The sequence below is a fragment of the Murinocardiopsis flavida genome (assembly GCF_003014485.1).
Lineage (GTDB): Bacteria > Actinomycetota > Actinomycetes > Streptosporangiales > Streptosporangiaceae > Murinocardiopsis > Murinocardiopsis flavida.
In genome coordinates, this window is record NZ_PYGA01000020.1 from 57,148 (window position 1) to 114,497 (window position 57,350).

General features: G+C 72.2%; 50 protein-coding genes and 1 tRNA gene (1 of these 51 running past the window's edge). 31 read left to right on the plus strand and 20 right to left on the minus strand.

The window, feature by feature from the left end:
• The 7 genes from CLV63_RS24635 to uraD all read right to left on the minus strand — a co-directional run.
• Positions 1–451, minus strand: the 5' portion of a protein-coding gene (locus CLV63_RS24635; RefSeq protein ID WP_146165654.1) for a hypothetical protein. Its footprint begins 1,145 nt before the window's first position; 451 of the gene's 1,596 nt are visible here — the first part of the coding sequence; its start codon is at positions 449–451; its stop codon lies off the left edge, out of view.
• Between the two features lie 55 nt (positions 452–506).
• Positions 507–1,112 carry a hypothetical protein gene (locus tag CLV63_RS24640; RefSeq protein ID WP_106585585.1) on the minus strand — a complete coding sequence of 202 codons (606 nt, stop codon included), beginning with the start codon at positions 1,110–1,112 and terminating at the stop codon, positions 507–509.
• 222 nt (positions 1,113–1,334) lie between these two features.
• Positions 1,335–1,940 carry a hypothetical protein gene (locus tag CLV63_RS24645; protein WP_106585586.1) on the minus strand — a complete coding sequence of 202 codons (606 nt, stop codon included), beginning with the start codon at positions 1,938–1,940 and terminating at the stop codon, positions 1,335–1,337.
• A 166-nt stretch (positions 1,941–2,106) separates the two neighbouring features.
• A complete protein-coding gene (locus CLV63_RS24650; RefSeq protein WP_106585587.1) occupies positions 2,107–3,600 on the minus strand; it encodes a nucleobase:cation symporter-2 family protein in 1,494 nt (497 codons plus the stop codon).
• 165 nt (positions 3,601–3,765) lie between these two features.
• Positions 3,766–4,659 carry a factor-independent urate hydroxylase gene (pucL, locus tag CLV63_RS24655; protein WP_106585588.1) on the minus strand — a complete coding sequence of 298 codons (894 nt, stop codon included), beginning with the start codon at positions 4,657–4,659 and terminating at the stop codon, positions 3,766–3,768.
• A 159-nt stretch (positions 4,660–4,818) separates the two neighbouring features.
• Positions 4,819–5,148, minus strand: a complete 330-nt coding sequence (gene uraH, locus CLV63_RS24660; protein WP_106585589.1) for a hydroxyisourate hydrolase — start codon at positions 5,146–5,148, stop codon at positions 4,819–4,821.
• Positions 5,149–5,173: 25 nt separating this feature from the next.
• Positions 5,174–5,704 (minus strand): 2-oxo-4-hydroxy-4-carboxy-5-ureidoimidazoline decarboxylase, encoded by a 531-nt coding sequence (gene uraD, locus CLV63_RS24665; RefSeq protein ID WP_106585590.1) that lies wholly within the window; start codon positions 5,702–5,704, stop codon positions 5,174–5,176.
• Between the two features lie 463 nt (positions 5,705–6,167).
• Here uraD and CLV63_RS24670 point away from each other — a divergent pair, with 463 nt between their 5' ends.
• From CLV63_RS24670 to leuA, 4 genes are all read left to right on the plus strand, one after another.
• On the plus strand, positions 6,168–6,968 hold the full coding sequence (locus CLV63_RS24670) for a hydroxypyruvate isomerase family protein (protein ID WP_106585653.1): 801 nt from the start codon (positions 6,168–6,170) through the stop codon (positions 6,966–6,968).
• Positions 6,969–6,997: 29 nt separating this feature from the next.
• The gene (locus CLV63_RS24675; protein WP_106585591.1) at positions 6,998–7,891 is read left to right on the plus strand and encodes a 2-hydroxy-3-oxopropionate reductase; all 894 of its coding nucleotides are present in this window, start codon (positions 6,998–7,000) and stop codon (positions 7,889–7,891) included.
• A 140-nt stretch (positions 7,892–8,031) separates the two neighbouring features.
• Positions 8,032–9,747, plus strand: coding sequence for a glyoxylate carboligase (gene gcl, locus CLV63_RS24680; RefSeq protein ID WP_106585592.1), 1,716 nt, complete (start codon positions 8,032–8,034; stop codon positions 9,745–9,747).
• Positions 9,748–10,006: 259 nt separating this feature from the next.
• Positions 10,007–11,719: a 2-isopropylmalate synthase gene (leuA, locus tag CLV63_RS24685; RefSeq protein WP_106585593.1), complete on the plus strand. Its 1,713-nt coding sequence runs from the start codon at positions 10,007–10,009 to the stop codon at positions 11,717–11,719.
• Positions 11,720–11,875: 156 nt separating this feature from the next.
• On the opposite strand, the gene CLV63_RS24690 is transcribed toward leuA, so the two are convergent.
• Positions 11,876–12,697, minus strand: coding sequence for a CAP domain-containing protein (locus CLV63_RS24690; RefSeq protein WP_106585594.1), 822 nt, complete (start codon positions 12,695–12,697; stop codon positions 11,876–11,878).
• A 152-nt stretch (positions 12,698–12,849) separates the two neighbouring features.
• Here CLV63_RS24690 and recO point away from each other — a divergent pair, with 152 nt between their 5' ends.
• The 4 genes from recO to CLV63_RS24710 are packed head-to-tail and all read left to right on the plus strand — an operon-like array spanning position 12,850 to position 16,110.
• Complete coding sequence (gene recO / locus CLV63_RS24695) at positions 12,850–13,590, plus strand: DNA repair protein RecO (RefSeq protein WP_106585654.1); 741 nt, start codon at positions 12,850–12,852, stop codon at positions 13,588–13,590.
• Positions 13,587–14,426: an isoprenyl transferase gene (locus tag CLV63_RS24700; RefSeq protein ID WP_106585595.1), complete on the plus strand. Its 840-nt coding sequence runs from the start codon at positions 13,587–13,589 to the stop codon at positions 14,424–14,426. Before recO ends, CLV63_RS24700 begins: the two co-directional genes overlap by 4 nt.
• Positions 14,423–15,250, plus strand: a complete 828-nt coding sequence (locus tag CLV63_RS24705; RefSeq protein WP_245929032.1) for an SGNH/GDSL hydrolase family protein — start codon at positions 14,423–14,425, stop codon at positions 15,248–15,250. The genes CLV63_RS24700 and CLV63_RS24705 overlap by 4 nt, the downstream gene beginning before the upstream one ends.
• Positions 15,251–15,303: 53 nt before the next feature.
• Positions 15,304–16,110, plus strand: a complete 807-nt coding sequence (locus CLV63_RS24710; protein ID WP_106585596.1) for an SGNH/GDSL hydrolase family protein — start codon at positions 15,304–15,306, stop codon at positions 16,108–16,110.
• Here the strand turns inward: CLV63_RS24710 and CLV63_RS24715 are convergent.
• From CLV63_RS24715 to CLV63_RS24730, 4 genes are read right to left on the minus strand one after another with little or no spacing between them, the layout of a single operon-like run.
• The gene (locus CLV63_RS24715) at positions 16,107–16,490 is read right to left on the minus strand and encodes a Fur family transcriptional regulator (RefSeq protein WP_106585597.1); all 384 of its coding nucleotides are present in this window, start codon (positions 16,488–16,490) and stop codon (positions 16,107–16,109) included. The genes CLV63_RS24710 and CLV63_RS24715 overlap by 4 nt on opposite strands.
• Positions 16,487–17,377, minus strand: coding sequence for a metal ABC transporter permease (locus CLV63_RS24720; protein WP_106585598.1), 891 nt, complete (start codon positions 17,375–17,377; stop codon positions 16,487–16,489). The genes CLV63_RS24715 and CLV63_RS24720 overlap by 4 nt, the downstream gene beginning before the upstream one ends.
• Positions 17,370–18,197 carry a metal ABC transporter ATP-binding protein gene (locus CLV63_RS24725; protein WP_106585599.1) on the minus strand — a complete coding sequence of 276 codons (828 nt, stop codon included), beginning with the start codon at positions 18,195–18,197 and terminating at the stop codon, positions 17,370–17,372. Before CLV63_RS24725 ends, CLV63_RS24720 begins: the two co-directional genes overlap by 8 nt.
• A 50-nt stretch (positions 18,198–18,247) precedes the next feature.
• A complete protein-coding gene (locus CLV63_RS24730; protein ID WP_342751436.1) occupies positions 18,248–18,580 on the minus strand; it encodes a DUF6703 family protein in 333 nt (110 codons plus the stop codon).
• 466 nt (positions 18,581–19,046) lie between these two features.
• On the opposite strand from CLV63_RS24730, the gene CLV63_RS24735 reads away from it, so the two are divergent.
• Positions 19,047–22,688, plus strand: coding sequence for a CDP-glycerol glycerophosphotransferase family protein (locus tag CLV63_RS24735; protein ID WP_106585601.1), 3,642 nt, complete (start codon positions 19,047–19,049; stop codon positions 22,686–22,688).
• A 9-nt stretch (positions 22,689–22,697) separates the two neighbouring features.
• Here CLV63_RS24735 and CLV63_RS24740 read toward each other — a convergent pair whose 3' ends face one another.
• Positions 22,698–23,438: a copper homeostasis protein CutC gene (locus CLV63_RS24740; RefSeq protein ID WP_245929033.1), complete on the minus strand. Its 741-nt coding sequence runs from the start codon at positions 23,436–23,438 to the stop codon at positions 22,698–22,700.
• A gap of 137 nt (positions 23,439–23,575) precedes the next feature.
• Between CLV63_RS24740 and CLV63_RS24745 the strand changes: the two genes are divergently transcribed.
• Both CLV63_RS24745 and CLV63_RS24750 read left to right on the plus strand, forming a co-directional pair.
• Positions 23,576–23,875 (plus strand): antibiotic biosynthesis monooxygenase family protein, encoded by a 300-nt coding sequence (locus tag CLV63_RS24745; protein WP_106585602.1) that lies wholly within the window; start codon positions 23,576–23,578, stop codon positions 23,873–23,875.
• 188 nt (positions 23,876–24,063) lie between these two features.
• Positions 24,064–25,452, plus strand: a complete 1,389-nt coding sequence (locus CLV63_RS24750) for a glycine--tRNA ligase (RefSeq protein ID WP_211301453.1) — start codon at positions 24,064–24,066, stop codon at positions 25,450–25,452.
• Positions 25,453–25,532: 80 nt separating this feature from the next.
• On the opposite strand, the gene trhA is transcribed toward CLV63_RS24750, so the two are convergent.
• On the minus strand, positions 25,533–26,150 hold the full coding sequence (gene trhA, locus CLV63_RS24755; protein ID WP_245929039.1) for a PAQR family membrane homeostasis protein TrhA: 618 nt from the start codon (positions 26,148–26,150) through the stop codon (positions 25,533–25,535).
• A 553-nt stretch (positions 26,151–26,703) separates the two neighbouring features.
• Between trhA and ppdK the strand changes: the two genes are divergently transcribed.
• From ppdK to mmsB, 14 genes are all read left to right on the plus strand, one after another.
• Positions 26,704–29,382, plus strand: a complete 2,679-nt coding sequence (gene ppdK, locus CLV63_RS24760) for a pyruvate, phosphate dikinase (protein ID WP_106585605.1) — start codon at positions 26,704–26,706, stop codon at positions 29,380–29,382.
• 271 nt (positions 29,383–29,653) lie between these two features.
• Positions 29,654–30,673, plus strand: coding sequence for a YdcF family protein (locus CLV63_RS24765; RefSeq protein WP_106585606.1), 1,020 nt, complete (start codon positions 29,654–29,656; stop codon positions 30,671–30,673).
• Positions 30,674–30,714: 41 nt separating this feature from the next.
• Positions 30,715–31,971, plus strand: coding sequence for a deoxyguanosinetriphosphate triphosphohydrolase (locus CLV63_RS24770; RefSeq protein WP_106585607.1), 1,257 nt, complete (start codon positions 30,715–30,717; stop codon positions 31,969–31,971).
• Positions 31,972–32,113: 142 nt separating this feature from the next.
• Entirely contained in the window at positions 32,114–33,115 is a 1,002-nt protein-coding gene (locus CLV63_RS24775; protein ID WP_106585608.1) for a LacI family DNA-binding transcriptional regulator, read from the plus strand.
• Positions 33,116–33,184: 69 nt separating this feature from the next.
• Entirely contained in the window at positions 33,185–34,864 is a 1,680-nt protein-coding gene (gene araB, locus CLV63_RS24780) for a ribulokinase (protein WP_211301454.1), read from the plus strand.
• A 16-nt stretch (positions 34,865–34,880) separates the two neighbouring features.
• Positions 34,881–35,558 carry an L-ribulose-5-phosphate 4-epimerase gene (locus tag CLV63_RS24785; protein ID WP_106585609.1) on the plus strand — a complete coding sequence of 226 codons (678 nt, stop codon included), beginning with the start codon at positions 34,881–34,883 and terminating at the stop codon, positions 35,556–35,558.
• A gap of 33 nt (positions 35,559–35,591) precedes the next feature.
• Entirely contained in the window at positions 35,592–36,959 is a 1,368-nt protein-coding gene (locus CLV63_RS24790; protein ID WP_106585658.1) for an L-fucose/L-arabinose isomerase family protein, read from the plus strand.
• Between the two features lie 78 nt (positions 36,960–37,037).
• On the plus strand, positions 37,038–38,348 hold the full coding sequence (locus CLV63_RS24795; protein WP_106585610.1) for an extracellular solute-binding protein: 1,311 nt from the start codon (positions 37,038–37,040) through the stop codon (positions 38,346–38,348).
• Between the two features lie 33 nt (positions 38,349–38,381).
• Entirely contained in the window at positions 38,382–39,344 is a 963-nt protein-coding gene (locus tag CLV63_RS24800; protein WP_106585611.1) for a carbohydrate ABC transporter permease, read from the plus strand.
• The gene (locus CLV63_RS24805) at positions 39,341–40,219 is read left to right on the plus strand and encodes a carbohydrate ABC transporter permease (RefSeq protein WP_106585612.1); all 879 of its coding nucleotides are present in this window, start codon (positions 39,341–39,343) and stop codon (positions 40,217–40,219) included. Before CLV63_RS24800 ends, CLV63_RS24805 begins: the two co-directional genes overlap by 4 nt.
• Positions 40,220–40,241: 22 nt before the next feature.
• A complete protein-coding gene (gene arfA / locus CLV63_RS24810) occupies positions 40,242–41,753 on the plus strand; it encodes an arabinosylfuranosidase ArfA (RefSeq protein ID WP_106585613.1) in 1,512 nt (503 codons plus the stop codon).
• Between the two features lie 35 nt (positions 41,754–41,788).
• Positions 41,789–42,871, plus strand: coding sequence for a multiple monosaccharide ABC transporter substrate-binding protein (gene chvE / locus CLV63_RS24815; protein WP_106585614.1), 1,083 nt, complete (start codon positions 41,789–41,791; stop codon positions 42,869–42,871).
• A 31-nt stretch (positions 42,872–42,902) separates the two neighbouring features.
• Complete coding sequence (locus CLV63_RS24820; RefSeq protein ID WP_106585659.1) at positions 42,903–44,405, plus strand: ATP-binding cassette domain-containing protein; 1,503 nt, start codon at positions 42,903–42,905, stop codon at positions 44,403–44,405.
• A 6-nt stretch (positions 44,406–44,411) separates the two neighbouring features.
• Complete coding sequence (mmsB, locus tag CLV63_RS24825; RefSeq protein ID WP_245929034.1) at positions 44,412–45,677, plus strand: multiple monosaccharide ABC transporter permease; 1,266 nt, start codon at positions 44,412–44,414, stop codon at positions 45,675–45,677.
• Positions 45,678–45,717: 40 nt separating this feature from the next.
• Here mmsB and CLV63_RS24830 read toward each other — a convergent pair whose 3' ends face one another.
• The 3 genes from CLV63_RS24830 to CLV63_RS24840 form a co-directional block, all read right to left on the minus strand.
• Positions 45,718–46,638 (minus strand): carbohydrate ABC transporter permease, encoded by a 921-nt coding sequence (locus tag CLV63_RS24830; RefSeq protein WP_106585615.1) that lies wholly within the window; start codon positions 46,636–46,638, stop codon positions 45,718–45,720.
• Positions 46,635–47,453 carry a carbohydrate ABC transporter permease gene (locus CLV63_RS24835; protein WP_394339807.1) on the minus strand — a complete coding sequence of 273 codons (819 nt, stop codon included), beginning with the start codon at positions 47,451–47,453 and terminating at the stop codon, positions 46,635–46,637. The genes CLV63_RS24830 and CLV63_RS24835 overlap by 4 nt, the downstream gene beginning before the upstream one ends.
• 132 nt (positions 47,454–47,585) lie before the next feature.
• On the minus strand, positions 47,586–48,980 hold the full coding sequence (locus tag CLV63_RS24840) for an extracellular solute-binding protein (RefSeq protein ID WP_106585617.1): 1,395 nt from the start codon (positions 48,978–48,980) through the stop codon (positions 47,586–47,588).
• Positions 48,981–49,206: 226 nt separating this feature from the next.
• Here CLV63_RS24840 and CLV63_RS24845 point away from each other — a divergent pair, with 226 nt between their 5' ends.
• The 4 genes from CLV63_RS24845 (at position 49,207) to CLV63_RS24860 (ending at position 55,112) form a co-directional block, all read left to right on the plus strand.
• Positions 49,207–50,427 (plus strand): ROK family transcriptional regulator, encoded by a 1,221-nt coding sequence (locus CLV63_RS24845; protein ID WP_106585618.1) that lies wholly within the window; start codon positions 49,207–49,209, stop codon positions 50,425–50,427.
• Positions 50,428–50,522: 95 nt separating this feature from the next.
• Positions 50,523–52,400 carry a DNA primase gene (gene dnaG / locus CLV63_RS24850; protein ID WP_106585619.1) on the plus strand — a complete coding sequence of 626 codons (1,878 nt, stop codon included), beginning with the start codon at positions 50,523–50,525 and terminating at the stop codon, positions 52,398–52,400.
• Between the two features lie 71 nt (positions 52,401–52,471).
• Complete coding sequence (gene rpoD, locus CLV63_RS24855) at positions 52,472–53,617, plus strand: RNA polymerase sigma factor RpoD (protein WP_106585620.1); 1,146 nt, start codon at positions 52,472–52,474, stop codon at positions 53,615–53,617.
• Between the two features lie 136 nt (positions 53,618–53,753).
• A complete protein-coding gene (locus CLV63_RS24860; RefSeq protein ID WP_245929036.1) occupies positions 53,754–55,112 on the plus strand; it encodes a glycoside hydrolase family 18 protein in 1,359 nt (452 codons plus the stop codon).
• A 27-nt stretch (positions 55,113–55,139) separates the two neighbouring features.
• Here CLV63_RS24860 and CLV63_RS24865 read toward each other — a convergent pair whose 3' ends face one another.
• The gene (locus CLV63_RS24865) at positions 55,140–55,631 is read right to left on the minus strand and encodes a pyridoxamine 5'-phosphate oxidase family protein (protein WP_106585621.1); all 492 of its coding nucleotides are present in this window, start codon (positions 55,629–55,631) and stop codon (positions 55,140–55,142) included.
• Between the two features lie 210 nt (positions 55,632–55,841).
• Here CLV63_RS24865 and CLV63_RS24870 point away from each other — a divergent pair, with 210 nt between their 5' ends.
• Positions 55,842–56,228 carry a thiol-disulfide oxidoreductase DCC family protein gene (locus CLV63_RS24870; RefSeq protein WP_106585622.1) on the plus strand — a complete coding sequence of 129 codons (387 nt, stop codon included), beginning with the start codon at positions 55,842–55,844 and terminating at the stop codon, positions 56,226–56,228.
• A 16-nt stretch (positions 56,229–56,244) separates the two neighbouring features.
• Here the strand turns inward: CLV63_RS24870 and CLV63_RS24875 are convergent, their stop codons facing one another.
• A complete protein-coding gene (locus tag CLV63_RS24875) occupies positions 56,245–56,724 on the minus strand; it encodes a hypothetical protein (RefSeq protein WP_106585623.1) in 480 nt (159 codons plus the stop codon).
• A 42-nt stretch (positions 56,725–56,766) separates the two neighbouring features.
• Positions 56,767–57,078, minus strand: a complete 312-nt coding sequence (locus CLV63_RS24880; RefSeq protein WP_106585624.1) for a hypothetical protein — start codon at positions 57,076–57,078, stop codon at positions 56,767–56,769.
• Between the two features lie 189 nt (positions 57,079–57,267).
• Between CLV63_RS24880 and CLV63_RS24885 the strand changes: the two genes are divergently transcribed.
• Positions 57,268–57,340 (plus strand) — tRNA-Asn (locus tag CLV63_RS24885).
• The last annotated feature ends 10 nt before the right edge of the window (positions 57,341–57,350 follow it).

Consider the following 57,350-nt stretch of genomic DNA (forward strand, 5'->3'; position numbering starts at 1 on the left):
ACCCGTCGTCGGACATCGCGGTGAGGCGGACGGTGCCGTCGGGCAGTTCCTGGCGGAGGAACGCGAGGTCGCCGCCGAGCGCCACGACGGCCGCCGACGTGGCGGTGCGGGACCAGCCCGCGTCGTACAGGACGGGGCAGAGATCGGGCCGGAGTTCGGCGTCGGCCGCCGAGGCGCCGTCGCCGGTGCAGGAGGAGGGCGGCGCCGCGGCGGCGTTCGAGCGTGCTTCGGCGGCGCCGCCCGTGCAGCCGCCGTTGTCGGACTCGGACGGGTTCAGCAGTCCGCACACTGCGCGGTCGACGGACGCGGTGGCGTTGGGCGGCAGGAAGAGGTAGCCGGCGACGGCGGCGACGGCGACGGCGAGGGTGATCCCCATCGTGTACTCGATGTGGATGCGGCCGGGGTCGGCCGCCGGCGGGCGGGCGCGGTAGGGAGGGCGAGGGGGTGCCAACTCGGTCCTCTCGGAGGGTAAGGGTGTGCGGGTCCGGTGCGGTGGCGGTCCGTCGTCAGTCGAACGCGGTCATGACCAGGGCGACGGCCGCCGCCGCGTCGAAGTCGGGATCGTCGGCGGGGGGTTCGATCCGGACGTCGAAGGCGAGCTGCTTCTTCGGGTCGGCGATCTTCAGCAGGTACTCGGTGCGCTTGTCGGGGTGGGTCCGGTGCAGCAGCGCGATGGTCTGGCGGCCGTGGGGGTGCTGGGAGGCCCCCGCGGCGACCATGTCCTCGTAGTCGGCTTCGAGGGCGAACCCGTCCTCGAAGCGGACGACGCCGGCGGTGATGGCGGCGGGCCCGTCGTAGGTGCACTGGTGGACGATGATGCGGTGCGCCGTCCGGGTCGAGGCGCCCTCCACGACCGCGCGTTCGCCGCCGATGTCGGGGCGCCAGCCGAGGGCGCAGGTCTCGTCGGAGGCGAGGTCGACGACCGGTAGGCCGCCGCTGGGGGCCGGGCCCGACTTGGTGGCGGCCAGCCAGGTGGTGGGCAGGTCGCCGCGCGGGCCCACCTTGGGCGCCGGCGCGGGGTCGGCGCCGGTGCACCCGGAGAGCAGCAGCACCGATGCGGAGAGTGCCGCGAACGCGCATAGGGGTCGGGCGGTGCCCTGGCGTTCGGTCATGGCCGGCATCCTCGCGGCTCGTGTCTGGATGTTTCTGGTTTCATTTGGTTTTCGGTGATATTAGGAGGCTTTTGCGGCCGGTGCAAGGGCCCAGGCGCCCGGTTCCGCCTACGGCGCGGGCCGGGAGTGCGCTGAGTCACCCTATGTGCGTGCGCCGCGTTCGGGTATGCCCGGCCGTCCCCGGTTTTCCCGTGCACCACCGCCCGCGGCGGCCGCCGCGGCTCAGTCCAGGGCCGACACCGCGAGGCCGACGGCGTCCTTCGCGCCGAAACCGGAGCCGGGGCTCTCGATCTCCAGGTCGAAGCTTGCCAGCTGGTCGGGGTCGGGGACCATCACGATGTACTCGGTGCGCTTGTTGGGGAACACCTGGCGGAGCAGGGCGACGGTCTGGTCGCCTTCAACGTGCTCGGAGGCTCCCGCGGCGATGAGGTCGGCGTAGGTCCGCGAGAGGGCGTCGCCGTCCTTGTAGCGCACCAGCCCGGCCGAGACCGGTGCCGCGCCGCTGAAACTGCACTTGTGCACCCGCGAGCCGTCGTCCTGCTCGTCGTTGAGGACTTCGGTCAGCTCCGCCTTCTCCGAGCCGATCGCCGGCTTCCAGGGGATGGCGCACTTCTGCTCGGCGGTGAGGTCGACGATCGGCGAGCCGCCGCCCGAGGACGCGGGCGGCCGCTGCTCGGCCGCCGCGGTCACCCAGTCGTCGGGGATCCGGCCGCGGGGCGTGCCGTCGGGTTCGACGGCGTCCTCGCCGCCCCCGGTGCAGCCCGTGGCGAGGAGCGCGAGCGCGGCGGCGAGGAGGATCGGTCGAAAGGTGCCCGGGTGGGAGGTCATGTCAGCCCCTGAGGATGGACGTCCGGTTCCATTTTGTTTTACGTGATATTACGCCTGATTGATTGGCATTGCAGGGGCCTGTGGTCCCGGGGTCGGTCCCGCAACGGCGGCAGCGCCGCAACCCCGGACCGGGGCGCGGCGCTGCCGGAGGTCCTGCCGGAGGTGCTCAGCGGGGGTCGGACGCCTCCTCGCCGACGGGCCCGGGCGCGCGCTGGGGCGGGACGGAGCCGCTGCGGGCGGCCGCGTCCGCCGCGTCCGGGTAGTCCTTGTCGAGTGTCGGCGCCGCGGCGAAGACCGACGGGCCCTCCGCGTACCGCCCGCCGCCGATCATGTTGAAGCAGATGTTCAGCACGATCGCGACGACGGCCGCACCGACGATCCCCGAGTGCAGGATGAGCGCCAGCCAGTCGGGGAAGCCCTCGTAGAACGTCGGGACCGCGAGCGGGATGATGCCGAAGCCCAGCGACGAGGCGACCAGGATCAGGTTGAGGTTGTCGTCGAAGTCGACCTTGCCGAGCGTGCGGATGCCGCTGGCGGCGACCGTGCCGAACAGCACGAGGCCGGCGCCGCCCAGGACCGGCATCGGGATCGCGGCGACCACCCGGCCGAGGACCGGGAACAGCCCGAGGACGATCAGCATGCCCGCGCCGGTCGCGACGACGAAGCGGCTGCGGACCCGGGTGAGCGCGATCAGGCCGATGTTCTGCGCGAACGAGCTGCCGGGGGTCGAGTTGAAGATCGGCCCGATGATGGACGCGCTCACGTCGGCGCGCAGCCCGGCGGCGATCCGCCGGCTGTCGACCTTCGACCCCACGATCTCGCCGACGGCGATGATGTGCGACGCGCCCTCGGTCAGCACGACGAGCATGATCACGCACATCGTGACGATCGGCGCCCATTCGAACTGCGGCATGCCGAAGTGGAACGGGGACCCGAGCGAGACGATCGCCCCCTCGCCGACCTGGCTGAAGTCGGCCTTGCCGAACGGGATCGCGACGAGTGTGCCCGCGACCAGCCCCAGCAGGATGGAGATCCGGCTGAACATGCCCGGCAGCGCGCGGGAGAACAGCAGCACCAGCGCGAGGGTCGTGCCGGCGAGCGCGAGGTCGCCCAGGGCGGGGACCTGGTCCGCGGCGCCGTCGACCACCCAGCCCGCCGCAACGGGCATCAGCGACAGCCCGATCACGGTGATCAGGCTGCCGGTGACCACCGGCGGGAAGAAGCGGATGAGCTGCCCGAAGAACGGTGTGAGCAGGAGGGCGAACACGCCGCCCACCAGCGACGCGCCCAGGACGACGGGGATGCCCTGGTCGGCCGCCACCGCGGTCATGGCGCTCACCGGGATGAACGACGCCCCGATGACGATGGGCATCTGCGCGCCCACGCGCCAGACTCCGAGGGTCTGGAGGACCGTCGCGATCCCGGCGACCAGCAGCGCGCCGCTGACGAGCACGCCGAGGTCGGTCGCGTCGAGTCCGGCGGCCGCGCCGATGACCAGCGCGGGGGCGACGGCGCCCGCGTACATGGTGAGGATGTGCTGGAGGCCGTAGACGAGCAGCAGCCGGGTGGGCAGCCGCTCGTCCTCGGGCCGGGGTTCGGGTGTCGTGGCGTCTGTTGTGGCTGAGGCGCTCGTGTCGGTGCCGTTCTTGCGCAGTCTCATGACCAGTTTCCAGCCTCGTTGGGTGCTCGCTCGGCGGTTCGGGGGTACCGCGCCCGGCGGTGCCGGGTACGGCGGCGGCCCCGGGCGCCGCCGGGGGCGGCCGGGGCATTGGGGGCCGCGCCGGCGCGGGGCCGGCGCCGGTGCGGCCCCCTGAGGGGGGTGGTATCAGAGGAAGCCGGGGACGGACTCCCACGCGCGCCCGGGGTCGGGGGCCCCGTCGCGCACGACGGCGGCCTCGATCTTGCCGTAGGGGCGGTCCGCCGCGAAGAAGACCTCGTTCGGGTTGTCCATGCCGAAGGGCGACAGGTCGACCAGGAAGTGGTGCTTGTTGGGCATGGAGAACCGGATCTCGGCGATCTGCGGGTGCGCCCGCAGGACGGACTCGCCCATCGTGTACAGCGTCTGCTGGAGGGCGAGGCTGTGCGTGGTGGCGAACGCCTCCAGCAGCAGCGCGCGGACCGAGGCGTAGGTCGCGTCGTAGTCGACAGCGGTGCCCGTGTAGCGCCAGCGGGCGGCGACGTCGGTGGCGAGGATCCGGTCCGTGGTCTCGGCCAGGGTCGTGAACTCGGTCTTGGGGTAGCCGTGGAACTCCGACCCGGTCGACTTCAGCACGGTGAGGCCCTCGAAGCCGGACAGCACCCATTCGGCGTCGCCGTCCTTGGTGACGACGGTGGTGCGGGTCTCGGCGCCGCTGCGGACGAAGGCGTGGTCGTGCGGGCCCTCGGGGGTCGCGATCCGGTTCCAGGTGTACTCCTGGACCTCCTGGCGGGAGCCGCTCACGTGGTCGAAGGTGTCGACGTGGTAGCGGGCGAGGAGCAGCGCGAAGTCCTCGATCGCGTGGACGCCGTGCTTCCTGGCGAACGCGTAGACGGTGTTCTTCTGCGTGTCGGTGGCGACGCAGTTGGCGTTGTCGCCGCCGGTGTGCACGGCGTCGAAGTCGCCGCGCAGCTGGGAGGTGACGTTCACGTCCTTGATGGTGTGCACGTCGGTGTCGCGGTTGATGCGCACCAGGCGCACCTCGGCCTTGCCGTACTGGTTGGCTCCGAGACGGATCGCCATGATCGGTCGACTCCTCGCATCGATGGGTTCTGATGTCGCGCACCCGGAGGGTGCGCGGTGCGCCCGAGGGAGGACCGCTGTCGCGGAAGGACCTATCACGCACAGGAGGTGCAGTCGTGGGGCGCGCCGGCGGCGCGCGGGGGACGGGGGCCGCGGTGGTCAGGAGCCGCGGTAGGTGGAGAACGCGAACGGGCTGAGCAGCAGCGGCACGTGGTAGTGGGCGTCCTCGTCGGTCAGCTCGAACACCACGGAGACCTCGGGGTAGAAGCCCTTCTGCCCGGTCGCGGCGGAGTAGGCCCCGGTGTCGAAGGTGATCCGGTAGACCCCGGCGGCGAGCCGGTCCGGGCCGAGTTCGCCGACGCGGCCGTCGGCGTCGGTGGTGCCGCTCGCCACCGGCGCGGCGGGGGAGACGGCGTCCAGCCGCACCGGGACCCCGGCGGCGGGGACGCCGAGCGCGGTGTCGAGGACGTGGGTCGTCACGTGGCTCATCGGACGCGTGCCTTTCTCGTGGTGGTCACTGCCGGTCGAGGAGTCGCTCGAGGCGCAGCAGCGCGATCTTGCCCAGTTCCCCGGCGACGACACGGGCCTCGGCCGCGGGGTCGTTGGCCATGCGCGCGGTCAGGTCGGCGAGGAGCTCCGGCCCGCTGCGCCCGCTCGCGCACACGAGGTAGATCTGGCCGAACCGCTCCTCGTAGGCGGCGTTGGCCGCGCGGAAGTCGTCCTTCGCCGCGCCCGTGACGCCCGCCTGCTCTCCGCGGGACCAGGCGGCCTCGGTGCCCCCCGCCGCGGCGGGCGCGGCCTGCTGCCCGATGCGCGGGTGCCGGGCGAGGGCCTGCGCGACCTCGTCGTCGGTGATGGCGGCGGCGTGGCGGCCCGCAGCGGCGATGAGGGCGTCCCGGTCGCGGAACGGGCGTTCGCCGTCGAGCGCGCGGACCCAGCGGTCGATGTCGAGGCACTGGGCGAGCTCGGCGCGGAACTCCTCGGGGCCGAGTGCGTTGAGGCGTTCGATCGCCGGGTCGGCGGGGGCCGCGGCGCGATCGGGCATGGGCTGCTCCCTGTGCGGTCGTTCTCGGCCCGGCGGGCCCGCGGGGCGTGCGGGCCGCTGGTCCGGGGCCGTTCGGACGGGTCGGCGACCCGTACTCGAAAAAAGCCAAGTTTCGTAGTGCAGAAAGTGTGTTCTGTATTACGGACAATAGAACGACGGTGTGCGGACCTGTCAACAGGCGCGCGCCGCGAATCCGTGCTCGTACCGGCTGTTTGTATGTATCCACGAACAATCGCGCCGGCGTCCGGACGATGCCCTGAGACCGCCCCGCCGCAGGTACCGCCGGGACCAGCGCTGTTGACAAGCGTTCCGCGCCGTCGCACACTCACATCAGATTCCTTCAAGTGAAAACTGATTTCCACATAATGGAATCATGATCGGGTTCCGGGCCGCCGGGACGCGAGGACCCAGCACGCCGCGCGGCATGCGCAGTGCCGATCGCGCGGCCGAGACGGAGGGGTGCATGACACATTCGCTGCGCTACACCGTGAACTGCTCGCTGCTGTTCACCGAACTGCCCGTCACCGAGCGCCCGGCGGCCGCCGTCGCCGCCGGGTTCGACGCCGTCGAGTTCTGGTGGCCGTGGACCACCGCCGTCCCCGCCGCCGCGGAGGTCGACGCGTTCGTCGCGGCCATCGACTCCTCCGGGGCGGCGCTCACCGGCCTGAACTTCTTCGCCGGCGCACTGCCCGGCCCCGACCGCGGCGTGCTGTCACTCCCCGCGCGCGCCGAAGAGTTCCGCGCCAACATCGACGTCGTCCTCGACATCGCCGAGCGCACCGGCGTCCGCGCGTTCAACGCCCTCTACGGCCTGCGCCAGGACGGCGTCGACCCGGCCGAGCAGGACCGGGTGGCGCTGGCGGAGATCACCGCGGCGGCGAAGGCCGTCGCGGGCATCGGCGGCACCGTCCTCATCGAGCCCATCAGCGGCGCCCCCGACTACCCGCTCACCACCGCAGAGGACGCCCTCGCGGTGGTCGACGCGGCCAAGGGCAACGGGGCCGACAACGTCGCCCTGCTCGCCGACTTCTTCCACCTCGCCGTCAACGGGGCCGACGTCGCCGCGGTCGTCGACGCGCACGCCGCGGAGTTCGGCCACATCCAGATCGCCGACGCACCCGGGCGCGGCGAACCCGGCACCGGCGAACTGCCCCTCGACGCGCTCCTCACAGCGGCCCAGCAGCAGGGCTACGACGGCTACGTGGGACTGGAGTACAAGCCCACCGTCCCCTCCGCCGACAGCTTCGCCTGGCTCGGCCGCTAACCCCACGACCCCCGAAAGGACGGACGCTCATGTCCACACCGCGCAGCATCGCCTTCATCGGCCTCGGCATCATGGGCCTGCCCATGGCAAAGAACCTCGTGCGGGCCGGGTACTCCGTCGCCGGCTACAACCTCATGCCCGAGGCGATCACCCGGCTGGCCGAGGCGGGCGGCACCGCCGCCGCGTCGATCGCCGACGCCGTCAAGGACGCCGACACCGTCATCGTCATGGTCCCCGACTCGCCCGACGTGCAGCAGGTGCTGCTCGCCGACGACGGCGTGTTCGCCAACGCGCGCCCCGGCGCGCTCGTCATCGACATGAGCACCATCCGCCCCGACGTCGCCCGCGAGGTCGCCCAGGCCGGTGCCGAGCGCGGCTTCCGCGTCCTCGACGCGCCGGTGAGCGGCGGCGAGGCGGGCGCCGTCGAGGCGAAGCTGTCGATCATGGTGGGCGGCTCCGAAGCCGACTTCGCCGCGGCGCGCCCCGTGTTCGACGTCCTCGGCAGCACGCCCGTCCTGGTGGGCCCCTCGGGCGCCGGCCAGACCGTGAAGGCGGCGAACCAGCTCATCGTCGCCGGCAACATCCAGCTCGTCGCCGAGGCGCTCGTGTTCCTCGAAGCCCACGGCGTCGACACAAAGGCCGGCCTGGAGGTCCTCAACGGGGGCCTCGCCGGGAGCACCGTCATGACCCGCAAGACCGATGCGCTGCGCAACCGCGACTTCACCCCGGGATTCCGGATCGCGCTGCACGACAAGGACATGAAGATCGTGACCCAGGCGGCGCGCGAGGCCGGGGTGGCGATCCCGCTGGGCGCGCTGGTCGCCCAGTTCGTCGGCGCCCTGAAGGCCCAGGGCCACGGCGGACTGGACCACTCGGCGCTGCTCAAGATCGTGGAACAGCTCTCCTCAGCCGAAAAGGCCTGAGCAGGCGGGATCCCCGCCGACGGGCACGACGACACGGCGTCGCGCGTATCTCGGACGCCATGTGCCGCGGGTGTTGGCCGCACCCTCGATCCCGCCGGCGGAGGACCCCTGAACCCCCTAGCACAGAAGGGTTTCCCCAAATGGTACAGATGCCCGCCATGAACGCCGTGGTCGAGGTTTTGAAGTCCGAGGGAGTCGACACGGCGTTCGGCTGCCCCGGCGCCGCCATCCTGCCGCTGTACAAGGCGATGGAGCAGGTCGGCGGGATCGAGCACCTCACCGTCCGGCACGAAGAGGGCGCGACGCACATGGCCGACGGCTGGTCGCGCACCAACGGCCGGGTCGGTGTCGCCATCGGCACCTCCGGCCCGGCCGGGACCAACATGATCACCGGCCTCTACACCGCGCTCGCCGACTCCGTCCCCATCGTCTGCATCACCGGCCAGGCCGCGACGGCCCTGCTCGACAAGGAGGGCTTCCAGGCCGTCGACATCGTCGAGGTCGCCAAGCCGGTGACCAAGTGGGCGGTGCAGATCAAGGAGGCCGCGACCGCCCCGTGGGTCTTCCGCGAGGCGTTCCGCGTCGCGCGCGAGGGCCGCCCCGGCCCCGTGCTCATCGACATCCCGGTCGACATCGCCCAGCAGCTCATCGAGTACGACGCCGGCATCGACGCCCCGCTGCCGGTCCACCCCGTGCGGCCGCACGGGCCCCGCGTGGCGCGCGCCCTCGACCTGCTGCTGGCGGCCGAGCGCCCGCTGCTCCTCGGCGGCGGCGGTGTCATCACCGCCGGGGCGTCCGAGGAGCTGACCGCACTCGCCGCGTACCTGGACATCCCCGTCCAGGTCACCCTCATGGGCAAGGGCGCGATCGACGAGGACGCCCCGCTGTTCGCCGGGATCACGGGCGTGCAGACCTCCCAGCGCTACGGCAACGCCTCGTTCCTGGAGTCCGACCTGGTGCTCGCCGTGGGCGCCCGGTTCGGCGACCGGCACACCGGCAAGCTCGACGTGTACCGCGGCGACCGGAAGTTCATCCACGTCGACGTCGAGCCGACCCAGATCGGCCGGGTGTTCGAGCCCGACCTGGGCGTGGTCTCCGACGCCAAGCTGTTCCTGCGGGCCCTGCTCGACCTCGCGAAGGAGCGCGGCGCCGGCCGCGGCCCCGGCGCGTGGACGGCGCGCGTCCAGGAGCTCAAGCGCACCCTGGGCCGCCGCGAGGACTTCGACGACACCCCCATCAAGGCGCCCCGCGTCTACCGGGAGATCAACGACGTCTTCGACGCCGACACCTACTTCGTCACCGCCATCGGCCTCTACCAGATCTGGGGCGGCCAGCACCAGAAGGCGTACAAGCCGCGGCGCTACCAGGTCTGCGGGCAGGCCGGACCGCTCGGCTGGGAGATCCCCGCGGCGATCGGCGTCAAGAAGGCGCTCAAGGACACCGAGCCCGACGCCGAGGTCGTGGGGGTCGTGGGCGACTACAGCTTCCAGTACATGGTGGAGGAGCTCGCCGTCGCGGCGCAGTACAACGTGCCGTTCGTGATCATCATGATCAACAACGAGTACCTGGGGCTCATCCGCCAGGCGTCGATCCCCTACGCCATGAACTACCAGGTCGACATCCACTACGACGAGTACGGCACCGACAACGTCAAGATCATGGAGGCGTACGGCTGCGCCGGCCGGCGCGTCGTCGACCCGGGCGGGATCAACGACGCCCTGCAATGGGCCCGCAAAGAGGCCCGGTCCAGCCGCCGCCCCGTGCTGGTCGAGATCATGATCGAACGCGAGGCGAACACCCCGCACGGCCCGGCGATCGACGCCGTCAAGGAGTTCGAGCCCCTGCCGCAGGGCTGAGCAGGCAAGGGCGGCCGCGGATCCCGGGGCGCCGCGGCGGCAGGGCCCGCCGCGGCGCCCCCTTCCCGTGCCGGGGAGGGGGCGCCCGCCCGGGCGGTACCGGTCTGTTACTGTGTGGTCATCATGCTGCGCGAGCTGCTCCTCCTTAGCGGCCGCGGCGAGGGCCGATAGGAAACGGCCGCTCCCTCGCCGCGGGGCTACTGACATGTTCTTTGTCGGCCGCAATCCAGCGCGCGAGTTCTTCACAGGAGTACCTTTCATGGTTCCGCAGCAGCAGCCCAGCCCCATGCCCTTCCGGCGCTACCGGCCCTTTCCGGCGGTCGACCTGCCCGACCGCACCTGGCCCTCGGCCGTCATCACCCGGGCGCCCCGCTGGCTGTCCACCGACCTGCGCGACGGCAACCAGTCGCTCATCGAACCCATGGACGCCGTGCGCAAGCGCGAAATGTTCGACCTGCTGGTACGCATGGGCTACAAGGAGATCGAGGTCGGGTTCCCCGCGGCGAGCCAGACCGACTTCGACTTCGTGCGCGGCCTCATCGAGGACGCCGCCATCCCCGACGACGTCCAGATCTCGGTGCTGACCCAGGCCCGCGAGGACCTGATCGAGCGCACCGTGCAGTCACTGGTCGGCGCCGCCCGCTCCACCGTCCACCTGTACAACGCCACCGCGCCGGAGTTCCGCAGGGTGGTGTTCGGCGTCGACCGCGACACCTGCAAGGCCATCGCCGTCGACGGCACCCGGCACGTCATGAAGTTCGCCGAGGAGTACCTGGGCGACACCGCGTACTTCGGCTACGAGTACTCGCCCGAGATCTTCATCGACACCGAGCCCGACTTCGCGCTGGAGGTCTGCGAGGCGGTCATGGACGTCTGGGAGCCCGGCCCCGGCAGGGAGATCATCCTGAACCTGCCGGCGACCGTCGAGCGCGCCACCCCCAACGTCTACGCCGACCAGATCGAGTGGATGAGCCGCTCACTGTCCCGCCGCGAGCACGTGGTGCTGTCGGTGCACCCGCACAACGACCGCGGCACCGGCGTCGCCTCCGCCGAACTCGCGGTCATGGCCGGCGCCGACCGCGTCGAGGGCTGCCTGTTCGGCCACGGTGAGCGCACCGGAAACGTCGACCTGGTCACCCTCGGCATGAACCTGTACAGCCAGGGCGTCGACCCCGAGGTCGACTTCTCCGACATCGACGAGATCCGGCGCGTCGTCGAGTACTGCACCCAGCTGCCGGTCGCGCCGCGCCACCCCTACGGCGGCGACCTCGTCTACACGGCGTTCTCCGGTTCGCACCAGGACGCCATCAAGAAGGGCCTGCTGGCGCTGGAGCACGAGGCGGCCGAGGCGGGGGTCCCGGAGGGCGAGTACCCGTGGCGGGTGCCCTACCTGCCCATCGACCCCAAGGAGGTCGGCCGCGACTACGAGGCGGTCATCCGGGTCAACAGCCAGTCTGGCAAGGGCGGGGTGGCCTACATCCTGCACCGCGACCACGCGCTCGACCTGCCGCGGCGCTTGCAGATCGAGTTCTCCCACGTCGTCCAGCAGCACACCGACGCAGAGGGCGGCGAGCTGTCGAGCGAGCAGATCTGGGCCGCCTTCACCACGGCCTACCTGAGCGACGAAGGCCCGGTCGGCGTGATGACGCACCGCACCCGGGCCACCGACGACGGCTCCTACGAGGTCACCGCCGACGTCCGGGTGCGCGGCGAGATCCGCGAGATCCGCGGCACCGGCAACGGCCCCATCTCCGCGTTCGCCGACGCGCTGGCCGCCGTGGGCGTCGACGTCCGGGTGGTCGACTACGTCGAGCACTCGATGGGCCAGGGCGGCGACGCCAGGGCCGCCGCCTACGTCGAGGCGTCGGTCGACGGCGGCGGCGCCGTGTGGGGCGTGGGCATCCACTCCAACATCACCACCGCGTCACTGCGGGCGATGTGCAGCGCGGTCAACGCCGCGAGCCGCCGCTGACCCGCAGCGAGGCGCCGCGGCCGGCGATCCCGCCGCGGCGCCGGCCGGGGCGGCCACGACGTCCGCCGGCCCCCGCGACCGTGCCGCGCCGGCGACCCCGTGCGCGCGAGCAGGGCCCGACCTCACCGAGGGCGGGCCCTGCGCCGTCGGCGGGGGTCATTCGCTGCCGAACAGCTGCGTCCACTTGAACCCGGCCTCGCCGACACCGATGGCCTTGCTGTCGCAGTTGAGGATGTTGTCGCGGTGGCCCTTGCTGTCCATCCAGGACTCGACCACCTGGGCGGCGGTGCGCTGGCCCGATGCGACGTTCTCCCCCGACCAGGAGTCGTAGCCCTCGGCGGCGGAGCGGTCCCCGGGGCCCTTCCCGTCGGGGCTGATGTGGTCCATGTAGTCGCGGAGGTCCATGTCCTTGCTGTGGCCCTGCGCCGCGGCGGTGAGGCGGTCGTCGACGCGCAGCGGCGCGCAGCCGGCGTCGGCGCGCTCCTTGTTCGTGAGCCGGACGACCTCCTTGGCGAGCGCGCTCACCCCGGCGGAGTCGCCCCCGCCGCTGCCGCCGCCCGGGTCGGGGGCGGGGCTCCGGGAGCCCCCGGAGTCGCCGCCGCTCTCGGACGGGCGCGGCGACACCGACGCCTCCACCTCGGCGCCGTCGCCGGTGGCGGCCTTGGGCGGCGCCGACCGCTGCGTGGGCGCCGGCTCGGGCGACGCGGTGGGGCTGGGGAAGAAGTCCTCGGGGGTCCGCACGTCGTCGGGGACGGCCTGCGGCGCCTGCTGGGCCCCGTTCGCGGCGGCCGGCGCCCCGCTGTCAGGCGCCGAGGCCACGATCATCGCCGCGGCGAGCGCGGCGCCCACCGGGAGGGCGAGGAGGCCGCCGACGACGGGCCCGCGCCACGCCGTGGAGCGGCGTACGGGCCTGCGTCGGGCGCCACGCCTGCTCCCATGGGGCGACCGGTTCCGGTCGTACCGGCGTGCACCTGACATCACGGTCTCCCAATCACAGACAACGGGGGTCTCGCGTGATCGTAGAGCAAAGTGGGGCGAAAGAGGAGATCCATTCGTGATCTCCTGGTGCCGTGCCGCCATCGGGCCTGTTCGGTGTACCGGCGGGCGCGGGCATCGGCGACAATGGGGTGGTGAGCCTCTACCGCGACGAAGGTGTGGTCCTGCGCACCCAGAAACTCGGCGAGGCCGACCGCATCGTGACACTGCTGACCCGGCGGACCGGGCTGGTCCGCGCGGTCGGCAAGGGCGTGCGCCGCACCAAGTCCCGCTTCGGCGCGCGGCTGGAGCCCTTCACCCACGTCGACCTCCAGCTCTACACCGGGCGTACGCTCGACGTCATCACCCAGGCCGACACGCTGCGCGCCTACGGCACCCCCATCGCCGCCGACTACCCCCGCTACACCGCGGGCACCGCCATGCTGGAGACGGCCGAGAAGATCGTCATCGTCGAGAAGGACCCGTCCCTGCGGCAGTTCCTGCTGCTCATCGGGGGCCTGCGCACGCTGGGGGAGCAGAGCCACGATCCCCGGCTGGTCCTCGACGCCTACCTGCTGCGCTCCCTCGCCGTCGCCGGGTACGCCCCGGCGCTGACCGAATGCGCCCGCTGCGGGGCCGACGCCTCGGTGGGCGCGCACCGGCCGTTCGCCGTGCACGCCGGGGGCGTCGTGTGCACGGTGTGCCGCCCGGCGGGGACGGTGAACCCCTCGGTCGAGACCATCGACCTGATGTCGGCGCTGCTGCGCGGCGACTGGCCGGCCGCCGACGCGAGTGAGGACCGCCGCCGCGCCGAATGCAGCGGGCTGGTGGCGGCCTACCTGCAATGGCACCTTGAAAACGGAATCCGATCCCTGCGCCTGGTGGAGCGTTCGTGAGTTTGTACAAGCCGTTCACGTCGAAGCGCCGTGCCCTCACGCCGCCCGAACCGCACCCCAGCGGGGCGACGCCGCCGCCGCTGCCGCGCGAACTGGTCCCCCGGCACGTCGCCATCGTCATGGACGGCAACGGCCGGTGGGCCAAGCAGCGCGGCCTGCCCCGCACCGAGGGGCACAAGGCGGGCGAGCACTCGCTGTTCGACGTGATCGAGGGCGCGCTGGAGCTGGGCGTGCCGTACCTGTCGGCGTACGCATTCTCCACCGAGAATTGGAAGCGCTCTCCCGAGGAGGTCCGCTTCCTCATGGGGTTCAACCGCGACGTCATCCGGCGCCGCCGCGACGAGATGCACGCGCGCGGCGTCCGGATCCGCTGGGCGGGCCGCCGCGGCCGGCTGTGGAAGAGCGTCATCAGCGAACTGGAGGACGCGCAGGAGCTGACCAAGGCGAACAAGCAGCTCACCTTGCAGTTCTGCGTGAACTACGGCGGGCGCGCCGAGATCGCCGACGCGGCGGCGGCGCTCGCCAGGGACGCGGCGGAGGGCCGCATCGACCCGGCCAGGATCACCGAGGCCAGCCTCGCCAAGCACCTCGACGAGCCCGACATCCCCGCCGTGGACCTGTTCGTGCGCTCATCGGGGGAGCAGCGCTTCTCCAACTTCCTGCTGTGGCAGTCGGCCTACGCCGAGTTCGTGTTCCTCGACACGCTCTGGCCCGACTTCGACCGGCGCCACTTCTGGCACGCGTGCGAGGTCTACGCCAGCCGCGACCGCCGCTACGGGGGTGCGGTCCCGAACCCGGTCGAGCCCGTGGGGCCGACCGGCGGGGCGGACCGGTGAGCCGCCTGGAGCTCGCCGGCGCCCGGCTGTCCTACGTCGCCGTCGGCGACAGCTTCACGGAGGGCGTGGGCGACCCCGCACCGGACGACGCCCCGCTCCCCGGCGCGCAGGGCGGCGTGCGCGGATGGGCCGACCGCTTCGCCGAGCACCTGGCGGCGCACGCGGCCGAGCTGCGCTACGCCAACCTCGCCGTCCGCGGCAAGCTGCTCCGGCAGGTCATGGCCGACCAGGTGCCGCGTGCCGCGGAGCTCCGGCCCGACCTGGTGACGTTCAGCGCCGGCGGCAACGACCTGCTGCGGCCCGGGGCCGACCCCGACCGGCTCGCGGCCGTGCTCGAATCGGGCGTGCGGCGGCTGCGCGACAGCGGCGCGCAGGTCGTCCTGTTCACCGGGGTGAACGTCGCCAGGGGCTACATGCGGCCGCTCATCGGCGGGTTCACGCGCTACTACCTGAACATCCGCGCGATCGCCGACCGCCACGACTGCCTCCTGGTCGACCAGTGGTCGATGGCGGTGCTCGCCGACCCGCGCGCCTGGGACGCCGACCGGCTGCACATGTCGCCCGAAGGCCACCGCAGGCTGGCGCTGAAGGTGTGCGATGTCGTTGGCGTCCCGACGGAGGGCGACTGGGCGGAGCCGTGGCCGCCGGCGGGCCCCACGACGTGGCGGGCCGAGCGCGGCGCCGACCTGCGCTGGATGCGGGAGTTCCTGGGGCCGTGGGTGAACCGGCGCCTCACCGGGCGCTCCTCCGGCGACGGGCGCCGCGCCAAGCGCCCCGAGCCCGTGGTGCTCCCCGGGCGTGATCCTCGCGACATCGGCGGCTGAACCCGCAACCTACCCTCGCGTAACCATGGACCGGCGATGCATCATCGTCTACTATGCGCGACTTTGCCACTGGGAAGGACATCGTCTCCTACGTCGCCCTCGGCGACAGCTTCACCGAGGGCCTGAACGACGCGTATCCCGACATCGGCCCCGATGGCGCCCCGCGCTACCGGGGCTGGGCCGACCGGCTCGCCGAGGCGCTCGCCGCCGAGGCGGGCGAGGTCCGCTACGCCAACCTGGCGGTGCGCGGCAAGCTGATCCGCCAGATCGCCGCCGAGCAGGTGCCGCGCGCCGCGGAGCTGCGGCCCGACCTGATCACCCTCTGCGCGGGCGGCAACGACATCATCCGCCCGGGCAGCGATCCCGACGTGGTGGCGGCGGTCTTCGAGACCGCGGTGGCGCGGCTCGCCCGAACGGGCGCCACCATCGTGCTCCTCACCGGCGCCGACATGGCGTTCCAGCCGGGCATGCGGCACCTGCGCGGCAAGATCGCGACCTACAACATGCACCTGCGGGCCATCGCCGACCGCCACGGCTGCGCCGTGGTGGACCTGTGGGGGATGACGGTGCTCCAGGACGGCAGGGCGTGGAGCTGGGACCGGCTGCACATGTCGGCCGAGGGGCACGCCCGGCTGGCGCTGCGGGTCGGCGAGGTGCTCGGCCTCGCTGCCGACACCGACTGGAACGCGCCGTGGCCGGAGGCGCCGGCGGTCGACTGGCGGCTGGCCCGCCGCGCCGACCTGCGCTGGGCGCGGCAGTTCCTGGTGCCGTGGATCGGCCGCCGCCTCACCGGGCGCTCCTCGGGCGACGGCCGCCACGCCAAGCGGCCGAACCTGGACCCGCTGCGGCCCCGCGGCTAACCGCGGGAGGCCCAGCAGGCCGCGCAGGTGCCGAACACCTCGACCGTGTGGGTGACGTCGTGGAAGCCGTGCTGGGCCGCGACGTTCTCGGCCCACTTCTCCACCGCGGGCCCCTCGACCTCGACCGCCTTGCCGCACCCGCGGCACACCAGGTGGTGGTGGTGGGTGTCGGTGACGCACGCGCGGTAGACGGCCTCGCCGTCGGTGCTGCGCAGCACGTCGATCTCGCCGGAGTCGCTGAGGGCCTGCAACGCGCGGTAGACGGTCGTCAGCCCGATCTTGGAGCCCTCGGCGCGCAGATCGGCGTAGAGGTCCTGGGCGCTGCGGAAGCCGCTGCTGTCGTTCAGCGCCCGGCGTACGGTGTCGCGACGTGTACTCAAGTCGATACGCTCCCCGTCTCGGTGTGCGGAATCGTACCCGGGGCCGGGCCGTCGTGCTCGATCCGGGGGGCGCCGCGCCGCAGCCGCAGGGCCCGGCCGAGCAGCACCGCCGCGATGAACACCGCGATGGCGAGCAGCACGATGGCGGCGCCGGGCGAGACGTCGGCGTACGCGGCGGTCGACAGCCCGCCCAGCGCCGCGGCCACCCCGATTCCCATGGCGAGTGCGATGGTCACCCGGAAGCTGCGGGTGAGCTGCTGCGCCGCGGCGACCGGGACCACCATGAGGGCGCTGACCAGCAGCACCCCGACCACGCGCATGGAGATGACGACGGTCAGCGCCGCGGTCACGGCGATGATGAGGCTGAGCAGCCGCACGGGCAGCCCGTGGGTGCGCGCGACCTCCTCGTCCTGGCACAGCACGAAGAGCTCGCGGCCGAAGTAGCCGATGACGCCGAGCACCAGTACCGCCAGCCCGCCCATGACGTAGACGTCCTGCTCGGTGACCGTGCTCACCGAGCCGAACAGGAAGCTCGTCAGGGTGGCGTTGCTGGCCCCCGGCGCCAGGCCGATGAGCAGCACGCCGCCGGCCAGCCCGCCGTAGAACAGCAGGGCGAGGGCGACGTCGCCGCTGGTGCGGGTGCGTTCGCGGACGAGTTCGAGGACGACGGCGCCGAGCGCGGCGACGATCAGCGCGGCGATGATGGGGGAGGTGCTGGTGAGGAAGCCCAGCGCGACACCGGTGAGCGCAACGTGGCCGATGCCGTCGCCGAGCAGGGCGAGCTTGCGCTGCACCATGAACGTGCCGATGACGGGCGCCACCAGGCCGACGAAGACCGCGGCGAGCAGGGCCCGCTGCATGAAGGGGAAGCTGAGCAGCTCAATCACGGCGCGGTACCTCGATCGTCGGCAGTGCGGAGGCGCCGCCGGCCGCGTCGGCGTGCGGGTGGATGTGCTCGTGGCCGTCGCGCGCGCAGTCGCCGAACGGGCGCGGCGGTGCGCCGTCGTGGCCCACGGTCCCCTCGGAGAGGACGACGGCGCGCCCGATCAGCGGCTCCAGCGGGCCGAGTTCGTGCAGCACCAGGACCACGGTGGCGCCGCGCCCGCTGAGCGCGGCGATGGTGTCGGCGAGGGTCTGCTGGCTCGCGGCGTCGACGCCGGCCAGCGGCTCGTCCATGAGGAAGGTGTCGGGGCGCCCGGCGAGCGCGCGGGCGATGAGCACGCGCTGCTGCTGGCCGCCGGAGAGCTCGTGGACGGAGTCGCGGGAGCGGTGCAGCAGGCCGACGGTCTCCAGCGCCTCGGTGACGGCCGCGCGGTCCTCCGTCGTGGGCAGGGACAGCCGGCGGCGCCGCGCGACCTGGCCGGAGGCGACGACCTCGCGGACGGTGGCCGGGACCCCGCCGCCGGCGGAGAGCCGCTGGGGGACGTAGCCGATGCGCGCCCACTCCGTGAATCGGCGCAGCGGCGTGCCGTGCAGGTCGACCGTTCCGGCGGTGAGCGGCACCAGCCCGAGTATTGCGCGCAGCAGGGTGGACTTGCCGGAGCCGTTGGGCCCCAGGACGGCGACCACCTCGCCGGCGCCGATGTCGAGGCTGACGCCGCGGACGACGGGGCGGCGGTCGTAGGACACGACGGCGTCGCGCACCCGCACGGCGGGGGGCTGCGGCGGGGGTGCCGGCCGCGCTTGGCTGAGGGTTTCTGCGGACATCACTCAACTATAACGATAACGGTTGTCAATTTAGTCCGCTTCGTGGCGGATCACAGCACGCCGCTCTGGAGGACGCCGAGCGCCGCGAGGACCGCGACGACCACGACCCGGGCCGCCCGGCCGCCCGCAGGGAGGGTCGGCCACGCCAGGAACGCCAGCCACCCGATGAACAGCGCCAGCAGGCCGAGGAGCACCGCGCCGGCGACCCCGGCGAGCAGCAGCCCGCCGACGAACGCCAGCGCCATGGCCACTGGCAGGATCCAGCGGGGGGCGTTGTGCAGCCACACCAGGGGGACGGCGCTGTTCCGCTCGATCGCGTGGCGCAGCGGCCCCGCGCCCGGGGTGAAGAACGAATCGCCTTTCGGCATGGGTCGGGGCGACACCTGGATCCTCCCTGTGGACGGCGCGCACCGCACCGGCGCGCGTGCTGCGGACGGCGCCGGGCGCCCCCGCCGTTCTGCGCCGCGCAAGCGGCGCGGCGGGCCCCGGCATCGCGCCGCCGCCCGCTTCGCGCAGTTCAGCGCGGGGTTCCCGGTGGTCCCGACCGGCCCGGCGGGGAGGCACCGGACGGGGTGCGCCCGAGGTGATCCGCGGGACACCGCCCAGCCTACGCCGGCCCGCACGCGCGCGATATCAGGCGGGTTCCGCGCGCACCCGCGCGCACCTGCCATAATCCTTGGTACCGGGACGTCGGCCCGCCCCTCGGCGCACCCCGCGGGGCCACCGGATCGCTTATCGGTGACTTAACCGGCGTCCTCTATTTTGATCCCTTTCAAGATTTCCGGGTCGGCGCCGCCCCGGTCTCTGTGCCCACTCCACAGAACGTCGATTACGGGAGACTGTTTTTCCGTGCCCAAGCTCAGTGTCATCGTCTCCTTCGACGTCACAGAGCCACATCTGCAACACTGCCTGGATTCGCTGGCAGCGCAGACCGTGGCGCTCGACGACGTCGAGGTGCTGTTGGTCCCCGTTCGCCACGACCGGGACCTGGGGGCCGCCGACAGTGTGCAGCCGCCCGACGGCGACGCCTTCGAGGGCGACAACGGCGACTCCGACGACCTCCCACCGGGCGACGACGGCGAGGCCGCCGAAGCCGATGCCGAGGACTCCGAGTCCACCGTCGAGGCCCGCGACGAAGGCCTGGCGACGGCCCGCGCCGCCGCCGACGGCGGCGACCTCAACGGCGCCCCCGTCACCCTGGTCGCCGAGCCGGTCGCCGAACACGCCGAGGCGCGCTCCACCGGGGCCGCCCGAACCACAGGGGAGTACCTGCTCTTCATCGAGGGCTGCGACGCCCTCGTCGGCTACTCGCTGGCGCACCTCTCCGCGGCGCTCGACGAATCGGGGTCCGACCTCGCCACCGGCAACGTCTACCGGTTCAACGAGCTCGGGGCCCGCCAGTCCGCCGCGCACCGGAAGCCCTACTCCAAGCGGCGCACCGGCGTCGACGTCCGGGTCACCGCCGGGCTGCTGGCCGACCGCGTCGTCGGCAACAAGCTGTGGCGCCGCTCGTTCTGGGCGGGCCTGCCCGACCTCGGGTTGGGCGACGCCGATGCCCGCCTCGCCGCGGCCCGCACGATGATCGCCGCGCGGACCATCGACGTCCTCCCTGCTCCCGTCCTGCTGGTCCGCGACCGCGAGAGCAGCGAGGCGCTGCACGAGATCGAGCCCATGACCCGCCGGCTCGGCGCCATCGCGCGGATCGCCGCCGGCCTCTCCGGCGCCGACCGCATGGTGTGGGACTCCATGGCGCTGCGCGGCGACGTGCGCCAGGTCCTCCTGCGGCTCGACGACGCCGACGACGCCGCGCGCGAACGGTTCCTCGACCTCGCCAACGCCTACCTCGACACCGTGGGCACCCGGCTCCTCGACGGGCTCACGGTGCTGCACCGGCTCAACCACCACCTGGTGCGCAAGCGGCGCATCGAGCCGCTGCTGGAGGCCATCACCTTCCAGAAGAGCGTCGAACTCAAGAAGGCCCCGCTGGTCCGGCGCGGCCTGCACTACTACATCCGCTACCCGTTCTTCGAGGACCCCGCCGCCGGTGTGCCGCGCGACGTCTACCGGCTCGGCACGGAGTTGCGGCTCCGGCTGAAGACCGAGCGCGTCGAGTGGCGCGACGGCAGGCTCGTCATCGGCGGCCGGGTGGGCGTGCGCAGCCTGCGCGCCGGCCGGCGCTGGCAGCAGCAGGTCTTCGCGTTCGCCGTGAACACCGACACCGGCAAGCGGGTCCCCGTGAGCGCGAAGGTGCGGCGCGCGGCGGAGTACCGCCTGCCCGACGTCCCCGGCGCGGCGCGGCACGACTTCGGCGGCTTCGAGCTCACCATCGACCCCGCGAAGCTCCGGCTGGCCGGGCGGTGGCGCGAGACCGAGTGGAAACTGGAGCTCGTCGTCGTCAACCGCGGCCTCGTGCGGCGGCGGCTGCTCGCCAACCCGGTCGCCGGGCCGCCGGAGCGCCCGCCCTACGTCGAGGTCGCCGACGACGTCTGGGTGCGCCCGTCGTGGAGCGCCGACGGCCACCTCAGTCTCGCCGTCGCCCCCACGCGGGCCCGGGTCACCGGGCACCGCATGGACGCGTCCGGCGCCGACACCGCACTGGAGATCACCGGCACCGCGGCGGGCGCCGCGACCGGGCTGCGGCTCGACCGCAGCGGTGGTACCGCCGCCCTGACCTACCCGCTAGAGGTCGAGGACGCACGGTTCACCGCACGGGTCCCGGTGGACGACCTGCTCGCCAACGCGTTCAACGAGGGCAGCGGGGCGCTGCGCCAGGAGCAGTGGCGGGCCTCGCTCGTCGGCGCCGACGGCGCCACGGCGCCCCTCGTGCTGCCCGACGACATCACCCTCGCCTCCCACGCCGTCGGCGACGGCCACCACGAGGTCGTCGTGCAGCGCACCAGCACCGGGCACCTGCGGCTGCGAGCCGGGTGGGCGCACCCGGTGGTGCGCTCCGCCGAGTGGTCGGGCCGCGACCTGGTCCTCGCCGGTGTCTACGCCGGCGCCTCGGAGATGTCGCTGCTGTTCAAGGCCCGCGGCCGCGACGAGTCGCACCCCGTGCCACTCGAGCGCGACGGCGACCACTTCCGCGCGGTGTTCTCCCCCGCGGCCATCCCCACCCTGTCGGGCCCGCTGCCGCTGGCGGCCGGCTCCTACCAGCTCTGGGCGCGGGTGCGGGCCGAACGCGGCGACGCCGACGTCCGCGCCGAGCTCGACGCGGTGTTCGTGCGCTCGCTGCCGCTCGCCATGGAGACCCCCGAGCGGACCTTCACCTTCACCGACTCCGGGTCCGACGTCCCCGTGCTCAAGGTCGGCGGCGACCTCCGGCCCGAGGAGCAGGGCATCTTCGCGCAGCGCAGGCTGCGCGAGGAGACCTACCCCGCGCTGCGCGGCGAGGAGGTCCTGCCGCAGATCCTGTTCGACAGCTACACCGGCCGCCAGTTCTCCGACAGCCCGCACAGCATCTACGCGGAACTGCGCTCGCGCAGCGGGGTGTGGTCGGACTACCCGATGAAGTGGCTGGTGCGCGACGGTCAGGTCACGCTGCCCGACGACCTCACCCGGGTCCGCTACAACGGCAGGGACTTCTACGAGGCCCTCGCCCGGTCCCAGTACCTGGTCACCAACTCGCGCCAACCGGGCTGGTTCGCACGCAGGCCCGACCAGACCGTGATCCAGACCTGGCACGGCTCGATGCTCAAGCGCATCGGCTTCGACATCGAGAACATCCGCGGCAAGTCGCGCGACTACCACGACAAGCTCGCGTGGGAGACCCGGCAGTGGGACTACCTGGTCTCGCCGAGCCCGTGGGCCACGGAGAGGCTGCGCAGCGCGTTCCGGTTCGAAGGGGAGATCCTGGAGACCGGCTACCCGCGCAACGACATCTTCTTCGCCCAGGGGCGCGACGCCCTCGCCGAGCGCACCCGCGAACGCCTGGGGCTGCCGGCGGGCAAGAAGGTCGTGCTGTACGCGCCCACCTGGCGCGACGACAAGTACTACACCCGCGGCAAGCACAAGCTCGACCTGCACCTCGACCTGCGCCGCATGTACGAGGCCCTCGGCGACGACCACGTGCTGCTGGTGCGGCGGCACCCGCGGGTGGTCGACAGCGTGCCCATCGTCGGCAAGGACTTCGTCTACGACGTCTCCCTGTACCCGGAGATCATGGAGCTGTTCCTGATCACCGACGTCCTCGTCACCGACTACTCGTCGATGATGTTCGACTTCGCCAACACCGGGCGCCCGATGCTGTTCTTCACCTACGACATCGAGGGCTACCGCGACAACCTGCGCGGCTTCTACTTCGACTTCGAGGAGACCGCGCCCGGGCCGCTGCTGCTCACCTCCGACGACGTCATCGGCGCCCTGCGCGGCATCGACGACGTCGCCGAGGGCTACAAGGCGAAGTACAAGGCGTTCACCGACCAGTTCTGCCCGCTCGACGACGGCAAGGCCGCCGCGCGCGTGGTCGACCGGGTGTTCGGGCGGGAGTAGCGGGGCGGGTCAGCCTTTGGCCGCGCGCATGATCCGGACGATGCGCTCGGCCGAGGTGACCCGCCGCTCCGATTCCGGCGGCACCCGCCCGCCGCCCATGGCGACCTTCGGGTTCTGGTGGGTCGCCGGGCTCGGCGCGGTGTCGCCGCCGGAGAAGTGCAGCTCCTCGGCGCCGGTCGCAGCGACGATGGCGCCGGCGGTGTCCTCGCGCACGCCGCCGCCCGGCATGACGATGATCCGGCCGGCGGCGCGGCGGACCAGTTCCGCGATCAGCGGGGCGCCCTCGCCGGCCGTCGCCTCCTGACCGGAGGTGAGCACCCGGGCGACCCCCAGGTCGATGAGCTCGTCGAGCGCGGCGCGGGGGTCGGCCGCGACGTCGAACGCGCGGTGGAACGTCACCTCGGCGCCGTCGGCCGCGGCGATGAGGCGCTCCACCACGGGCCGGTCGATCCGGCCGTCGGGGGTCAGCGCGCCGATCACCACGCCGGGCACCCCCACCTTGCGCAGGATGGCCGCGTCGCGCTCCATGACGGCGGCCTCGTGCTCGTCGTAGACGAAGTCGCCGCCGCGCGCCCGGATGATCGGGAACACCCCGATGCGGGAGGTCGCGTCGAGCGTGCGCTCGACGGCGCCGACGGTCGGGGTCAGGCCCCCGTCGACCAGGGCCGACACCAGCTCGACCCGGTCGGCCCCGGTGCGCTCGGCTGTGATCGCACCGGCCACGCTCTCGACCACGATCTCGAACTTCACGGTTCGCGCCCCATTCTCGTCGCCTCGGCCCCACGCGCCCGGACCCGGTCCGGACCACCCCAGTCGTACCGCATCGGTGGCCGCGCGTCCCGCCGTCACGCCGACGGGCCACCGCTCGGCCGTGAGACGATGGCCCGGTGATCGTGATCACCCGCTACTCCGTGTCCGCCGATGACTCCGACGACTTCGTCGCGCGCGCCACCGGTGCGCTCGACGCGCTCGGGCGCCGCCCGGGCTACCGGAGCGGGTCCATCGCGCGCGCCGCCGACGACCCCGACACCTGGACGGTGGTCACGGAGTGGGACGGGCCGGGCGCCTACCGGCGTGCGCTGTCGGACTACGACGTCAAGGTCGCCGCGGTGCCGCTGCTGTCGCTGGCGCGCGACGAACCCAGCGCGTTCGAGGTCATCGCCAGGCACCGCCCCGAGGGCGAGTGACGGCAGCGGAAACGGGTCGCCCTTGCGGCGGCCGGGACGTACGGTCGAAGGTGCGCGGTGCCGCGCGGCCGGCATTAGGCTGGTCACTCATTGTCATTTCCCCGTGTGTCGCGTCAGGGCGCCGGGCATCCCCGTGCCCCGCCCAAGAGCGATCCGCCGACCGCCAGTTGGATGGAGAGTAAGAGATCATGGCTGCCAAGTCAGAGGCGATGGACACCCTCGTCAACCTCGCGAAGCGCCGGGGCCTGGTGTACCCCTCCAGCGAGATCTACGGCGGCCTGCGCGCCTCCTGGGACTACGGCCCCCTCGGTGTGGAGCTGAAGAGCAACCTCAAGCGCCAGTGGTGGCGCGCGATGGTGCAGGAGCGCGACGACGTCGTGGGCCTCGACTCCAGCGTGATCCTCGCGCGCGAGGTCTGGGAGGCCAGCGGCCACGTCGACACCTTCGTCGACCCGCTCACCGAGTGCCAGTCGTGCCACAAGCGGTTCCGCGCCGACCACCTCGCCGAGGCGTACGAGGAGAAGCACGGCCGGCCGCCGGCGAACGGCCTCGCCGACATCGCGTGCCCCAACTGCGGCGCGAAGTCCTCCTTCACCGAGCCGCGCACGTTCAGCGGCCTGCTCAGCACCTACCTGGGCCCGGTGCAGGACGAGAGCGGCCGGGCGTTCCTGCGCCCGGAGACCGCGCAGGGCATCTTCATCAACTACCTGAACGTGCAGCAGAGCGCCCGCCGCAAGATCCCGTTCGGCATCGGCCAGATCGGCAAGTCGTTCCGCAACGAGATCACGCCCGGCAACTTCATCTTCCGCACCCGCGAGTTCGAGCAGATGGAGATGGAGTACTTCTGCAAGCCGGGCGAGGACGAGGCCTGGCACCAGTCGTGGATCGACACCCGCATGCAGTGGTACGTCGACCTCGGCATGACGCCGGAGAACCTGCGGCTGTTCGAGCACCCGAAGGAGAAGCTGTCCCACTACGCCAAGCGCACGGTCGACATCGAGTACCGGTTCCGGTTCGCCGGCGGTGAGTGGGGCGAGCTCGAAGGCATCGCCAACCGCACCGACTTCGACCTCACGGCGCACGGCAAGGCGTCGGGCACCGACCTGTCGTTCTTCGATCAGGAGAACAACGAGCGCTACGTGCCCTACGTCATCGAGCCGGCGGCCGGCGTCGACCGCGCGATGCTCGCCTTCATGCTCGACGCCTACACCGAGGACGAGGCGCCCAACGCGAAGGGCAAGCTGGAGAAGCGGGCCGTGATGAAGCTCGACCCGCGGCTGTCGCCGGTCAAGGTCGCCGTGCTGCCGCTGTCGCGCAACCCCGACCTGTCGCCGAAGGCGCGCGACCTCGCCGCCCGCCTGCGCCGCCGGTGGAACGTCGACTTCGACGACGCCGGTGCCATCGGCCGCCGCTACCGCCGCCAGGACGAGGTGGGCACCCCGTTCTGCGTGACGGTCGACTTCGACACCTTGGACGACTCCGCGGTGACCGTCCGCGAGCGCGATTCGATGTCGCAGCAGCGCGTGTCCCTCGACCAGGTCGAGATGTACCTGGTGGAGCGGCTGCCGGGCTGCTGATCCCGCCTGCCGCGTGCGGCCGCGCCGGGGTTCCGGCGCGGCCGCCGCTCTTTTCGCGGCGGTCCCGCTGTGCGGTGCGGCTACGCGGTGTACACGACGAACGACACCGCGATGTAGTGGCAGACGAACGCGGCGATCGTGAGCGAGTGGAAGACCTCGTGGAAGCCGAACCAGCGCGGCGCCGGGTCGGGCCGCTTGAGGCCGTACACGACGGCGCCCACGCTGTAGAGCAGGCCGCCGACGGCGATCAGGATCCACGCCGCCGGGTGGGTGCCGTGGACCAGTTGCGGGATGAACAGGACCGCGACCCAGCCGATGGCGAGGTAGAGGGCCGTCGACAGCCAGCGCGGCGCGTTCAGCCAGAACACCTTGAACACCACGCCGGCGATGGCGCCGCCCCAGATCAGGGTGATCATCGCGGAGCGCAGGGTGCCGTCGAGCACCAGCAGGACGAACGGCGTGTAGGTGCCCGCGATGATCAGGTAGATGTTGGCGTGGTCGAGGCGGCGCAGCACGGCCACGCCCCGCTGCGACCAGCGGCCCACGTGGTAGACCGCCGAGGTGCTGAAGAGCAGCACCGAGCTGATCGCGTAGACGGCGCTGGCGAGCCGGGAGAGCCCGGTCGGGGCGAGGATGACCAGCACGATTCCCGCGGCGAGCGCCACGGGCGCCGTGCCGAGGTGCAGCCAGCCGCGCAGTTTGGGCTTGACGACGTCGAGGAACTCGGAGGCCGCCGCCCCGGCCTTGGCGAGCGCCCCGTCGGCGTCGCCGTGGCCGGTGCCGGTGCCGGTGTCATCGCGGTGGCGCGTGTCGTCCGACTGCTTCCGTGACACGATCTCTTCTCCGTGGGTTCGGACCGCCGCCCCGCCCTGGTCGGCGGCGCCGCGGCGTCAGCGGGGGTGGCCCGCATCCGCAACTCTACCTACGCAACCGTAGGTTACTCACTGGTAATAATGTGGTTCTCGGCACAACAGGGCCCGTCTCCCCATATTGGACCACTGCGCGGGCCCCGGCGGCCCACCGATTTCACTGAACACATCCTGAGCTGGTCTTTTGCGCTTCGATGCGCGCGCAATCGGCCGGTGTGACGGGGGTCTCCCATGCCGTAATCGCAAGACCTTTGGTCTACACCAATAGAGTCGCATTGAACTGCGAAAACACCGATATAGAGGCGTGGTGAGAGAGTTTTCCGGGGCTGCGGGGTAGAGTCGCGCCCATTCCTGGTCAAGCGGCCTTGCAAAGGAGCCTCCCGTGCCCAACTACGTCTTCGAATTCGCCGAGGGCAACAAGGATCTGAAGGATCTCCTCGGCGGAAAGGGCGCGAACCTCGCGGAGATGACCAACCTCGGCCTGCCCGTGCCGCCGGGGTTCACCATCACCACCGACGCCTGCCGCCACTACCTCGCCCACGGCCGGCTGCCCGACGGACTCGACGCCGAGATCGACGAGAAGCTGCGGTCGCTGGAGAAGTCCATGGGCAAGCGCCTGGGCCAGGCCGACGACCCGCTGCTGGTCAGCGTCCGGTCCGGGGCGAAGTTCTCCATGCCCGGCATGATGGAGACCGTCCTCAACATCGGCCTCAACGACGACTCCGTGCGCGGCCTCGCCGCGCAGGCCGGCGACGACCGGTTCGCCTGGGACTCCTACCGCCGCCTCATCCAGATGTTCGGCAAGACCGTCCAGGGCATCGAGGGCGAGCTGTTCGAGGACGCCATCGACGACGTCAAGCAGGCCAAGGGCGTCCGCAACGACCTCGACCTCGACGCCGACGACTACAAGGCGCTGGTCGACCGCTTCAAGGCCATCGTGCGGGAGGCGACCGGCGCCGAGTTCCCCGCCGACCCGCGCACGCAGATGCGGCTCGCCGTCAACGCGGTCTTCGACTCGTGGAACGCCCCGCGCGCCGTCCTCTACCGCCGCCAGGAGCGCATCCCCACCGACCTCGGCACCGCGGTGAACGTCTGCGCGATGGTCTTCGGCAACCTCGGCATGGACTCCGGCACCGGCGTCGCGTTCACCCGCGACCCGGCGACCGGCCAGCAGGGCATCTACGGCGACTACCTCCAGAACGCCCAGGGCGAGGACGTCGTCGCCGGTGTCCGCAACACCGTGCCGCTGGCCGACCTCGAACGCGTCGACGCCGCGGCCTACGCCGAGCTCCTGCACATCATGGAGACGCTGGAGAACCACTACCGCGACCTCTGCGACATCGAGTTCACCATCGAGCGCGGCAAGCTGTGGATGCTCCAGACCCGGGTGGGCAAGCGCACGGCCGCCGCCGCGTTCCGCATCGCCAACCAGCTCGTGGACCAGGGCGTGATCACCCTCGCCGAGGCGGTCTCGCGGGTCACCGGCGACCAACTCGCCCAGCTCATGTTCCCCCGCTTCGACCACGCCGCCGAGCGCCACCGCCTCGGCAGCGGCATGAACGCCTCGCCGGGCGCCGCGGTGGGCAAGGCCGTGTTCGACTCCTACACCGCCATCAAGTGGTCCCGCAGCGGCGAGGACGTCATCCTGTGCCGCCGCGAGACCAACCCCGACGACCTCGAAGGCATGATCTCCGCCACGGGCATCCTCACCAGCAGGGGCGGCAAGACCTCCCACGCGGCCGTCGTGGCCCGCGGCATGGGCAAGACCTGCGTGTGCGGCGCCGAGGAACTCGACATCGACACCAAGAACCGGCGGCTCACCGCCCCGGGCGGCGAGGTGATCGAAGAGGGCGACGTCATCTCCATCGACGGCACCTCCGGCGAGGTGTTCCTCGGCGAGGTACCCGTGGTCGCCTCGCCCGTGGTCCGCTACTTCGACGGCGAGGTCGACCCCGCCTCCGACGAGGCCGACGAGCTCGTCCGCAACGTCCACCGCTTCATGCAGTACTCCGACGCCGCGCGCCGGATGAACGTCCGCGCCAACGCCGACAACGCCGAGGACGCCGCACGGGCCCGCCGCATGGGCGCCCAGGGCATCGGCCTCTGCCGCACCGAGCACATGTTCCTCGGCGACCGCCGCCAGCTGGTGGAGCGCCTCATCCTCGCCGACACCGAGAAGGAGCAGGACGAGTCCCTCGCCGCGCTGCTGCCCTTGCAGCGCGACGACTTCTGGGGGGTCTTCGAGGCCATGGACGGGCTGCCGGTGACCGTGCGGCTGCTCGACCCGCCGCTGCACGAGTTCCTGCCCGACATCACCGAGTTGTCGGTGCGGGTCGCCGTCGCCGAGGCGCGCGGGGAGAAGCAGGAGGGCGACCTCCGGCTGCTCCAGGCCGTCCACAAGCTGCACGAGCAGAACCCGATGCTGGGGCTGCGCGGGGTCCGGCTGGGCCTGGTGGTGCCCGGCCTGTTCACCATGCAGGTCCGCGCCATCGCGCAGGCCGCCGCCGACCGCATCAAGGCGGGCGGTCGGCCGCGCCCCGAGATCATGATCCCGCTGGTGGGGACCGTGCAGGAGCTGGAGATCATCCGCGACGAGTCGCTGCGCGTCCTGCGCGAGGTCGGCGCGGAGTTCGGGGTCGAACTCGACTTCCCCATCGGCACGATGATCGAGCTCCCGCGCGCCGCGCTGACGGCGGGCCAGATCGCCGAGAACGCCGAGTTCTTCTCGTTCGGCACCAACGACCTCACCCAGACCGTGTGGGGGTTCTCGCGCGACGACGTCGAGGCGTCGTTCTTCTCCGCCTACCTGGAGCGCGGTGTGTTCGGCGTCTCACCGTTCGAGTCGATCGACGTCGACGGCGTCGGCCGGCTCATCAAGATCGCCGTGGAGGAGGGGCGCGCGGCCCGGCCGGGGATCAAGCTCGGCATCTGCGGCGAGCACGGCGGCGACCCGTGGTCGGTGCGCTTCTTCCACCAGGTCGGGCTCGACTACGTCTCGTGCTCGCCGTTCCGGGTCCCCGTGGCACGGTTGGAGGCCGGCCGCGCGGCCGCCCGCGACTGAGCCGCCGGCCGCGACCGAGCGGCCGCCGCGGCCGGGCCGATCGGCCCGGCCGCGGCGGCGGGATGCCCGGGAACTCCGGGCATCCCGCGCATTCCGGCCGCACCTCCCTTGACGGTCTCCTAAGCTGAAAGCGACCTTCGTGGTAGGGGCAGCGTCGAGTACGCTGAGCCCGCCGGGAACCCGGCAGGGCCCGCGTGCGTCACTACTGCGTAGCGGAACGGGACGTCGGCCGCGACCGGCCGGCCCTTCGCATCGTCTCAGGGGGTGGCACATGCGGGGAGATGGCGTCGACAGCGGCCGTGAGCCGCGTGCGGGCCGTCCCGGTGCCGACCCCGATCCCGGGACCACCAGGCCCTTCGTCCGCGATGATTACGCGGCGGCCGATCCGGCGGCCGGCGGGCGCCCGCAGGAGTTCGTGCGGGCCCGCATCCCCTCGGCAGGGCCCGGCCCGGCGAACGCCGACAGCACCCAGGTCTTCACGCGCGAACCCGGCGGCGGCCCGGAGCGGCCCGACCCCGATGCGACCCGCACGATGTCGCGGCCGGGGAGCCGGCCCTCAGACGACGGCACCGGCGGCCACGATGACGACGGCGGCGGCGACGATGACGGCCGCGACCACTACGACGACGATGACGACCCGCCGGGCCGCAGGGGAGCGCCGCGGCGCCGGCGCTTCAAGATCCGCCACGCCGTGGCGCTGGTCGTGCTCCTCGCCGTGCTGACCCCCTTCGCCACCTGGGGCTGGGTCTGGTACACCGCGCGGCAGGACGAACGCGTCCCGACCGACGCCATCGTGGTGCTCGGCGCCAGCCAGTACAACGGCCGCCCCTCGCCGATCTTCGAGGCGCGCTTGCAGCACGCCGCCGAGCTCTACGAGGCGGGCGTGGCCCCCGCCATCGTCACCGTCGGCGGCAACCTGCCGGGCGACAACTTCACCGAGGGCGGTACCGGCCGCGAGTGGCTCATCCAGGCGGGGGTGCCCGCCGAACGGGTCGTCGCGGTCGAGAAGGGCAACGACACCCTCCAGAGCTTCCAGGCCATGGAGCCCGTCTTCGCCGACCGCGGCTGGGACTCCGCGGTGATCGTCACCGACCCGTGGCACGCGCTGCGGTCCCGCGTCATGGCGGGCGACTACGGCATCGAGGAGGCCACCACCTCGCCCTCGCGCTCCGGGCCCGCCGTCATCGAGCGCGAGACCCAGCTCTGGTACATCACCAGGGAGACCGCATCGCTCTGGTACTACTGGATCTTCGGCGACAGCACCGACCTTGAGGTCGACGCCACTGGCTGACCGCTCGCTTTCGCAGGTCGCGGGGCCTAGATTCAGAGGCGATGCCTCTGAGACCCGAAGGGCGCGACGAACGCCCGCCGCCCGGCTACCGCGACCACGACCGCGAGCGCTGGGCCCCCGAACCCCCGAAGAACCGCGCGCGCGGCCCGTTCGAGCGCGACCGCGCCCGCGTGCTGCACAGCTCCGCCCTGCGCCGCCTCGCGGCGAAGACCCAGGTGGTGCAGCTCGGCGAGAGCGACTTCCCGCGCACACGGCTGACCCATTCGCTGGAGTGCGCGCAGATCGGCCGCGAGCTCGGCGGCGCACTGGGCTGCGACCCGGACCTCGTCGAGGCGGCGTGCCTCGCCCACGACCTGGGGCACCCCCCGTTCGGGCACAACGGCGAGACCGCGCTCGACGCCGCCGCGGCGGCCTGCGGCGGGTTCGAGGGCAACGCGCAGAGCCTGCGGCTGCTCATCCGCCTCGAAGGCAAGGTGCTCACGCCCGAGGGGCGCAGCGCGGGCCTGAACCTCACCCGCGCCGCGCTCGACGCCACCCTGAAGTACCCGTGGCAGCGCGGGGGAGCGGGCACCGGGAAGTTCAACTGCTACCGCGACGACACCGAGATCTTCGCGTGGGTCCGCGACGGCGTCGACGGCGTCCGTACCAGCTTCGAGGCCCAGGTCATGGATTGGGCCGACGACGTCGCCTACTCGGTGCACGACCTGGAGGACGGCATCCACGCCGGCCTGATCCGCATCGACGCGCTGCGCAGCCCCGAGGAGCGGGCGCGGGTGTGCGCGCTCGCGGCGGCCGCCTACTGCGACGGCGCGGAGGCCGAGCTCGCCGAGGTGTTCGCCGCGCTGCTCGACGAAGGGTTCTGGCCGGCGTCGTTCCGCGGCGACCTCGGGTCCCTCGCCGCGCTGAAGAACCTCACGAGTGAGCTGATCGGCCGGTTCTGCCGCGCCGCGCAGGACGCCACCCGTGCGGCCGCCGGGCCGGGCCGCATCACGCGCTACGCCGCCGACCTCATCGTTCCCCGCCGGGCGCTGCTGGAGTGCGCCCTGCTCAAGGCCGTCGTCGCGCACTACGTGATGGCGCGCACCGAGGCGGTCGCGCAGCAGGCGCGCGAGCGCGACATCATCGCCGAGCTCGTCGCCGGTGTGCGGCTGGGCGCGCCGGACGCCCTCGACCCGCCCTTCCGCGCCGACTACATCGGCGCGGCCGACGACGCATCGGCACTGCGGGTGGTGATCGACCAGGTGGCGAGCTTGTCCGACACCGCGGCACTGGCGCGCTACCGCGCGCTCGCCGGGTAGCGGAGCCGCGCCTCCGGGCGGTCGAGTGCGGATCCGGTATTGACCGCCCGAGTTGTGAGCGTTAACAATGTAGCTCGCATCACATTCAGCGAGTACTCGGGAGCGCCGCATGGCAACCGCCGGCAATGGACGGGATCCGGTCATGGCCGATGTCGCCCGCGTCGCCGGCGTCTCCCACCAGACCGTCTCCCGGGTGCTCAACGGCCTGCCCAACGTCAAGCCGGCGACCCACGAGCGGGTCGTCGCCGCCATCGAGGAGCTCGGGTACCACCGCAACTCCTCGGCGCGGGCCCTCGCGACCCGGCGCTCCCAGGTGCTCGGCGTGGTGGCGTTCGACACCACCCTCTACGGCCCGGCGAGCACCCTGCTCGGCATCGAGCGGGCGGCCCGCCAGGCCGGGTACTTCGTCAGCATCGTCAGCCTCACGGCGATCACCCGCGAGACCATCCGCGAGGCGCTCGACTACCTCGCCGAGCAGTCCGTCGAGGGCTGCATCGTCATCGCGCCCAAGCGGGCCGCCGTCGAGGCGCTGACCGGCCTGCGCGGGCCGCGGCCCCTGGTCGCCGTCGAGGGCGGCGTGGCGCCGGACCTGCCCGTCGTCTGCGTCGACCAGGCCGCCGGCGCCCACCAGATCACCCGGCACCTGCTCGACCTCGGCCACCGCACGGTGTGGCACGTCGCCGGCCCCCGCGACTGGCTGGAGGCCGAGAGCAGGGTCGCCGGATGGCGCGGCGCGCTGGAGGAGGCGGGGGCCGCCGTGCCCGAGTACGCCCACGGTGACTGGAGCCCCCGCTCCGGCTACGAGATCGGCCGGACCCTCGCGGCCCGGCCCGACATCACCGCGGTCTTCGTCGCCAACGACCAGATGGCGCTGGGCGTGCTGCGCGCTATGGGCGAGGCCGGGCGCAGGGTGCCCGCCGACGTCAGCGTCGCCGGCTTCGACGACGTCCCCGAGGCGGAGTTCTTCTCGCCGCCCCTGACAACCGTCTACCAGGACTTCGGTGAGGTCGGCCGGCGCGGCATCAGCGTGCTGCTGCGGCTGCTCGACGGCGCGGCCGAGCCCGCGGCGCACGCCCCCATTGAGGTCGTCCCCACCCGTCTCGTCCTGCGGTCGAGCACCGCGCAGGCCCCCGACCCGACCTGACCCCCGACCCCGGCTGATCCCGCCCGGCCCCCCGATCCGTGTCGACCCCCACCCGTTCCAGGAGCCGTCATGGCACCGAATGTTAGCGCTAACAATTCGTCGTCCGTGCTGGTCGGCATCGACTTCGGCACCCTGTCGGGACGCGTCGTGGTCGTCCGCGCCGCCGACGGCGCCGTCCTCGCCGAAGCCGTCGAGGACTACCCGCACGCGGTCCTCAGCACCGCGCTGCCCGGCTCGGACCGCCCCCTGCCGCCCGACACCGCGCTGCAACTGCCCGAGGACTACCGCGGTGTGCTGCGCCGCGGCGTCCCGAAGGCGCTCGCCGCAGCGGGCATCGGCGCGGACCGGGTCATCGGCGTCGGCACCGACTTCACCGCGTGCACCGTGCTGCCGACCACCGCCGACGGCACACCGCTGTGCGAACTGCCCGGGTTCGCCGACCGCCCGCACGCCTACCCCAAACTGTGGAAGCACCACGCCGCCCAGCCCGAGGCCGACGAGATCACCCGCGTCGCCGCCGAACGGGGCGAGCCGTGGCTGCCGCGCTACGGCGGCCGGATCTCCGCGGAATGGCAGTTCGCCAAGGGGCTCCAGGTCCTGCGCGAGGACCCGGAGGCCTACGCGCGCGCCGACCGCTGGATCGAGGCGGCCGACTGGATCGTGTGGCAGCTGTGCGGGCGCGAGACCCGCAACGTCTGCACGGCCGGGTACAAGGGCATCCACCAGGACGGCGCCTGGCCGTCGCGCGACTACCTCGCCGCACTCGACCCCGCGTTCGCCGGGTTCGCCGACGACAAGCTGGCCTTCCCGCTCTCGCAGCTCGGCGCCCGCGCCGGGGGGCTGTCCGCCGAGGCGGCGGCGCTGACCGGCCTGCCCGAAGGGGTAGCCGTGGCGGTCGGCAACGTCGACGCCCACGTCACCGCCGCGGCCGCGCGCACCGTCGACCCCGGCGAGCTGCTCGCCGTCATGGGCACCAGCACCTGCCACGTGCTGAACTCCGACGTCCCCGCCGAGGTCCCGGGAATGTGCGGGGTCGTCCGCGACGGCATCGTCCCCGGGCTGTGGGGCTACGAGGCCGGGCAGAGCGGGGTGGGCGACATCCTCGGCTGGTTCGCCGACGGCTTCCTGCCGCCCGAGTACGTCCGCGCGGCCAAGCGCGCCGGAACCGGCACCCACGAGCTGCTCTCCCGCAGGGCCGCGGCGCAGCCGGTCGGCGCGCACGGGCTCGTCGCCCTCGACTGGCACAACGGCAACCGGTCGGTGCTGGTCGACCACTCGCTGTCGGGGGTGATCGCGGGGGCGACCCTCGCGACGACCCCCGAGGACCTCTACCGCGCGCTGGTCGAGGCGACCGCGTTCGGCACCCGCACGATCGTCGAGGCGTTCGAGACCGCGGGCGTCCCCGTGCACGGCGTCACGGTCGCCGGCGGGCTGACCCGCAACCCCTTCGTCCTCCAGGTCTACGCCGACGTGCTGCGCCGCCCGCTGCACGTGACGGACGCCGACCAGGGCCCCGCGCTCGGCTCGGCGATCCACGCCGCGGTCGCGGCGGGCGCCCACCCCGACATCCGCGCGGCATCGGCGGCGATGGGCCGGGTCCGCCGCGACGCCGTCCGCCCCGACCTCCGCGACTCCGCCGGCTACGACCGCCTCTACGACGTCTACCGCGACCTGCACGACCACTTCGGGCGCGGCGGCAGCGACGCGCTGCACCGGCTGCGCCGCATCCGCAACGACGCCCGCACCTGACGAAGGGAAGGACCGCATGGACGCCGTCGCCGCGGCACGCCGCGAGGTGTGCCGCCTCCACTCCGAACTGCTGCGCTGGAACCTGGTCGCGTGGACCAGCGGGAACGTCTCGGCCCGGGTTCCGGGCACCGGCCTCCTCGTGATCAAGCCCAGCGGCGTGGGCTACGACGAGCTGACGCCCGAGTCGATGGTGGTCACCGACCTCCACGGCGCCGTGGTCGAGGGCGACCACGCACCCTCCAGCGACACCGCGTCGCACGCCCACATCTACCGGGCGATGCCCGAGGTCGGCGGGGTCGCGCACACCCACAGCGGCTACGCGACGGCGTGGGCGGCGCGGGGCGAGGCGATTCCCTGCGCCCTCACGGCGATGGCCGACGAGTTCGGCGCCGACATCCCCGTCGGCCCCTTCGCCCGCATCGGCGGCGCGGAGATCGGCGAGGGGGTCGTCGCCACACTGGCCGGCCACCGCTCCCCGGCCGTGCTGATGCGCGGACACGGGGTCTTCACCATCGGCCGCGACGCCGAAGCCGCCGTGAAGGCGGCCGTGATGTGCGAGGACGCCGCCCGCACCCTGCACTTCGCGCGGTTGCACGGCCCGGTGCGGCCGCTGCCCGGCGCGGACGTCGACGCGCTCTACGACCGCTACCAGAACGCCTACGGACAGCCCGACCGGACGAGAGAAGGTGCGTGAACCGTGCCAGAACGCCTGCCCCGCATCGGGGTCATGGGCATCATGCAGGAGCTCTACGACGCCATGCTGCCCGGCATCACCGAGCGCCAGGCCGCCTACGCCGAGGAGGTCGCCGCGCAGCTCGCCGGGGTCGCCGAGTGCACGGTGCCCGCGCCGGTCCGCACCCGCGCCGACGCGGAGCGCACCGTCCGCGCCTTCGAGGAGCAGGACCTCGACGGCGTGCTCGTGATCATGCTGACCTACGCGCCGTCCCTGCGGGTCACCCGCGCCCTCGCCGGGCTGCGGCTGCCCGTCTGCCTGGCGAACATCCAGCCGGACCCGGCCGTGACCCCGGCGTGGGACATGGCGGACATGACCTACAACCAGGGCATCCACGGGGCCCAGGACACCGCGAACGCGATGGTGCGCGCCGGTGTCCCCTTCGAGGTGGTCACCGCCGAATGGCGCGGCGCGGAGTTCCGCGAGCGTGTCGGCCGCTGGGCGCGCGCCGCGCACACCGTCACCGCGCTGCGGCGGCTTCGGGTGGGCGTGGTCGGCTACGCGATGAACGGAATGGGCGACGCCCGGTTCGACGAGGCGGCGCTGCTCCGCGTCCTGGGGCCGGAGGTGGAGGTCATCGCGCCCGGCGAGCTGTACCGCACCATGACCGGGCTGCCGCCGTCCGAGGTCGAGGAGCTGATGGCGGCGGAGGACGAGCTGTTCGACGTGGACCCGCGGCTGGCCAAGGAGGAGCGCACCGACCACGCCCGGATGCAGCTCGCGATCGAGCGGCTGCTCGTAGAGCGGGGGATCGGCGCCTACTCCACCCACTTCGACGCGATCGCCGAGGACGGCCGCTTCGCCCGGCTGCCCATGGCCGCCGCGTCGGCCCTCATGGCGAAGGGCTACGGCTTCGCGGGTGAGGGCGACGTGCTCGCCGCTGTGGCCGTCCACGCGGGGCACCGGCTCGCCGGCGACGGCCACTTCACCGAGATGTACGCGATGGACTTCCCGACCGACTCCATCCTGATGAGCCACATGGGGGAGGGGAACTGGCGGGTCGGCCGCCCCGACGAGCGGGTCCGGCTGGTCAAGCGGCCGCTGGGCATCGGCGGGCTGGACGACCCGCCGACGCTGCTGTTCCGCATCCGCCCGGGCCCGGCGACGCTCGCGTCGCTGGTCTCCCTCGGCGGGGAGCGGTTCCGGCTGGTGGTCGCCGAAGGCGAGGTCCTCGACTCCCCGGAGCTGCCCGCGCTGGAGATGCCCTACGGGCAGTTCCGGCCCGACAGCGGCGTCCGCGGCTGCATGGACGCGTGGCTGCGCGCCGGGGGCACGCACCACATGGTCCTGAACCTCGGCCGGCACGCCGCCGACTGGGAGGCATTCTGCGCGCTCGCCGGCATCGAGTTCCACCAGGTCTGACCGGACGGGTCCGACCCACCCGCCCCGCGGCCCCGCGGGGCACGGCCGCACATCCGGCGCATCAGGACAGGACAGGCCATGCGCACAGACAGCACACCGACCCCGCCCGAGCGCTCCCGCGTCGGGCGCCGCACCCTCCTCGCCGGGACCCTCGCGGCAGCGGGCCTTGCGACGGCGGGCTGCGGCGCGCGCCCGACCGCAGCGGGCGCCCGTCTGCGCCAGTGGAACCTCTTCACCGGCGGCGACGGCGCGCGCATGGTCGAGATGCACGACGCCTACCGGGCGGACCACCCCGAGGTCGACTTCCGTCCCACCACCTACCTGTGGGGCAACCCCTACTACACGAAGTTCACGATGGGCGCCGCGGGCGGCCGCGCCTTCGACATCGCGACCCTGCACCTGTCGCGGCTGCGCGGGCTGGGCGCCGGCACGCTCATCGACCCCGTGCCGGCGCACCTCCTCGCCGAGTTCGGGATCGGCCCGGACACCGTGCTGCCCAACGTCTGGGACAAGTGCGCGGTCGACGGCGAGCTGTACGCGATCCCGCTGGACACCCACCTGGTCGTCACCTACTTCAACCGGGAGGTCTGCGCGAGCGCCGGCGTGCTCGACGCCGATGGCGGGCTGGTCGAGACCAGCGGCCCGGAGGAGTTCCTCGACCTGCTCGCCGCCGTGCGCGACGTCACCGGCCGGTACGGGATCGTCATGGAGACCACGGCCGGCTGGCGGCTCTTCTGGTCGCTGTACCGCCAGCTCGGCGGGGACCTGACCCTCGAAGGCGACGTTGTCATGGACGACGACAAGGCGCTGCGGGTCCTGGACTTCCTGCGCCGGATCGCATCGGACGGGCTCACCCCCAAGGCGTCGGACGCGCCGGGCACGCCCGCGAACTTCCAGAACGGCATCGCGGGGCTGATGCTCGGCGGCAACTGGGAGATCCCCACCTTCCAGGCAGCGGGGATGGACTTCGGCATGCGCCCGTTCCCCGGGATCTTCGGCGACGCGCTCGGCCAGGGCGACTCCCACGCGTTCGTCCTCCCGCACCGGCGCGATCCCGACGACCGGGCCGTGCGCGCCGCCGTCGCCTACGCGGCATGGATGCTGAAGCACAGCCTGATCTGGGCCGGCGGCGGCCACACCCCCGCCTACCTTCCTGTCGCGCGCAGCGCGGAGTACGACGCGCTCGAACCGCAGGCGGACTACCGCAGCGCAGCGGAGCACGTGCAGTTCGACCCGGACGCGTGGTTCAGCGGGTCCGCCGCGCCCTTGCAGAACGAGGCCGACTCCGTCTTCAGCGGCGTGTTCGACGGGGCCGCGACCCCCGAGCAGGCCCTCGCCCGGTTCCAGCGGGCGGCCCGGCAGCTCGTCGACACGCCCGCGCCGGTGTGAGCCGGCTCCCTCCCGCCTCCATTGGAGTCCGACATGACCACCCACGCCGACACCGAGCCGGTGCGGACCGCGTCCAGCGGCCCCACCGGCTCCGCGGCCCGCCCCCCGGGCCGGGCCCGCCGCACCGCCGCCGCATGGGCCGGCCTCTGGTACGCCCTCCCGTTCACGGCCCTGTTCGCCGTCTTCCTCCTCTGGCCGATGCTCGCCGGGCTGTGGACCAGCCTCACCGACCGCAGCCTCGCCCGCGGCGGCGGCTCCTTCGTCGGCCTCGCGAACTGGTCCGCCATGCTGGCGGACCCCGCGGTCTGGCAGTCGCTCTGGGTCACGGTGCTGTTCACCGCCATCAGCACACCGCTGCTGGTCGCCATCGCGCTGGCTATGGCGCTGCTGACCCACCGCACGGCGCGGCTCGGCTGGTTCCTGCGGCTGTCGTTCTTCGGGCCGTTCCTGCTGCCGGTGGCGGTGGTCACGCTCATCTGGACATGGCTCTACCAACCCGGGTTCGGGCTGGTCAACAGCCTGCTGACCGGGATCGGACTGCCCGAGGTGGGCTGGCTCTCCGGTGAGGGCACGGTGCTGCCCGCCATCGCCATCACCACCGTGTGGTGGACCGCCGGGTTCAACTTCCTGCTGTACCTCGCCGCGCTCCAGGGCATCCCCCGCTACGTCCACGAGGCGGCGGCCCTCGACGGCGCCGGCCCGTGGCAGCGGCTCACCCGCATCACCCTGCCGCTGCTGCGCCGCACCACCGCGCTGATCGTGATGCTGCAAATGGTCGCGTCGCTGAAGCTGTTCGACCAGGCGTACCTGATGACCGCCGGCTCCGGCGGCCCGAACTACGCGGCCCGGCCGATCATCGGCTACATCTTCGACACCGGTTTCACCGGACTGCGCATCGGCTACGCCTCGGCGATCTCCTACCTCTTCTTCGCCGTCATCGTCGTCGCCTCGCTCGTCCAGCTCCGCCTGTTCTCCCGGAAGGAGACCACGGAATGAGCACCGCCACCACCGCAGCCCCCCGGACGGCGGCCGGACGGCCCCGGCGGCGCCGCGTCCGCGTGCGCCCCGGTGGCGTCCTCGCCACTGTCTCCGTGCTGTTCCTCGCCGTCGTCTGGCTGCTCCCGCTGGTGTGGGCGGTGCTCACCTCGCTCAAACCCGAGGGTGAGACGACGGCCGTCCCCGTCCGCTGGCTGCCCCTCGAACCGACGCTGGAGGCGTACCGGGCGGTCATCGCCCGCGGCGACCTCCAGCAGTGGCTGCTCAACAGCACGGTCATCTCGACCGGCGTCACCGTGCTCACCCTGGTGGTGTGCGTCCTGGCGGCCTACGCGTTCTCCAAGGTGCCCTTCCCCGGCAGTTCCTGGCTGTTCGCCCTGTTCATCGCGGGGATCCTGGTTCCGGCCCAGGTGCTCATCATCCCACTGTTCGACGAGATGACCGTCCTGGGGCTGGTCGACACCTACTGGGGCATCGCGCTGCCGCAGGTCGTCGCGCCCGTCATGGTGTTCATCCTGAAACGGTTCTTCGACGCCATCCCGCGCGACTACGAGGAGGCGGCCCGCATCGACGGCGCCGGCCACCTGCGGATCCTCTGGAACGTCGTCCTGCCGATGTCCCTGCCGATCCTCGCGGCGGTCGGCATCTTCACCTTCGTCCACGCCTGGAACAACTTCCTGTGGCCCTTCGTCGCCACCACCGACCCCGCCCTGATGACCGTCCCCGTCGGCCTCGGCACCGTGCAGGGGGCCTACGGCATCCAGTACGCGCAGAACATGGCCGCGGCGGTCCTCGGCGCCCTTCCCCTGATCGCCGTCTTCCTGCTCTTCCAGCGCCAGGTCGTGCGCGGCGTCACCGACGCCGGCCTGAAGTGACCCGATCCAGAGAGAGGACACCATGCACCACGCCTCCTTCACCCTCGACCCGGCCTTCACGGTCGCCCCCGTCAACCGCCGCACGTTCGGCGGCTTCGTCGAGCACCTCGGCCGCTGCGTCTACACCGGGATCTACGAACCCGACCACCCGACGGCCGACGCGGACGGGTTCCGCCGCGACGTCCTCGACCTGACGCGCGAACTGGGCGTCACCACCGTCCGCTACCCCGGCGGCAACTTCGTGTCCGGCTACCGCTGGGAGGACGGGGTGGGGCCGCGCGACCGCCGCCCCGTGCGCCGCGACCTCGCCTGGCACAGCACCGAGACCAACGAGGTGGGCCTCGACGAGTTCATGCGCTGGTCCGCGAAAGCCGGGGTCGAGCCGATGATGGCGGTCAACCTCGGTACCCGCGGCGTCGCCGAGGCACTCGACCTGCTGGAGTACGCCAACCACCCCAAGGGCACCCTGCTGTCCGACCGGCGCGCCGCCAACGGGACCGCTGAACCCCACGGCATCACCATGTGGTGCCTCGGCAACGAGATGGACGGCCCCTGGCAGGTCGGACACACCACGGCGCGCGAGTACGGGCGGCTCGCCGGGCAGACCGCGCGTGCCATGCGCATGGCCCAGCCGGGACTGGAGCTCGTCGCGTGCGGCAGTTCCGGCTCGGCGATGGCGACGTTCGGCGCCTGGGAGGCGGGCGTCCTGGCGGAGTGCTACGACGCGGTCGACGCGATCTCCCTGCACGCCTACTACGAGGAGCACGACGGCGACCTCGCGAGCTTCCTCGCCTCGGGCGCGGACATGGACCGCTCCATCGACGCGGTCACGGCGACGGCCGACGCCGTCGGCGCGCGGCTGGGCGACCGCAAGCGCATCCGGCTCTCCTTCGACGAGTGGAACGTCTGGTACCAGAGCCGCCACCGCGCCGCCGCGCCCCGCGAGGACTGGCCGACCGCCCCGCGGCTGCTGGAGGACCACTACCACCTCGCCGACGCCGTGGTGGTCGGCGGCCTGCTGATCGCGCTGCTGCGGCACAGCGACCGGGTGACGGCGGCCTGCCAGGCGCAGCTCGTCAACGTCATCGCCCCGATCATGACCGAACCGGGCGGGCGCGCCTGGCGCCAGACCGTCTTCCACCCGTTCGCCGAGACCGCGCGAGCGGCGAAGGGCGAGGTCCTGCGGGTCGAGCCGGTGGCGCCCGTCCACCCGACCGCGCGCCACGGCGACGTGCCCGTCATCGACGCCGTCGCCACCAGGGACGCCGCGTCCGGGGCGGCCGCCGTGTTCGTCCTCAACCGGTCGGTCGACACCGCGGTAGCCCTCGACGTCGACGTGCGCGGCTTGGGCGCCGAACGGCTCGTGCGGTGCGCCACCCTCGCCGACGCCGACGTCTACGCCGTCAACACCGCCGACGAGCCCGACCGGGTCGCCCCCGCGGCGAACCGCACGGCCGAACTGGCGGACGGGCGGCTGCGCGCCGTCCTGCCGCCCGTGTCCTGGACGGTCGTCGAACTCGCCACCGCGCGTTGACGGCACCGCCCGACTACCACCGAAAGGCGAGAACGATGAGGAACAGACACCTACTGGCGGCCGGAGCGGCCGCCCTGACCCTGCTGGTGTCCTCGTGCGCGGTCGGCGACGCCGCCCGCGAAACGGGGGAGAACGGCACCATCGGCATCGCGATGCCGACCAAGTCCTCGGAGCGCTGGGTGGACGACGGCGCGAACATGGTGGCGCAGTTCGAGAAGGCGGGCTACGGCGCCGACCTGCAATACGCCGAGGACGTCGTGGAGAACCAGGTCTCGCAGATCGAGAACATGATCACCAAAGGGGTCGACGCCCTGGTGATCGCGGCGATCGACGGTGAGGCGCTGACCGACGTCCTCCAGACGGCCGCCGACAGCGACATCCCGGTGATCTCCTACGACCGGCTCATCCGCGGCACCGAGCACGTCGACTACTACGCCACCTTCGACAACCACGAGGTGGGCGTGCTCCAAGGGGCCTACATCGAAAAGGCGCTGAACCTCGAGAAGGAGAAGGGGCCGTTCAGCATCGAGCTGTTCGGCGGCTCGCCCGACGACAACAACGCCTACTTCTTCTACGACGGCGCGATGTCGGTCCTCAAGCCCTACATCGACGACGGCGTGCTCGACGTGCGCAGCGGCCAGACCAGCATGAAGAAGATCGCGACCCTGCGCTGGGACGGCGCGACCGCGCAGTCCCGGATGGACAACCTGCTCAGCGCGCACTACTCCGACACCGAGGTCGACGCGGTCCTCTCGCCCTACGACGGGATCAGCATCGGCGTCATCTCCTCGCTCAAGGGGGTGGGCTACGGCGAGGGCGACAAGCCGCTGCCGGTCATCACCGGCCAGGACGCCGAGGCGGCGTCGGTCAAGTCCATCGTCGCCGGCGAGCAGACCCAGACGGTGTTCAAGGACACCCGCAAGCTCGCCGAGGTCGCCGTGCAGATGACCGACGCCGTGGTCAAGGGCGACAAGCCCGAGGTCAACGACACCGAGAGCTACGAGAACGGGAAGAAGACCGTCCCGTCCTACCTGCTCGAACCGGTCTCCGTCGACGCCGACAACTACCGCGAGGAGCTGCTCGACAGCGGCTACTACAAGGAGTCCGAGCTTGAGTGAGGCGCCGAGCAGGACCGGCGACATCCTGCACATGCGCGGGATCGGCAAGGAGTTCCCCGGGGTCACGGCGCTGGCGGACGTCGACCTGCGCGTGGCCCCCGGCGAGGTGCGTGCCCTGATGGGGGAGAACGGCGCCGGGAAGTCCACGCTGATGAAGATCCTGAGCGGGGTGTACCCGCACGGGTCCTACACCGGCGACATCCTGATGGACGGCGAGGTCCGGGCGTTCTCCGGCGTCGCCGACAGCGAGCGCGCCGGCATCGCGATCATCCACCAGGAGCTCGCGCTCGTCCCGCAGCTCTCCATCGCCGAGAACATCTTCCTCGGCAACGAGCGGACCCGGCTCGGGGTGGTCGACTGGGGCGCAACGGTGCGCGCGGCGCGCGGCCTGCTGCGCCGGGTCGGCCTGGACGAGGACCCCACGACCCCGGTGTCGCTGCTCAGCGTCGGCCGGCAGCAGCTCGTCGAGATCGCGAAGGCGCTGTCGAAGGAGGTGCGGCTGCTCATCCTCGACGAGCCCACCTCGGCGCTGAACGAGGCGGAGAGCGACATCCTCCTCGGCCTGCTCCGCGGGCTGCGGGCGCAGGGCATCGCCTGCATCCTCATCTCGCACAAGCTCGGCGAGGTCGTCCGGGTGGCCGACACCATCACGGTGCTGCGCGACGGCCGCGGCATCGAGACGATGGCGGCGGGCGCCGTGGACGAGGACCGGATCATCCGCGGCATGGTCGGCCGGGCGCTGGACCAGCGCTACCCGCAGCGGACCGCGGAGATCGGCGAGGTGCGGTTCGAGGTGCGCGACTGGACGGTCGACCACCCCACCCAGTCGGGGCGGCGCATGGCCGACGGGGTGGGGCTGGAGGTCCGCCGCGGCGAGGTCGTGGGCCTCGCCGGGCTCATGGGCGCGGGGCGCACCGAGTTCGCGATGAGCCTGTTCGGCGGCTCCTACGGCCGCTACGTGCGCGGCGGCCTCGTCAAGGACGGGACGCCCATCCGGGTGCGCGACGTCGGCGAGGCCATCGCCAACGGGATCGCCTACGTGCCGGAGGACCGCAAGGAGCTCGGGCTGATCCTCGGCGACGACATCCGACGCAACCTCACCCTCGCCGCGCTGCGCCGCGTCAGCAGCCGGACCGTCATCGACAAGGCGGCGGAGGCGGTCGCCGCGGCGGAGCTGAGCGCCCGGATGGGTGTGCGCAGCCGCGACATCTACCAGGCTGCGGGCGACCTCAGCGGCGGCAACCAGCAGAAGGTCGTCCTCGGCAAGTGGCTGTTCGCAGAGCCCGACCTGCTCATCCTGGACGAGCCCACCCGCGGTATCGACGTGGGCGCCAAGTACGAGATCTACCTCGTGGTGCGGCGCCTCGCCGCCCAGGGCACCAGCGTGCTGCTCATCTCCTCGGAGCTGCCCGAGCTGCTGGGCATGTGCGACCGGATCTACGCGATGAGCCAGGGCCGGATCACCGGCCAGATGGCGCGCGGCGAGGCCGCCCAAGAACCGCTGATGAAGCTGATGACCATGGCGAAGGCGTGAGAAGCGATGACAGCCCTGCGCGAGATCCTGCGCAACAACGCACGTCAGTACGGCATGGTGATCGCGCTCGCGGTCATCGTCGTGCTGTTCCAGATCCTCACGGGCGGCCTGCTGCTGCGCCCGTTGAACATCACCAACCTGATCATGCAGAACTCCTACGTGCTGATCCTGGCGATCGGGATGATGCTGGTCATCGTCACCGGCCACATCGACCTCTCCGTGGGGTCGGTCGTGGCGTTCGTCGGCGCCGTGTCGGCGATCATGCTGACCGGGTGGGGGCTGCCGATGCCGGTGGTGGTCCCCCTCGCGCTGGTGCTCGGGGCGCTCATCGGGGCGTGGCAGGGCTTCTGGGTCGCCTACGTGCGCATCCCCGCGTTCATCGTGACCCTCGCCGGGATGCTGATCTTCCGCGGGGCGACCATGGTCGTGCTCGACGGGGAGTCCGTCGGCCCCCTCCCGCAGTCGCTGCGCGCGATGGCGAACGGCTTCGTCCCCGACATCGCCGCCGTCGGCCCGCACCTGCTGACGCTGCTCCTCGCGGTGCTCGGCGCCGCGGTGCTGGTGCGGATCCAGTGGCGGATGCGAGCACGCGACCTGCGCTTCGACCTCCCCGCGGCGTCGTCGCGGCTGACGGCCGCGAAGTCGGCGGCGACGGTGCTCGTCGTCGTGGTGTTCGGCGCCATCCTGGCTGTGCACAACGGGGTCCCCATCGTCGGCCTGCTGCTCATCGCCCTGATCGCGGGCTACTCGTTCGTGATGAGCGCGACGACCGCCGGGCGGCACGTCTACGCCGTCGGCGGAAGTGAGAAGGCGGCCATGCTTTCGGGGGTGAAGACCCGGCGGACGACGTTCTGGGTGTTCGTCAACATGGGCGTCCTGTCGGCGCTCGCCGGGCTGGTGTTCACCGCGCGGCTCAACGCCGCGACGCCGCGCGCGGGGACCATGTTCGAGCTCGACGCGATCGCTGCGGCGTTCATCGGCGGCGCCTCCGCGGCGGGCGGCGTGGGCACCGTGATCGGCGCGGTGGTCGGCGCGCTCGTCATGGGCGTGATGAACAACGGGATGTCGCTCATCGGGCTGGGAGTCGACTGGCAGCAGGGCATCAAGGGCCTGGTGCTGCTCGCCGCGGTCGCGTTCGACATCTACAACAAGAACCGGGTCGGCGCCCGCCGCCGGTCCGCGCCGGTCGCGGAACCCGACGGGGGGTCCGGGAGCGGCGGCGGCAGCGGCGGCAGGCGCGACGAGGTGGCGGTCGAGGAGGGCAGCCGGTGACGGCGGCGATGGCCCGGTCCGGTGGACCGGGCCGCCGCCGTCAGCCCTTCAGCGCGCCGCCCATCGTGAACTTGCTGCCCAGCGCCCTGGACGCGGCGATGTAGACGAGGATCACCGGCAGCGAGTAGATCAGCGAGTACGCCGCGAGCGCCCCGTACTGGATCGCCCCGTACTGGCCGAACGACGAGTAGATCCGCACCGCGGCCGGCAGGTAGTCGGGGCTCTTCAGCAGCAGGAACGGGACGAAGAAGTTGCCCCAGGTCATGACCAGGGTGAAGATCCCGACGACGGCCATGCCGGGCGCCGCGAGGGGCACGACGAGCAGCCGCAGCGACTGCCACGACGACGCGCCGTCGACCCAGGCGGCCTCCTCCAGTTCCACGGGGATCCCGTCGAGGAAGTTCTTCATCAGCCAGATGCCGAACGGCAGGCTCGACGCGGCGAGGAACAGGGTCGTCGCCCCGCGCGAGTCCAACAGGTTCGCCTGCACGAACATGCTGTACACCGGCACCATGATCGCGGTCACCGGCAGGCCGGTGGCGAACAGCATCGTGTACAGCAGCGGGCGTTTGAACCGCAGGTTGAACCGCGACAGCGGGTAGGCCGCCAGCACCGACACCACGACGGTCGTGACAGCGGCCCCGCCGCTCAGCAGCACGCTGTTCCACAGCGGGATGAACATGGTCTCGGGCGTCAGCACCGCCTCGAAATGCTCCAGGGTGAACTGCGACGGCGGAGTGGCGCGCAGCGACGGCTCGGCGTTGACCGACGCGAACAGCACCCACAGCAGCGGCAGCAGGAACACGATGGTGACCGCCGCCAGCACCGCGTAGGCGACGGTGCTCGCCGCGGCCCGCGTGGGCGAGGTGATCGCCTTCGGCAGGGTGCGGCCGGGCCGGCCGGCGGTGGCGAGGGAGGCGCCCGGCCCCCGCCGGGGCCTGCCGGGCTGCTCGGCCGTCATCGGACCTCCTCGGGACGCAGCATCTTCACGTAGGCCGCGGAGAACAGGCCGGCCACGATGAGCAGCGCCAGCGCCACCGTCGTGCCATAGCCCAGGTCGCCGAACTGGAGGGCCTCCTTGTACATCAGCAGCGGCAGGGTCGTGCTGCGCTCACCGGGGCCGCCCGCCGTCATCACGTAGATCAGGGTGAACACCTGGACGGTCTGCAAGGTGACGAGCATCAGTGTGGTGGCGATGGTGCGCCGCAGCAGCGGCAGCACGATGTGCCACACCACCTGGAGGGTCGAGGCGCCGTCGACCCGCGCCGCCTCCTTCAAGTAGCTCGGGATCTCCGACAGCCCCGCCGAGTACGTCATCATGGAGAAGGCGGTGCCCTTCCAGACGTTGGCGAGGATCACGGCGAACAGCGGTGCGGTGTAGAGCCAGTTCACCGGGGCGGCGCCCAGGAACTCGAAGACCCCGTTGAGGCCGCCTTCGCGCTCCAGGAACACCACCCACAGCAGGCCGGCCACCACCTCGGGCACCACCCAGGCGCCCACCACCACCGTCGACACCACCATGCGTGCCGCGGGGTGCCGGTTCTGGAGCAGCAGCGCGAGGCCCAGCCCCAGCACGGTCTGCCCCACCACGCCGGAGCCCAGCAGGAACACGACGGTGAGCAGGGTCGCCTCGCGGAACTTCGGGTCGGCGAACAGCTCGGTGAAGTTCGCCAGGCCCACGAATTCCGGCTGCGCGGCGTTGACCCCGGTGAGCGCCGCGTTGGTGAAGGACACCCACACGGTCCAGATGATCGGGCCCGCGAAGAAGACGAGCATCAGGAACAGGGCGGGGGCGAGCGGCAGCAGCCAGCTCGCGACCCCGCCGCGGCGGGCCGAGGGCCGGCCGGACGGGCGCGTGCCGCCCTTCCGGCCCTCGGGGGCCGCAACGGTCGTCGATGCCATCGCCGCTCAGCCGCCGGCCTTGACGACTTTGTCGTCGCCGACGATCTTGGCGACCTCTTCGTCGTAGGTCTTCGCGGCCTCAGCGGGGCTGGCCTCGCCGAGCATCACGGCCTCCATCGCCTTGGTGATGGCGATCGACACCTTCGGGTACTCGCTGTAGGCCGGCCGGAAGTGGGTGACGTCGATCAGCTCGTTCGCGACGTCGTTCACCGCGGGGGCCTTGCTGAACTTCGGGTCGTCGGCGATGTCGTCGCGCACGGGCACCTGCGCGCCCTCGATGGCGAACTTGGTGGCGTTCTCCTGGTTCATGGCCTCGGCCATGACCTTCCAGGACAGGTCGGGGTCGGTGGCCTTGGCGCCCATCGCGAGCGTCCAGCCGCCGGAGAGGCTGGTGGCGCCGGGGTCCTGGCCGTCCTTCGTGGGCATCGGCACGAACTCCATGGTGTCCTGCCACTCGGGCCAGGGCTTGTTGGCGCTGTCGATCCACGCCTGCGGCACCCACGAGCCGTTCATGCTGATGGCGAGTTCACCGTCGGGGATGCGCTGCTCGTTGTTGATGGTGGAGACGTTGGCGTTCAGCGCGTCCTGCTCGTCCAGGCTCAGGTCGCCGCCGTACACGGACTTCACGAACTCCAGCGAGTCGACGAAACCGGGGTCGCCGACGATCCACTTCTTGGCCTTCTCGTCGAACAGCAGCCCGCCGCTGTCGCCCTCGGCGGTGCCGGTGTGCAGCATCTGGAAGCCCTGCATCGACGCCTCCTCGCCCTGCGGCTGGCCCGAGGGCACGTGCAGCGGGATGACGTCCTTGCCGAGCTTGGACTTCAGGGTGCGCGCGGTCTCGAGGATCTCGTCCCAGTCCTTGGGCTCCCACGGGGTCTTCACCCCGGCCTTCTCCAGCAGCTTCTTGTTGTACCAGAGGCCGCGGGTGTCGGTGCCGAGGAGCGCGCCGTAGCGCTTGCCGTCGAGGCCGGTGACGGCGGCGTCGGCCTGCTCGTTGAAGCGCTCGGCGTCCTCCCACTTGTCCCAGTACTCGTCGAGTGGGCGCAGGTAGCCGGCGTCGGCGTCCTGGTTGATGGTGAAGCTGTCCTCGTAGATGAGGTCGGGCGCCTCGCTGCCCGACTGGTTCATCAGGTTCACCTGGGTCTGGTAGTCCTCTGCGGGCGCCTCGATGGCGCGGAGCTCGACCGTGGCATCGGGGTTCGCCGCCTCGAAGTCCTTCTTCACCTTCTTGAACAGGGTGTCGGCGGCGACGAAGCTGCCGAACTTCTGATAGGCGATCGTGACCGTGTTGGGATCCTGGGAGTCGCCGCTGCACCCGGCGAGGGCTGCGGCGAGGGTGGCGGCGGTGGTGGCAGCGATGATGGCCCGGCGGGGTCGTCTGCGGATCGCGAAGCGTTTCATCAGCGAAGTCCTCATGTGCGGTCCCCGGTGGGGACGGGGGTGCGGCGGACCGGCCGTGTCCGATCGAGTGGGACCGCGGGGACGCGATCCGCGATCAACTTGCGTATGGCCCGTGCCACATGATTACTAAAGAATGTGGATAAAGACAATGGATGAAGTTGGTCTTCGCGAACCGCCGGACCGGCGGCGCGCCGCGGCGAGGCAAGCACGGGAGGAGCACGTCCGCATGCTCACGGGCACGAACCTCTTGTGGCTCGGTGACTTCAACCAGAGCCTGGTGCTGAACGAGATCCGCAGCAAGGAGAGCATCAGCCGGGTCGAACTGGCCGAGCGCACCGGGCTCACCGCGCAGACCGTGTCCAACATCGTCCGGCGGCTGCTCGACGCCGGGCTGGTGCTGGAGGCCGGCCGCCGCTCCTCGCGCGGCGGCAAGCGCGCCACCATGCTGCGCCTGAACGCCGAGTCCTGCTACGCGGTGGGGCTGCACATCGACCCGGCGCGCACCACGCTCGTCGTCACCGACCTGCGGGGCCGGGTGGTGACGCGGGTCAGCCGCCGCACACCGGCGGCACGCGGCCCCGGCCGCGTCATCGGCGCGCTGGTCCGGGCGGTGCACCAGATCGTGGAGCGGTCGGGCGTCCCGGCCGACCGGGTGCTCGGCATCGGGGTGGCGACCCCCGGCCCCATCGACCCCGGGGGCGGGCTCGTCGTCGAGCCGCCGAACCTGCCCGGGTGGCACAGCGTCCCGCTGCGCGAGTCGCTGGAGTCCGGGACGGGGCTGCCGGTGGTGCTGGACAACGACGCCACCGCCGCGACCATCGGCGAGCGCTGGGCCGGCGGCGAGGCCCGCTCCGCCGACATGGCGTTCCTCTACTTCGGGACCGGCATCGGCGGCGGACTCGTGCTGGGCGGGCGGCCCTACCGGGGTATCTCCAAGAACGCGGGGGAGTTCGGCCACATCACCGTCGTGGTGGGCGGCCGCGAGTGCCGGTGCGGCAACCGCGGCTGCCTGGAGACCTACCTCTCCCCGCACGCCATCATCGACGACGCCGCCCGGCGCCGCGGCGAGGAGCCGCCGCGGCTCCCCCGCGGAAGCGCGGCGACGGTGGAGTACTACGGCAGGGTGTGCCGGGCCGCGGCAGCGGGGGAGGAGGACGCGCTCGCCGTCATCGAGGCGGCGGCCGACCACCTCGGCCACGCCGTCGTCACCCTCACCAACATCCTGGACGTGCCCATGGTGGTCCTGGGCGGCTGGGGCATCTCCGGGATCGGCGACCTCTACCGCCGGGCGGTCACCGAGGCGGCGGCGACCCAGCCCATCGCCCGCGCGATGCGCAAGACCCGGGTGGAGCTGTCGATCACCGGCGACGACGCGGCGGCGGTCGGCGCGGCGTCCATGGTGCTGCACACCACCTACGCCCCGCGCTTCGGCGGCCCGGCCGGCTGAGCGGCCCCCGGATCCCGGGCCGGGCCGGGGCCGGTGTCCACAGCCGCGGGGCCGCGCCGTGCCGGGCGTCCGACCGCGAAACTAGACTCGCCAGTGTGGCCGGCCGAATCAGAGACGAAGACATCGCGCTCGTCCGCGAGCGCTCCCCCATCGCCGACGTGGTGGGGGACTACCTCCAACTCCAGAACGCCGGCGGTGGGTCGCTGAAGGGCCTGTGCCCGTTCCACGACGAGAAGTCCCCCTCCTTCAACATCACCCCGCAGCGGGGCCTGTACTACTGCTTCGGCTGCGGCGAGGGCGGCGACGTCATCGCCTTCATCCAGGCCATCGAGCACGTCAGCTTCGTCGAGGCGGTCGAGAGCCTCGCGCGGCGCTCCGGCGTCCAGCTGCGCTACGAGCAGGGCGGCTACGTCCCGCGCAACGAGCAGGGCCAGCGCCAGCGCCTCATCGAGGCCCACAAGGCCGCGGCGGAGTTCTACGCCGAGCAGCTGCTCGCCCCCGGCGCCGCCGAGGGGCGCCGGTTCCTCACCGAGCGCGGTTTCACCCGGGCCGACTCCGAGCAGTTCGGGGTCGGGTTCGCGCCGCCGGGATGGGAGTCCCTCACGTCCCACCTGCGGCACAAGGGGTTCTCCGACGCCGAGATCATCCTCGCCGGGCTCGCAGCGCAGGGGCGGCGCGGGCCCTACGACAAGTTCCGCAACCGGCTGCTGTGGCCCGTGCGCGAGGTCACCGGCGAGGTCGTGGGGTTCGGCGCGCGCAAGCTCGACCCCGAGGACGACGGCCCCAAGTACCTCAACACCCAGGAGACCCCGGTCTTCAAGAAGAGCCACCTGCTCTACGGCCTCGACCTCGCCAAGCGCGCGATCGCCAGGGAGCGGCAGGCCGTCATCGTCGAGGGCTACACCGACGTCATGGCCTGCCACCTCGCGGGGGTCGGCACGGCGGTGGCCACCTGCGGCACCTCCTTCGGCGAGGAGCACATGAAGATGATCCGGCGGCTGCTGCTGGGCCGGTCCAGCGTCGGCGGCGAGGTGGTGTTCACCTTCGACGGCGACGCCGCCGGGCAGAAGGCCGCACTGCGCGCGTTCGAGTCCGAGGGCGGCTTCGCCTCCGACACCTTCGTCGCCGTGCAGCCCGACGGCCTCGACCCCTGCGACCTCCGCATCCAGAAGGGCGACGCCGCCGTCCGCGACCTCATCGACGCGAAACGGCCGCTGTACGTCTTCGCGCTGCGCAGCAAGATCGCCGAGTTCAACCTCGGCACCCACGAGGGCCAGCTCGCCGCGCTCGACGCCGCGGCGCCCATCGTCGCCACGATCCGCGACGCCGGGCTGCGCAAGCGCTACCAGATCGACCTCGACAAATGGATCGGCCTGAACGACGAGGCGTTCGTCCGCGGCCGCGTCGAGCAGCACATGGGCGACCGCCGCCAAGGGCGCGGCGGGTACCGGCCGCCGGCGCCCGCGCGCCCCACCGCCGCCACCGCGGCGGCGTACGACCTGCGCGACGCCTCGCTCCAGCGCGAGCGGCAGGCGCTGAAGATCGCCGTGCAGTTCCCCGGGCTGGCCGCGGGGTTCGACGAACTCGACCCGGAGACGTTCTCCGTCCCGCAGCACCGGGCGGTCCACGAGATCATCCGGAACCAGGGCGGGGTGGCCGCGGCGGGCGAGCCCGACCAGTGGGCCCGGCGGCTGTGGGAGAGCGCGCCCAACGACACCCAGAAATCGTTCGTGAACGCGCTCGGGGTCGAGCAGATCGAGGTCTATGGAGAACTCAACGAGCATTCCGCCCGCGAAATCCTGGGCACGATCAGGATTCATTCCATCAACCGCAAAGTCGCAAACCTAAAGACGGCCCTGCAACGCCTGGACCCCGTTGCCGACGAAGCGGAGTACCAGCGGGCATTCGCCGACCTTATGGCCGTTGAGCAGCAGAAACGCTTGATGCGCGATCGCATCGACGGGGCCTTCTAACACCACGGTGACAAAAATAGACCTCTCTATTGTCCGGCGTTACCGGGCACACTGGAGGGGTGTCTCCAACGGTGTTGTCGAGAGAATCGCCGCCCATACGGCAGGTGGCTGAACTGGTCACGGGGGGACGCCCCGGCGGAGTGGTGACCGTCGACGACGTCTCCTCGGCACTGGAGCGGTTGGACGCTCCTCCCGAGGCCCTCGATCCGGTCCTCCGCGGCCTCGCCGAGCAGGGGGTCGACGTCATCGAGGCGGCCGCCGAGGAGGCGGCCCCCGAAACCGGGTACCGGGGCGCGACCGGCGACCTCGTGCGCATCTACCTGCGCGAGATCGGCCGGGTCCCCCTGCTGTCGGCCGCCGAGGAGGTCGACCTCGCCGCGTCCATCGAGGCGGGGCTGTTCGCCCGGCACCGGCTCGACCGGATGCGCGCCGGGCCGGGGCCGCCCCGCCGCGCCGCCGGTTCGGCCGAGGAGCTCGCGGTCCTCGCCGCCGAGGGCGAACGCGCCAAGCGCCGCCTCATCGAGTCCAACCTGCGGCTGGTCGTGTCGATCGCCAAGCGCTACATCGGCCGCGGCATGCTGTTCCTGGACCTCATCCAGGAGGGCAACCTGGGGCTCATCCGGGCGGTCGAGAAGTTCGACTACGCCAAGGGCTACAAGTTCTCGACCTACGCCACCTGGTGGATCCGCCAGGCCGTCACGCGGGCGATCGCCGACCAGGCGCGCACGATCCGCATCCCCGTGCACATGGTCGAGACCATCAACAAGCTCGCCCGCGTGCAGCGCCGGCTGAACCAGGAGCTCGGCCGCGACCCCACGCCGCGCGAGGTCTCGCGCGAACTGGGCCTGTGCGACGAACGGGTGGTGGAGATCCAGCGCATCGCGCAGGAGCCGGTGTCGCTCCAGGCGCCCATCGGCGAGGAGGATTCCGACTTCGGCGACTTCATCGAGGACACCGACGCCGTCATCCCCGCCGAGGCCGCGGCGTCCATCCTGCTCCAGGACCACCTCGTGGCGATGCTGAACAACCTGTCGGACCGCGAGCAGCGCATCATCCGGCTGCGCTACGGCCTGGCCGACGGCCATCCGCACACGCTGGAGGAGGTGGGACAGGAGTTCGGGGTGACCCGCGAGCGCATCCGCCAGATCGAGTCGAAGTCGCTGGCGAAGCTGCGCCGGCCCTCGACAGCGCAGACCCTGCGCGACTACCTGCTGTGACCGTGCGGCGATCCGCGGGCGAAGGCAACGTCCCCGGGGCCTCCGTTGGTTCCGGCCGCCCGGCGATTCGGCCTGTTGTGGCCGCGGGCCGGTACGCGGATGCGCCCGCCCCGCGGGGCGGCTACGTTCAGAGGTGATGTCCGCCCAGCAGCGGCGCCGGCACGCGCAGACCGGGAACCGCCGCAAGAGCGCGCTCCTCGGGGTGGCCGTGGCAATGGCACTCGGCACCCTGTTCTTCAGCGCGTTCACGGTCATCAGCGCCAGCGGCGGCTCGCAGGGCGAACCGCCCGGCGGGCGGCGCATCGCCTACTTCGCCGACTGGAACACCGCGAACCGCGGCTACACCATCAAGGACGTCGAGGAGAGCGGGGCCGCCGCCCGGTTGACCCGGCTCATGTGGGCGTTCGGCAACGTCAACGCCAAGGGCCGGTGCGCCGTCTCCCCGGAGGACGACCAGCCGTGGGCCATCTACCAGCGCCGCTACAGCGCCGAGGAGAGCGTCGACGGCAAGGCCGACCGCTACGAGCAGCCGCTGGCGGGCAGCCTCAACCAGCTGCGCAAGCTGCGCGAGCGCCGCCCCGAGCTCCAGACCTCCATCAGCCTCGGCAACTGGAACTGGTCGAAGCACTTCTCCGACGCCGCGCGCAGCGAGAAGTCCCGTGCCGCGCTGGTCTCCTCGTGCATCGACCTGTGGCTGCGGGGCGACCTCCCGAAGTCCGACGGCGAGCCGCAGGGCGGCAAGGGCGCGGCCGAAGGCGTCTTCGACGGCATCGACCTCGACTGGGAGTGGCCGGGCGGCGGCGGCAAGGAGGGCAACACCGAGCGCCCCGAGGACAAGCGCAACTTCACCCTGCTGGTCGAGGAGTTCCGCGGCCAACTGGACGACCTGGAGGAGCAGACCGGGCGCGAGTACAGCCTGTCGGCGTCGCTCACCCACGACGAGGAGCTGATGCGGGCCGGGTACGAGCCCGAGGTCTTCGCGTCGCTCGATTTCGCCACCGTGCAGGGCTACGACTTCACCGGCTCCTACAGCTCCACCACCGACCACCACTCGCAGCTGTTCGCGCCCGACGGCGCCCCCGGCGACACCGGTGCCGACCGCGCCGTGCGGCAGTACCTCGACTACGGCCTGCCGGCCGACAAGCTGGTGCTCGGCTACCCCGCGTTCGGCCGCGGGTGGCGCGGGGTCGACCCCGAGGGGTTCGGCCGCTACGCCGAGGCCGAGTCCCACGCCAAGGGCGGCTACGGCACGGGCACCGACGCCTACGCCGACCTCGAAAAGCGCTCCGGCACCCGGTTCCTCGACCCGGTGCACGGCACATACTGGATCCTCGACGGCGACGAGTGGTGGACCTACGACACCCCCGAGGTGGTGGCGCAGAAGGGCGCCTATGTCCGCGGCAAGGGCCTCGGCGGGCTCATGCAGTGGAACCTCGACATGGACCCCGAGGCGGAGCTGGTGAAGGCCATGGACGACGCGCTCGACGGCGGCTGAACCGCCCCCGAGCGCCCGGGCCCGGCGTCAGCTCCGGCGGAACTCCCGCACCTCGCCGCCCGGCCGCCACAGCCGCACGACCAGCCGGTCGCCCTCGACACCGGTCGCCACGACCTCCGACAGCAGCAGCCGGAACAGGTGGAACGGCCCGGGCGGCGTCCCCGGGTCGCGGTACCGCTCGACCTCGTCGGGGTCGGCGACCTCCACCGCCGTGCCGCTGATCTTGATGTCGGCGCCGCCCGCCCTGATGTCGTCGGGGTCGGCGGGGTTCGCGTGGATCGCGAACGCCGGGGAGCGCTGGAGGTCGCGCGCCTTGCGCGCGCCGGGCATGGAGCCGATGGTGATGTCGGGGGCGCGGAAGGAGACCTCGGTCCCGCTCACGCGCGGACCGCCGTCCTTGCGCAGGGTCGCGAGCACGTGGGTCTCGGCCGATTCGAACCGCTCCTTCGCGGTCTTCGCCAGGCCGGGAGCCGCCGCGGCGAACACGTCCCATGTCACGGCGGAATTCGCTGAAGTCATGCCATGAGTATCCGGCGGTCGGCTGACATCTCCTGTCAGGAACCCGCCCGCTTTTCGTGGGAACGGCGGCGATCCGCGATTCGGAAAGGTCCGAGTGGCGGTGCCATGTCCGTTTCGCGTGCCCTCCTTTAGGATCGGAGGTCTCGACCGAGAGGCCCGGTGCGGCGGCCTCCGCGCCGCGGAGCCCGTTTCCCGTCCGTGAGGAGCGCAATGCCAACTCCGCCCGTGCTGATCTACGACGGCGACTGCGGATTCTGTACGCGCAGCGTCCGCTTTGCCGAGCGGTTGGCCGCCGGGGTGGTCCCGGTGCCGTGGCAGGCCACCGACCTGGTGGCGCTGGGCACCTCCGAGGAACGGGCGCGGCGCGAGGTGCTGCTCATCGAGGAGGAGGACATCGTCTACGGCGGCGCGCGGGCGGTCTCCGCGCTGCTGCGCCGCAGCAGGGGGACGTGGCGGGCGGCGGGCTACGCCATGGCACTGCCGGGCATCCGCTCGGCGGCGTCGCTGGCCTACCGGGGCATTGCGGCGAACCGGTTCAGATTCCCCGGGGTGACCCCCGCGTGCAAGCTGCCGCGCGAACAGCGGCCGGGCGGCTGAGCGCGGCCGAGCCCCCTCAGACCCCGAGTTGCTCCTGCAAGCGGTCCAGCGCGGCGCCGACCCGCGCGCGCACGGCGTCGTCCTCGGGGTCGACCCCGTCGTCCAGGTGCACCTGCCAGGTCACGGTGTCGCCGCCCGGCGGGCGGCGGGCCACGAGCCGGGCGCCGGACTCCCCGGCGATCGCGATGCGCCGGCTCGCGAGGATGGTCGCGGTGACCCGCTCGAAGACGGTCTCGGCGAGCGCGCCGGGGTCGGCGATGGCGAACCGGTGCTCGCCGGCGCCCTCCTCGACGAAGACGAGGCCGTCGTCGTCCCAGCGCGCGCGGTCGATCTGCTCCCACGGCACGGCGTGCCCGCCGGGGAGGTGCAGCGCGTGGAGGGTCGCGACCAGCGTGCCGGAGTCCGACGCGGCGTGGGAGAGGACCCGTTCGCCGCGCCGCAGTTCGAGCCGGTTCACCAGATCGCGGGGCAGGGACGAGCGTCGTGGCCAGCGCATGGCCCCACGCTATAGGAGCGGTGGGGCCGCGGGAGGGGTGGGTCAGGCGGGGTCGCCGGTGCGGGTCTCGGCCGGCTCTCCCGCGCGGCGCATCTCCGCGCGCTCGGCGGGGGTGGGCCGGGCCAGGAAGTCCTTCACTGAGGTCACGGGCAGGCGGTCGCCGACCTTGTCGTAGACGGCCTTGCCCGCGTTGCCGACCTGCGCGCCGACGACACCGGCGGTCTCCTGGACGGTGGGGTTCTCGGTGACGCGCCGGGCGAGCTTGACGAGCTGCTCGTAGCGTTCGCGCCCGGCGCGGGTGCCGAGTACGTAGCCCACAGCGAGCCCGGTGGCGAAGGTGATCCTCTTGAGCATGATGTCCTCTCGGCGTGGACGACTCGGGTTGGTCTGTACGCTACCCGCTCGGCGCGCGCGAACCCCGGCGGCGGCACGGCGGCGGCGGGATCGCGAAACCGGTTCGAACGACCGCCCCAAGTGCGCTAGCCTTGTGCATGTCGGCAAGGGGGAGCCGCCGAGTTCCCTCCTTATCGGACGAATGCGCAATCCCGCGTAGCTCAATCGGCAGAGCAGCCGGCTGTTAACCGGCAGGTTATTGGTTCGAGTCCAATCGCGGGAGCAGTTGCAAG

Excerpts from the sequence above, each read along its gene's own strand:
- CLV63_RS24640 (WP_106585585.1), bottom strand. The coding sequence starts at position 1,112 with ATGACCGAACGCCAGGGCACCGCCCGACCCCTATGCGCGTTCGCGGCA.
- CLV63_RS24645 (WP_106585586.1), bottom strand. The coding sequence starts at position 1,940 with ATGACCTCCCACCCGGGCACCTTTCGACCGATCCTCCTCGCCGCCGCG.
- CLV63_RS24650 (WP_106585587.1), bottom strand. The coding sequence starts at position 3,600 with ATGAGACTGCGCAAGAACGGCACCGACACGAGCGCCTCAGCCACAACA.
- pucL (WP_106585588.1), bottom strand. The coding sequence starts at position 4,659 with ATGGCGATCCGTCTCGGAGCCAACCAGTACGGCAAGGCCGAGGTGCGC.
- uraH (WP_106585589.1), bottom strand. The coding sequence starts at position 5,148 with ATGAGCCACGTGACGACCCACGTCCTCGACACCGCGCTCGGCGTCCCC.
- uraD (WP_106585590.1), bottom strand. The coding sequence starts at position 5,704 with ATGCCCGATCGCGCCGCGGCCCCCGCCGACCCGGCGATCGAACGCCTC.
- CLV63_RS24670 (WP_106585653.1), top strand. The coding sequence starts at position 6,168 with ATGACACATTCGCTGCGCTACACCGTGAACTGCTCGCTGCTGTTCACC.
- CLV63_RS24675 (WP_106585591.1), top strand. The coding sequence starts at position 6,998 with ATGTCCACACCGCGCAGCATCGCCTTCATCGGCCTCGGCATCATGGGC.
- gcl (WP_106585592.1), top strand. The coding sequence starts at position 8,032 with ATGGTACAGATGCCCGCCATGAACGCCGTGGTCGAGGTTTTGAAGTCC.
- leuA (WP_106585593.1), top strand. The coding sequence starts at position 10,007 with ATGGTTCCGCAGCAGCAGCCCAGCCCCATGCCCTTCCGGCGCTACCGG.
- CLV63_RS24690 (WP_106585594.1), bottom strand. The coding sequence starts at position 12,697 with ATGTCAGGTGCACGCCGGTACGACCGGAACCGGTCGCCCCATGGGAGC.
- CLV63_RS24710 (WP_106585596.1), top strand. The coding sequence starts at position 15,304 with ATGCGCGACTTTGCCACTGGGAAGGACATCGTCTCCTACGTCGCCCTC.
- CLV63_RS24725 (WP_106585599.1), bottom strand. The coding sequence starts at position 18,197 with ATGTCCGCAGAAACCCTCAGCCAAGCGCGGCCGGCACCCCCGCCGCAG.
- CLV63_RS24750 (WP_211301453.1), top strand. The coding sequence starts at position 24,064 with ATGGCTGCCAAGTCAGAGGCGATGGACACCCTCGTCAACCTCGCGAAG.
- CLV63_RS24765 (WP_106585606.1), top strand. The coding sequence starts at position 29,654 with ATGCGGGGAGATGGCGTCGACAGCGGCCGTGAGCCGCGTGCGGGCCGT.
- CLV63_RS24770 (WP_106585607.1), top strand. The coding sequence starts at position 30,715 with ATGCCTCTGAGACCCGAAGGGCGCGACGAACGCCCGCCGCCCGGCTAC.
- CLV63_RS24775 (WP_106585608.1), top strand. The coding sequence starts at position 32,114 with ATGGCCGATGTCGCCCGCGTCGCCGGCGTCTCCCACCAGACCGTCTCC.
- araB (WP_211301454.1), top strand. The coding sequence starts at position 33,185 with ATGGCACCGAATGTTAGCGCTAACAATTCGTCGTCCGTGCTGGTCGGC.
- CLV63_RS24785 (WP_106585609.1), top strand. The coding sequence starts at position 34,881 with ATGGACGCCGTCGCCGCGGCACGCCGCGAGGTGTGCCGCCTCCACTCC.
- CLV63_RS24790 (WP_106585658.1), top strand. The coding sequence starts at position 35,592 with ATGGGCATCATGCAGGAGCTCTACGACGCCATGCTGCCCGGCATCACC.
- CLV63_RS24795 (WP_106585610.1), top strand. The coding sequence starts at position 37,038 with ATGCGCACAGACAGCACACCGACCCCGCCCGAGCGCTCCCGCGTCGGG.
- CLV63_RS24800 (WP_106585611.1), top strand. The coding sequence starts at position 38,382 with ATGACCACCCACGCCGACACCGAGCCGGTGCGGACCGCGTCCAGCGGC.
- CLV63_RS24805 (WP_106585612.1), top strand. The coding sequence starts at position 39,341 with ATGAGCACCGCCACCACCGCAGCCCCCCGGACGGCGGCCGGACGGCCC.
- arfA (WP_106585613.1), top strand. The coding sequence starts at position 40,242 with ATGCACCACGCCTCCTTCACCCTCGACCCGGCCTTCACGGTCGCCCCC.
- chvE (WP_106585614.1), top strand. The coding sequence starts at position 41,789 with ATGAGGAACAGACACCTACTGGCGGCCGGAGCGGCCGCCCTGACCCTG.
- CLV63_RS24820 (WP_106585659.1), top strand. The coding sequence starts at position 42,903 with ATGCGCGGGATCGGCAAGGAGTTCCCCGGGGTCACGGCGCTGGCGGAC.
- mmsB (WP_245929034.1), top strand. The coding sequence starts at position 44,412 with ATGACAGCCCTGCGCGAGATCCTGCGCAACAACGCACGTCAGTACGGC.
- CLV63_RS24830 (WP_106585615.1), bottom strand. The coding sequence starts at position 46,638 with ATGACGGCCGAGCAGCCCGGCAGGCCCCGGCGGGGGCCGGGCGCCTCC.
- CLV63_RS24835 (WP_394339807.1), bottom strand. The coding sequence starts at position 47,453 with ATGCTCGTCTTCTTCGCGGGCCCGATCATCTGGACCGTGTGGGTGTCC.
- CLV63_RS24840 (WP_106585617.1), bottom strand. The coding sequence starts at position 48,980 with ATGAAACGCTTCGCGATCCGCAGACGACCCCGCCGGGCCATCATCGCT.
- CLV63_RS24845 (WP_106585618.1), top strand. The coding sequence starts at position 49,207 with ATGCTCACGGGCACGAACCTCTTGTGGCTCGGTGACTTCAACCAGAGC.
- CLV63_RS24860 (WP_245929036.1), top strand. The coding sequence starts at position 53,754 with ATGTCCGCCCAGCAGCGGCGCCGGCACGCGCAGACCGGGAACCGCCGC.
- CLV63_RS24865 (WP_106585621.1), bottom strand. The coding sequence starts at position 55,631 with ATGACTTCAGCGAATTCCGCCGTGACATGGGACGTGTTCGCCGCGGCG.
- CLV63_RS24870 (WP_106585622.1), top strand. The coding sequence starts at position 55,842 with ATGCCAACTCCGCCCGTGCTGATCTACGACGGCGACTGCGGATTCTGT.
- CLV63_RS24875 (WP_106585623.1), bottom strand. The coding sequence starts at position 56,724 with ATGCGCTGGCCACGACGCTCGTCCCTGCCCCGCGATCTGGTGAACCGG.
- CLV63_RS24880 (WP_106585624.1), bottom strand. The coding sequence starts at position 57,078 with ATGCTCAAGAGGATCACCTTCGCCACCGGGCTCGCTGTGGGCTACGTA.